Source organism: Halolamina pelagica (assembly GCF_001307315.1).
GTDB classification, from domain to species: Archaea; Halobacteriota; Halobacteria; order Halobacteriales; family Haloferacaceae; genus Halolamina; species Halolamina pelagica_B.
In genome coordinates, this window is record NZ_LGUC01000001.1 from 835,471 (window position 1) to 893,141 (window position 57,671).

Annotated in this window: 40 protein-coding genes and 16 pseudogenes (1 of these 56 running past the window's edge); 18 read left to right on the forward strand and 38 right to left on the reverse strand. The window is 69.2% G+C overall.

Going from position 1 to position 57,671, the window contains the following annotated elements; translation table 11 throughout:
- The 4 genes from uvrA to eif1A all read right to left on the reverse strand — a co-directional run.
- Window positions 1-74, reverse strand: partial view of an excinuclease ABC subunit UvrA gene (uvrA, locus tag SY89_RS04440; protein WP_054583312.1) — the beginning only. Its footprint begins 2,962 nt before the window's first position; only the first 74 of its 3,036 coding nucleotides appear in the window; the start codon lies at window positions 72-74; its stop codon lies off the left edge, out of view.
- An 80-nt stretch (window positions 75-154) separates the two neighbouring features.
- Window positions 155-358: an HVO_0649 family zinc finger protein gene (locus tag SY89_RS04445; RefSeq protein ID WP_080506591.1), complete on the reverse strand. Its 204-nt coding sequence runs from the start codon at window positions 356-358 to the stop codon at window positions 155-157.
- Window positions 359-517: 159 nt separating this feature from the next.
- Window positions 518-2,380, reverse strand: a complete 1,863-nt coding sequence (locus SY89_RS04450; RefSeq protein WP_054583313.1) for a PINc/VapC family ATPase — start codon at window positions 2,378-2,380, stop codon at window positions 518-520.
- 314 nt (window positions 2,381-2,694) lie between these two features.
- Entirely contained in the window at window positions 2,695-2,982 is a 288-nt protein-coding gene (gene eif1A, locus SY89_RS04455; RefSeq protein ID WP_054583314.1) for a translation initiation factor eIF-1A, read from the reverse strand.
- A 150-nt stretch (window positions 2,983-3,132) separates the two neighbouring features.
- Between eif1A and SY89_RS04460 the strand changes: the two genes are divergently transcribed.
- Window positions 3,133-4,311: an aspartate kinase gene (locus tag SY89_RS04460; protein WP_054583315.1), complete on the forward strand. Its 1,179-nt coding sequence runs from the start codon at window positions 3,133-3,135 to the stop codon at window positions 4,309-4,311.
- Between the two features lie 27 nt (window positions 4,312-4,338).
- Here the strand turns inward: SY89_RS04460 and SY89_RS04465 are convergent.
- The 5 genes and pseudogenes from SY89_RS04465 to SY89_RS04485 all read right to left on the reverse strand — a co-directional run bounded on the left by SY89_RS04465 (window position 4,339) and on the right by SY89_RS04485 (window position 9,790).
- A pseudogene (locus SY89_RS04465) lies at window positions 4,339-4,787 on the reverse strand (acyl-CoA thioesterase).
- Window positions 4,781-5,776 (reverse strand): ribonucleotide-diphosphate reductase subunit beta, encoded by a 996-nt coding sequence (locus SY89_RS04470; protein WP_054583316.1) that lies wholly within the window; start codon window positions 5,774-5,776, stop codon window positions 4,781-4,783. The pseudogene SY89_RS04465 and the gene SY89_RS04470 overlap by 7 nt, the downstream one beginning before the upstream one ends.
- Window positions 5,776-8,248 (reverse strand): annotated as a pseudogene (locus tag SY89_RS04475) (ribonucleoside-diphosphate reductase subunit alpha). The gene SY89_RS04470 and the pseudogene SY89_RS04475 overlap by 1 nt, the downstream one beginning before the upstream one ends.
- 259 nt (window positions 8,249-8,507) lie before the next feature.
- Window positions 8,508-9,166 (reverse strand): annotated as a pseudogene (locus SY89_RS04480) (metallophosphoesterase family protein).
- Between the two features lie 37 nt (window positions 9,167-9,203).
- A pseudogene (locus tag SY89_RS04485) lies at window positions 9,204-9,790 on the reverse strand (IMP cyclohydrolase).
- Between the two features lie 129 nt (window positions 9,791-9,919).
- Between SY89_RS04485 and SY89_RS04490 the strand changes: the two are divergent.
- Window positions 9,920-10,474 carry a DoxX family membrane protein gene (locus SY89_RS04490; protein WP_054583317.1) on the forward strand — a complete coding sequence of 185 codons (555 nt, stop codon included), beginning with the start codon at window positions 9,920-9,922 and terminating at the stop codon, window positions 10,472-10,474.
- Between the two features lie 307 nt (window positions 10,475-10,781).
- Here SY89_RS04490 and cgi121 read toward each other — a convergent pair whose 3' ends face one another.
- The 10 genes and pseudogenes from cgi121 to SY89_RS04540 all read right to left on the reverse strand — a co-directional run bounded on the left by cgi121 (window position 10,782) and on the right by SY89_RS04540 (window position 22,374).
- Window positions 10,782-11,285: a KEOPS complex subunit Cgi121 gene (gene cgi121, locus SY89_RS04495; RefSeq protein ID WP_054583318.1), complete on the reverse strand. Its 504-nt coding sequence runs from the start codon at window positions 11,283-11,285 to the stop codon at window positions 10,782-10,784.
- A pseudogene (locus SY89_RS04500) lies at window positions 11,285-13,682 on the reverse strand (ATP-dependent DNA helicase). Before SY89_RS04500 ends, cgi121 begins: the two are co-directional and overlap by 1 nt.
- A gap of 26 nt (window positions 13,683-13,708) precedes the next feature.
- Complete coding sequence (locus SY89_RS04505) at window positions 13,709-15,160, reverse strand: amidohydrolase (protein ID WP_080506592.1); 1,452 nt, start codon at window positions 15,158-15,160, stop codon at window positions 13,709-13,711.
- A gap of 58 nt (window positions 15,161-15,218) precedes the next feature.
- The gene (locus SY89_RS04510) at window positions 15,219-15,506 is read right to left on the reverse strand and encodes a GYD domain-containing protein (protein ID WP_054583319.1); all 288 of its coding nucleotides are present in this window, start codon (window positions 15,504-15,506) and stop codon (window positions 15,219-15,221) included.
- 100 nt (window positions 15,507-15,606) lie between these two features.
- Complete coding sequence (locus SY89_RS04515; protein ID WP_054583320.1) at window positions 15,607-16,365, reverse strand: SAM hydrolase/SAM-dependent halogenase family protein; 759 nt, start codon at window positions 16,363-16,365, stop codon at window positions 15,607-15,609.
- A gap of 27 nt (window positions 16,366-16,392) precedes the next feature.
- A complete protein-coding gene (locus SY89_RS04520; protein WP_054583321.1) occupies window positions 16,393-17,502 on the reverse strand; it encodes an ABC transporter ATP-binding protein in 1,110 nt (369 codons plus the stop codon).
- Window positions 17,503-19,278, reverse strand: coding sequence for an ABC transporter permease (locus SY89_RS04525; RefSeq protein ID WP_054583322.1), 1,776 nt, complete (start codon window positions 19,276-19,278; stop codon window positions 17,503-17,505).
- A 1-nt stretch (window position 19,279) separates the two neighbouring features.
- Complete coding sequence (locus tag SY89_RS04530; protein WP_054583323.1) at window positions 19,280-20,407, reverse strand: thiamine ABC transporter substrate-binding protein; 1,128 nt, start codon at window positions 20,405-20,407, stop codon at window positions 19,280-19,282.
- A 79-nt stretch (window positions 20,408-20,486) separates the two neighbouring features.
- Entirely contained in the window at window positions 20,487-21,632 is a 1,146-nt protein-coding gene (locus SY89_RS04535) for an SPFH domain-containing protein (protein WP_054583324.1), read from the reverse strand.
- Window positions 21,633-21,705: 73 nt separating this feature from the next.
- Window positions 21,706-22,374 carry an NfeD family protein gene (locus SY89_RS04540; protein ID WP_394325748.1) on the reverse strand — a complete coding sequence of 223 codons (669 nt, stop codon included), beginning with the start codon at window positions 22,372-22,374 and terminating at the stop codon, window positions 21,706-21,708.
- 203 nt (window positions 22,375-22,577) lie between these two features.
- Here SY89_RS04540 and secF point away from each other — a divergent pair, with 203 nt between their 5' ends.
- The 3 genes and pseudogenes from secF (at window position 22,578) to SY89_RS04555 (ending at window position 25,359) form a co-directional block, all read left to right on the forward strand.
- Window positions 22,578-23,438, forward strand: a complete 861-nt coding sequence (secF, locus tag SY89_RS04545; protein WP_054584663.1) for a protein translocase subunit SecF — start codon at window positions 22,578-22,580, stop codon at window positions 23,436-23,438.
- Between the two features lie 7 nt (window positions 23,439-23,445).
- Window positions 23,446-25,054 (forward strand): annotated as a pseudogene (locus SY89_RS04550) (preprotein translocase subunit SecD).
- Window positions 25,055-25,095: 41 nt separating this feature from the next.
- Window positions 25,096-25,359, forward strand: coding sequence for a hypothetical protein (locus SY89_RS04555; RefSeq protein ID WP_054583325.1), 264 nt, complete (start codon window positions 25,096-25,098; stop codon window positions 25,357-25,359).
- Here SY89_RS04555 and rnhB read toward each other — a convergent pair.
- The 3 genes from rnhB to SY89_RS04570 form a co-directional block, all read right to left on the reverse strand.
- Complete coding sequence (gene rnhB, locus SY89_RS04560) at window positions 25,356-26,006, reverse strand: ribonuclease HII (RefSeq protein ID WP_054583326.1); 651 nt, start codon at window positions 26,004-26,006, stop codon at window positions 25,356-25,358. The genes SY89_RS04555 and rnhB overlap by 4 nt on opposite strands.
- Window positions 26,006-27,289 (reverse strand): tRNA pseudouridine(54/55) synthase Pus10, encoded by a 1,284-nt coding sequence (locus tag SY89_RS04565; protein WP_054583327.1) that lies wholly within the window; start codon window positions 27,287-27,289, stop codon window positions 26,006-26,008. Before SY89_RS04565 ends, rnhB begins: the two co-directional genes overlap by 1 nt.
- A 443-nt stretch (window positions 27,290-27,732) precedes the next feature.
- The gene (locus tag SY89_RS04570) at window positions 27,733-27,990 is read right to left on the reverse strand and encodes a hypothetical protein (RefSeq protein ID WP_144427132.1); all 258 of its coding nucleotides are present in this window, start codon (window positions 27,988-27,990) and stop codon (window positions 27,733-27,735) included.
- Window positions 27,991-28,454: 464 nt separating this feature from the next.
- Here SY89_RS04570 and SY89_RS04575 point away from each other — a divergent pair, with 464 nt between their 5' ends.
- The 4 genes and pseudogenes from SY89_RS04575 to SY89_RS17100 all read left to right on the forward strand — a co-directional run bounded on the left by SY89_RS04575 (window position 28,455) and on the right by SY89_RS17100 (window position 32,402).
- Entirely contained in the window at window positions 28,455-29,642 is a 1,188-nt protein-coding gene (locus tag SY89_RS04575) for an amidohydrolase family protein (RefSeq protein ID WP_054583328.1), read from the forward strand.
- Between the two features lie 107 nt (window positions 29,643-29,749).
- Window positions 29,750-30,681: pseudogene (locus SY89_RS18100) on the forward strand (MFS transporter).
- Entirely contained in the window at window positions 30,681-30,929 is a 249-nt protein-coding gene (locus tag SY89_RS18105; protein ID WP_239685512.1) for an MFS transporter, read from the forward strand. The pseudogene SY89_RS18100 and the gene SY89_RS18105 overlap by 1 nt, the downstream one beginning before the upstream one ends.
- Before the next feature lie 42 nt (window positions 30,930-30,971).
- Window positions 30,972-32,402 (forward strand): annotated as a pseudogene (locus SY89_RS17100) (DHHA1 domain-containing protein).
- On the opposite strand, the gene SY89_RS04590 reads toward SY89_RS17100, so the two are convergent.
- Entirely contained in the window at window positions 32,399-33,013 is a 615-nt protein-coding gene (locus tag SY89_RS04590) for a HalX domain-containing protein (RefSeq protein ID WP_080506595.1), read from the reverse strand. The pseudogene SY89_RS17100 and the gene SY89_RS04590 overlap by 4 nt on opposite strands.
- 191 nt (window positions 33,014-33,204) lie before the next feature.
- Between SY89_RS04590 and SY89_RS04595 the strand changes: the two are divergent.
- Window positions 33,205-33,932 (forward strand): annotated as a pseudogene (locus SY89_RS04595) (RAD55 family ATPase).
- Here SY89_RS04595 and SY89_RS04600 read toward each other — a convergent pair.
- The 3 genes from SY89_RS04600 to SY89_RS04610 form a co-directional block, all read right to left on the reverse strand.
- Entirely contained in the window at window positions 33,929-34,270 is a 342-nt protein-coding gene (locus SY89_RS04600; RefSeq protein WP_054583329.1) for a winged helix-turn-helix domain-containing protein, read from the reverse strand. The pseudogene SY89_RS04595 and the gene SY89_RS04600 sit on opposite strands and share 4 nt — an antisense overlap.
- Before the next feature lie 85 nt (window positions 34,271-34,355).
- Window positions 34,356-34,775, reverse strand: a complete 420-nt coding sequence (sufU, locus tag SY89_RS04605; RefSeq protein ID WP_054583330.1) for a Fe-S cluster assembly sulfur transfer protein SufU — start codon at window positions 34,773-34,775, stop codon at window positions 34,356-34,358.
- A 75-nt stretch (window positions 34,776-34,850) separates the two neighbouring features.
- Window positions 34,851-36,125, reverse strand: a complete 1,275-nt coding sequence (locus SY89_RS04610) for an aminotransferase class V-fold PLP-dependent enzyme (protein WP_054583331.1) — start codon at window positions 36,123-36,125, stop codon at window positions 34,851-34,853.
- Between the two features lie 297 nt (window positions 36,126-36,422).
- On the opposite strand from SY89_RS04610, the gene SY89_RS15735 reads away from it, so the two are divergent.
- The gene (locus tag SY89_RS15735) at window positions 36,423-37,160 is read left to right on the forward strand and encodes a high-potential iron-sulfur protein (protein WP_080506596.1); all 738 of its coding nucleotides are present in this window, start codon (window positions 36,423-36,425) and stop codon (window positions 37,158-37,160) included.
- Between the two features lie 56 nt (window positions 37,161-37,216).
- Here the strand turns inward: SY89_RS15735 and SY89_RS04620 are convergent, their stop codons facing one another.
- Window positions 37,217-37,519, reverse strand: coding sequence for a DUF424 domain-containing protein (locus SY89_RS04620; RefSeq protein WP_054583332.1), 303 nt, complete (start codon window positions 37,517-37,519; stop codon window positions 37,217-37,219).
- Complete coding sequence (locus SY89_RS04625; protein WP_054583333.1) at window positions 37,519-38,262, reverse strand: tetratricopeptide repeat protein; 744 nt, start codon at window positions 38,260-38,262, stop codon at window positions 37,519-37,521. Before SY89_RS04625 ends, SY89_RS04620 begins: the two co-directional genes overlap by 1 nt.
- A gap of 82 nt (window positions 38,263-38,344) precedes the next feature.
- Between SY89_RS04625 and thpR the strand changes: the two genes are divergently transcribed.
- Both thpR and SY89_RS04635 read left to right on the forward strand, forming a co-directional pair.
- The gene (gene thpR, locus SY89_RS04630; protein ID WP_054583334.1) at window positions 38,345-38,923 is read left to right on the forward strand and encodes an RNA 2',3'-cyclic phosphodiesterase; all 579 of its coding nucleotides are present in this window, start codon (window positions 38,345-38,347) and stop codon (window positions 38,921-38,923) included.
- A gap of 86 nt (window positions 38,924-39,009) precedes the next feature.
- Window positions 39,010-39,288, forward strand: coding sequence for a hypothetical protein (locus SY89_RS04635; protein WP_054583335.1), 279 nt, complete (start codon window positions 39,010-39,012; stop codon window positions 39,286-39,288).
- Between the two features lie 51 nt (window positions 39,289-39,339).
- Here SY89_RS04635 and SY89_RS04640 read toward each other — a convergent pair whose 3' ends face one another.
- The gene (locus SY89_RS04640; protein ID WP_054583336.1) at window positions 39,340-40,119 is read right to left on the reverse strand and encodes an NRDE family protein; all 780 of its coding nucleotides are present in this window, start codon (window positions 40,117-40,119) and stop codon (window positions 39,340-39,342) included.
- A 55-nt stretch (window positions 40,120-40,174) separates the two neighbouring features.
- Between SY89_RS04640 and coaBC the strand changes: the two are divergent.
- A pseudogene (gene coaBC / locus SY89_RS04645) lies at window positions 40,175-41,340 on the forward strand (bifunctional phosphopantothenoylcysteine decarboxylase/phosphopantothenate--cysteine ligase CoaBC).
- A 13-nt stretch (window positions 41,341-41,353) separates the two neighbouring features.
- On the opposite strand, the pseudogene mutL reads toward coaBC, so the two are convergent.
- From mutL to SY89_RS04665, 4 genes and pseudogenes are all read right to left on the reverse strand, one after another.
- A pseudogene (gene mutL / locus SY89_RS04650) lies at window positions 41,354-43,608 on the reverse strand (DNA mismatch repair endonuclease MutL).
- A gap of 2 nt (window positions 43,609-43,610) precedes the next feature.
- Complete coding sequence (locus tag SY89_RS04655) at window positions 43,611-43,994, reverse strand: NUDIX domain-containing protein (RefSeq protein ID WP_054583337.1); 384 nt, start codon at window positions 43,992-43,994, stop codon at window positions 43,611-43,613.
- 81 nt (window positions 43,995-44,075) lie between these two features.
- A pseudogene (mutS, locus tag SY89_RS04660) lies at window positions 44,076-46,773 on the reverse strand (DNA mismatch repair protein MutS).
- A 320-nt stretch (window positions 46,774-47,093) separates the two neighbouring features.
- Entirely contained in the window at window positions 47,094-47,744 is a 651-nt protein-coding gene (locus SY89_RS04665) for a DsbA family oxidoreductase (protein WP_394325729.1), read from the reverse strand.
- A 91-nt stretch (window positions 47,745-47,835) separates the two neighbouring features.
- Here SY89_RS04665 and SY89_RS04670 point away from each other — a divergent pair, with 91 nt between their 5' ends.
- Window positions 47,836-49,266, forward strand: coding sequence for an amidohydrolase family protein (locus tag SY89_RS04670; protein WP_054583338.1), 1,431 nt, complete (start codon window positions 47,836-47,838; stop codon window positions 49,264-49,266).
- Window positions 49,267-49,404: 138 nt separating this feature from the next.
- Here the strand turns inward: SY89_RS04670 and ppsA are convergent.
- From ppsA to SY89_RS04690, 4 genes and pseudogenes are all read right to left on the reverse strand, one after another.
- Window positions 49,405-51,671: pseudogene (ppsA, locus tag SY89_RS04675) on the reverse strand (phosphoenolpyruvate synthase).
- Window positions 51,672-51,747: 76 nt separating this feature from the next.
- On the reverse strand, window positions 51,748-52,059 hold the full coding sequence (locus tag SY89_RS04680) for a hypothetical protein (RefSeq protein ID WP_054583339.1): 312 nt from the start codon (window positions 52,057-52,059) through the stop codon (window positions 51,748-51,750).
- Between the two features lie 71 nt (window positions 52,060-52,130).
- Complete coding sequence (locus SY89_RS04685; RefSeq protein WP_054583340.1) at window positions 52,131-53,231, reverse strand: aldo/keto reductase; 1,101 nt, start codon at window positions 53,229-53,231, stop codon at window positions 52,131-52,133.
- 70 nt (window positions 53,232-53,301) lie between these two features.
- Window positions 53,302-54,446, reverse strand: a pseudogene (locus SY89_RS04690) (DHH family phosphoesterase).
- Between the two features lie 86 nt (window positions 54,447-54,532).
- Between SY89_RS04690 and SY89_RS04695 the strand changes: the two are divergent.
- The 3 genes and pseudogenes from SY89_RS04695 to SY89_RS04705 all read left to right on the forward strand — a co-directional run bounded on the left by SY89_RS04695 (window position 54,533) and on the right by SY89_RS04705 (window position 56,997).
- Window positions 54,533-55,161: pseudogene (locus SY89_RS04695) on the forward strand (protein-L-isoaspartate(D-aspartate) O-methyltransferase).
- A 46-nt stretch (window positions 55,162-55,207) separates the two neighbouring features.
- Window positions 55,208-56,155 carry a methyltransferase domain-containing protein gene (locus tag SY89_RS04700; RefSeq protein WP_054583341.1) on the forward strand — a complete coding sequence of 316 codons (948 nt, stop codon included), beginning with the start codon at window positions 55,208-55,210 and terminating at the stop codon, window positions 56,153-56,155.
- A gap of 42 nt (window positions 56,156-56,197) precedes the next feature.
- Window positions 56,198-56,997: pseudogene (locus SY89_RS04705) on the forward strand (protein-L-isoaspartate O-methyltransferase family protein).
- A 118-nt stretch (window positions 56,998-57,115) separates the two neighbouring features.
- Here SY89_RS04705 and SY89_RS04710 read toward each other — a convergent pair.
- Entirely contained in the window at window positions 57,116-57,598 is a 483-nt protein-coding gene (locus SY89_RS04710; RefSeq protein WP_054583342.1) for an Ig-like domain-containing protein, read from the reverse strand.
- Between the last annotated feature and the right edge of the window lie 73 nt (window positions 57,599-57,671).

Here is a 57,671-nt window from a genome sequence, read left to right on the forward strand (position 1 = left end):
CGCGGGATCTCCACGTCGAGGTCCGCGAGGTTGTTCTCCTCGGCGCCGCGAACCTCGATGAAGTCCTTACTCATTCAGCGCGGGATACGGAGTCGGGAGGGTTGAACCCGTCGGTCCCGGGGTATCGCACACGCGGCCCCTGTCCGCAGTCCGGCTATCGGCCGAAGGAGATCGTATGCGCAGTGACTTTCCCGCAGCTCGGGCAGTCGTGCTCGTAGCGGACCTCGGCGCCGTCGGTCTGGCTGACCCACGTCCCCTCGGCGTCGTCGTAGCCACACGCCGGACACTCCGTCTCCACCGCCTCGTACCGGTCCCGGAGCGTGTCGAGCGGGTTCATGCCGCGGTTGCTGGTGGCCATACAGGCGATATTGGCGCCGGAGCGTCTAAGTTCTTGTGCATAGTTGACAAGGATCACGGGCCGTCCGCGAACACCCGGCTCTAGTCGTACTCGATCGGCAGCCGAAGCGCCCAATTGGGGGCCAGCGACCGCACTGCGAGCCGAAAAAGTGGTCGCCGATCAGGCGGGCACGACCGTGATCTGCTGCTTGCGGTCGATCGCGTCCTCCAGTTCCTCGGCGATGGCGGAGCCGCGGGAGACCTGCACGTCGCCGCCGCGGCCGACGGTCGCGGTGAACAGGTAGTCGCCGCCGGCGCGGACTTCGACGGTCTCGCCGACGTGTTCGTCCATCCGAATCACGACGTGGCGGGCGGTGATCTCGGGCTCGACGATCTCGCCCTGCGGGGAGCCGGCCGACTCGCCGCCGTTGGCGGCCGCCGGCGCGGGGTTCTCCGCGTGGGTTCGCACGTCGATGTCGATGCCGAGGCGGTCCTCGATCTCGCTGATCCGGCCGCCGCCCTTGCCGATCACGTAGGAGATGTCGTCCTCCTCGACGTAGACGACCGCGCGGTCCTGGCCCTGGAGCTCCACGTCGACGTGACCCCGGGCGACCGAGTGGATCTCGCGTTCGATCTCCTGTTTCGCGATCTGGTTCACGCCGGAGGGCTCCTCGCCCTCGTCGTCCAGCGGGACGGTGACGACCTGGCGGTTGAACGTGTAGATCTCGTACTTCGGCTTGCCCGTCTCGGTGTCGGAGACGAGGATCACGGGTCGGGCGAGGTCCTCGGCGGTCAGCCCGGCGGGCACCTTCACCTCGGTCTTCACGTCGTACACCGTGTGGATCTGGCCGGCCTCGATGTAGACGACGGTGTCGACGACCTGCGGGATCATCCCGAGTTCGACCCGGCCGACGAGTCGCTGGAGCGCGTCGATGGCGCGGGTGGCGTGGACGACGCCGATCATCCCGACGCCCGCCAGCCGCATGTCCGCGAACGTCTCGAAGTCGTCGGTCTTGCGGACCTCGTCGTAGACGGTGTAGTCCGGCCGGACCATCAGCAGCGAGTCGGCGGTGTTCTCCATCGAGCCGCCGAGTTCGGTGTACTGGGTGATCTCGGGGCCGACCTGCAGGTCCCGCGGCTTCTCCATCGTCTTGACCGCGAAGTCGTTGTCGTTGAGGTACTCCGCGACCGCCTGGGCGAACGTGGACTTCCCGGCGCCGGGCGAGCCGGAGATGAGCACGCCGCGCTGGCGCTCGGTGAACCGGTCCTTGAGCTCGTCGGCCATCGCGTAGTCGTCGATCGTGGTTTTCGCGACCGGGCGGACGGCCGTGATCTCGACGGCGTCGGCGAAGGGCGGGCGCGCGACCGCGATCCGGTAGTCCCGGTACTGCACGATGTCCATCCCCTCCTCGCTGAGTTCGATGAAGCCGTCAGAAGACGCGCGGGCAGTCTCGATCACGTCGGTCGCCCACTCCTCCATCTGCTCGTCGCTGGTCGGCTCCTCGGCGATCCGCTCGTAGTGCATCTCGCCGATATCGCCGCGCTTGGCCTTGGGTTGGGTTCCGGCCCGGAGGTGGAGGCTCATCGTGTTCTCGGTGAAGAACTCCTCGATGGCCAGCCCCTCGGTCTCCGGCTCGGCGGACGCGGTGTCGACGACAGGTTCGACGTAGTCCACCTCGAGCCCCTTCGCGCGGGCGACCTCGGCCTGCACGCCATCGCTCGTCAGCAGCGTCGCGCCGTACTCCGCCGCGAGATCGCGGATCAGGGCGTCGATGTCGCCCTCGCCGGCGCCGGCGGTCTCGGCGGCGCTGGGGCGGCGGCCGACGTACTCGATCTGGATCTCGCCGTCGTCGGCGTACTCGGCGAGTCGCTGAAGCTCCTCTAACCCCTTCCAACCAGGGTCGTAGCCGGCGTTGGCCTGAGCCTCGAGCTCGCCGACGACAGCTTCGGGGACGTAGACGGTGACACCCTCGTAGCGCCCGTCGGCGACGCGCTCGGAGACGCGGCCGTCGACGACGACGCTGGTGTCGGGAACGACGTTCACACGTGTGGTAGGTGTCGGAGGCTCAAAAGGGTGTATATGCCCCGCCTGCCGGCGGGGACGAGGGACTCGACGCCGGGCGGCCAACCCCGGCCGCCCGGCCCGTCAGCACGTCGAGCGTCGTCGGCGTCTCGGGATCGATCACTCGCTCACCGGTTCGCCTCTCGTCCGCTACGACGGTGGTTCCCGTCGGAACCCGCCTCAACGGGGTTCATCACCATGTTAGTTAGTGACACACAAATAGTTAACGGCCGACTGATCGGTATGCCTGCCGCTATCGACCGTATGCGCGGGAAAACCAGTCCGGGCGGCGTCGATCAGTCGATGTGGCCTTCGCGGCGGAGCTGCTCGGCGTCCTGCTCGTCGTAGCGCCACTCGATGTTGCCTTTCTCGTCCTGCCAGTCCCACGGCTCGATGATGACCACGTCGTCCTCGTTGATCCAGGTGCGGTACTTCATTCGGCCGGGGATACGGCCCAGTCGCGTCTCGCCGTCGGCACACCGAACCCGGACGTGGTTGCCGCCGAGGTGCTCGGTGACGACACCGAACAGTTGGTTGTCGTCCGGCATCCGGAGGTTCTTTCGTCCTGATGAATCGTCGCTCATACGGGTAGTACGCGACACCCACGGATAAGCCGTGGGATACGTGCCCGTCACTGGCTCCCACACGCCCCGGTACCGGGAGAGACAGCATTAACTCCGGGCTCCGAGAAGCAGGCGTATGAACGGAACGCACGACCTCAGAGGTGTCCGACGGTGCGCGTAGTCGCGAAGTTCGGCGGCACCTCGCTCGGCTCGGGCGACCGAATCGAACGGGCTGCCGACTCCGTCGCCGACGCCGTCGCGGCGGGCCACGACATCGCCGTCGTCGCCAGCGCGATGGGGTCACAGACCGATGAACTGCTCGACGAGATCTCCTTCGACGCCAGCGACGAGGACCGCGCGGAGATCGTCTCGATGGGGGAGCGCACCTCCGTCCGGATGCTGAAGGCCGCGCTCACGTCGCGGGGCGTCGACGCCACCTTCCTCGAACCGGGAAGCGAGGACTGGCCGGTCGTCACCAACGAGCGCGGCGAGATCGACGCCGAAGAGACCCAGCGCCGCGTCGACCGGCTCGCCGAGACGCTGGACGACACGGTGCCGGTCATCACGGGCTTTCTCGCCGAGGACCCCGCGGGCAACGTGACGACGCTCGGCCGTGGCGGCTCGGACACCACGGCGATGATGCTCGGGAAGTACCTCGAAGCCGACGAAGTGGTGATCGTCACCGACGTGGAGGGCGTGATGACCGGCGACCCCCGCGTGGTCGAGGGCGCGCGCAACGTCGGTAGCATCACCGTCGACGAGCTCCGTAACCTCTCCTTCCGAGGCGCCGAGGTGATCGCGCCCTCCGCACTCGTGTACAAGGACGAATCGCTCGGCGTCAGGGTGGTCCACTACCAGCACGGCGATCTGCTCTCGGGCGGCACCAGCGTCGAGGGGAGCTTCGAACACCTGATCGACATGGAGGAGGCGCCGCTGTCCTGTCTCACCATCGCCGGGCGGGCGATCAGGAACCGGCCGGGAATCCTCGCGGAGGTCTCAGAGACGCTCAGCGACGCGGGGATCAACATCGACGCCGTCGCCAGCGGGATGGACTCGCTGACGTACTACGTCGAGACCAGCGTGGCCGAGGAGGCGGAGGCGACGCTGCACGACGCCGTGGTCGAGGACGAGTCGCTCTCCTCGGTCACCGTCGAGGACGAGATCGCCGTGATCCGGGTGACCGGCGGCGAACTGCCCAACCAGCCGGGCGTGATCCGTTCGCTGGTCGACCCGCTGGCCGAGGCGGGCATCAACATCCACGACCTGATCACCTCCGCGACCTCCGTCGCCATCTTCGTGGCGTGGGCGGACCGCGAGGAGACGCTCGACATCGTCCACGAGCAGTTCTGAAGCGGTTCCGCGGGGAGCGCCGGTCTGTTACTGGGTCGGCGCCGGCGCCTCGTTCCGTGCGGCGTCCCGCAGGCGGCGTTCTTCGGCGGTTTCGACCGTCAGCTCCGGCACCGACTGGACGTTCTCGGCGTCGTCGATCGCGACGAACGTCAGGTGTGAGGACGCAGTGTCGCGCTCGACGCTCTCGCTGGGACGCTCGGCAGTCACGTCGACGCGAACCTGCATGCTCGTCTCACCAACGTCGTAGACGTAGGCGGTGAGGACGGCGATATCCCCGAGATCGATCGGCGCGTGAAAGTCGACGCGCTCGATGCTCGCGGTGACGACCTGCGACTGGGCGAACCGTCGGGCGGCGACGACCCCACCGAGGTCCATGCGGTGGAGCACCCACCCCCGAGTGCACGCCCGAGGTTGTTGGTCGCGTCGGGCATCACCACCTCGCTGGTCTCGGTGTAGGAGTCGATGAGTCTCACCATTCCAACGATCCTCCGGAGCGGTATTCGGTGACCTGCGTCTCGAAGAAGTTCTTCTCGCGGTTGAGGTCGGCGGCCTCCGAGAGCCACGGGAACGGGTTCTCGGTGCCGTACTCCGGCTCCATCCCGAGCTGTGTCAGCCGCCGATCGGCGACGTACTCGACGTACTCCGAGAACTGGTCGGGACCCATCCCCAGGATCTCGTCGGGACAGGCCTCCCGAGCGTAGCGCTGTTCGAGCCCCACCGCGTCGAGGATGAGGTTGCGGATCTCCCACTCGAACGCCTCGGTCCAGGCGTCGGTCTCCTCACGGATCGCGTCGATGAGTTCGATCCCGAAGCCGAGGTGGAGCGATTCGTCCCGCATGATGTACTCGAACTGTTCGCCGATCCCGGTGAGCTTCCCCTGGCGCTTGAGTCCGAGCATCATCGCGAACCCGGCGTAGAAGAAGATCCCCTCCATGATGACGTAGAACCCAACGAGATCCCGGAGGAACGCTCGCACGTCGTCCTCGTCCTCGATGGTGAACTCGGGGTCGTCGACGACCTGCGTGAGGTCGACCACGAACTCGTCTTTGGCTTCGATCGCGGGGATGCGCTCGTACATCCCGTAGAGGTAGTCGGGCTCGAACCCCAGCGAGTCACAGCAGTAGATGAACGTGTCCGTGTGGACGGCCTCCTCGTACGCCTGCCGGAGCAGGTACTGCCGACACTCCGGCGCGGTGACGTGGTCGTACACCGCGAGCACGATGTTGTTCGCCGTGAGCGACTCCGCCGTCGAGAAGAACCCGAGGTTCCACTCGACCAGTTGGCGCTCGGCGTCGGTGAGCTCGTCGCCGTTCCACTGAGTGATGTCGTTGCCCATCGGGATCTCCTCGGGCACCCAGTTGTTGTCGACGCCCGCCTCGTAGTACTCGCGGGCCCACTCGTAGTCGAACGGGAGGATCTTGTTCGGGTCGTGCGTGTCGCTGTCGGTGAGGTAGTCGATCGGCATTACTGGCAAGCCTCGCAGGTCGGGTCTTCGACGCTCGGGAGGTCCGAGTCGTCGTGCGGTTCGCAGGCGTCGCCGCCGTCGGCCTCGTCGGATGGCGGCGATGGCCGGCCGCCGTCGGCGGCCGCCTCGCTCTCGTCGTCCGCCGTGTCACGGCGCTGGGTCCGGCCGTACTCCGCCATATCTAGCGTCGACTTCTCGAACTGGCTGGCGCCGAGCGTGCGGAGGTAGTACGTCGTCTTCAGCCCGAGCTCCCAGGCCCGCTGGTACAGGTCGTCGAGCAGCGTGCCGTCCGTCGAGGGGAAGAACACGTTGTGACTCTGGGACTGGTCGACCCAGATCCCCCGCCGGGCGGTGAGTTCGAGCTGGTGGCGCGGATCGATCTCGAAGGCGCCGCGGTGGCGCTCCCGGAGCGCCGGCGGGATCTCGTCGATCTCCTGGATCGCGCCGTCGTGGAACTTGATCCGGTCGAGCATCTCGTCGGTCCAGAGCCCCAGTTCGTCGAGTTCGTCGACGAGCTGCTCGTTGACGACCGTGAAGTCGCCGCTCATGTTCGACTTCACGTAGAGGTTCGAGTAGCGCGGCTCGATCGAGGGCGTCGTGCCAGCGATCGTCGAGATGGTCGCCGTCGGCGCCACCGCAGTGGTGTTGGAGTTCCGCATCCCGTGTTCGGCGACGTGGTCGCGCACCTCGTCCCAGTCGAGGCGCTCCTCGGCGTCCACGTCGACGGGTTCGCCGCGTTCCGCTTCGAGCAGTTCGACGGTGTCCTGCGGGAGCAGGCCGCGATCCCACTTCGACCCCTCGTAGGAGTCGTAGGTGCCGCGCTCCTTCGCCAGCCGCGAGGAGTTGTGGATGGCGTGGTAGGCGACCTGCTCCATCGTCCGGTCGGCCACGTCGAGCGCCTCGTCGCTGGCCATCGCCACGTTGCGCCGTTCGAGCATCTCGTGGAACCCCATCACGCCGAGGCCCACGGGTCGGTGGCGAGTGTTCGCGCGCTCGGCCCGATCGGTCGGGTAGAAGTTCAGGTCGACGACGTTGTCGAGCATCCGCATCGCCGTCCGGATCGTGTCGGCCAACTGCTCGCGGTCGAGGCCCTCCCCGTCGACGTGCCGAGCGAGGTTGACCGAGCCGAGGTTGCAGACCGCTGTCTCCTCCTGTGAGGTGTTGAGCGTGATCTCCGTACAGAGGTTCGAGCTGTTGATCGTGCCGTAGTGGTCCTGCGGCGAGCGGACGTTACAGGGGTCCTTGAACGTGATCCACGGGTGGCCGGTCTCGAACAGGCGGGTGAGCATCGTGCGCCACAGCTCCGCGGCCTCGACGCGCTCGTACTGGCGGAGCTCACCGTTTTCGGCCGCCCGCTCGTACTCCTCGTACAGCTCCTCGAACTCCTGCCCGGTGGCATCGTGGAGCTCCGGCACCTCGTCGGGCGAGAACAGCGTCCACTGCTCGTCGGCCCGGACGCGCTTCATGAACAGGTCCGGCACCCACGCCGCGGTGTTCATGTCGTGGGTGCGTCGGCGCTCGTCGCCGGTGTTCCGCTTCAGGTCGAGGAACGCCGGGAAGTCGAGGTGCCACGCCGCGAGGTACGCACAGGCGGCACCGCGGCGTTTGCCCGAGCGGTTGATGGCGCCGGTCACGTCGTCGGAGATGTTCAGGAAGGGGACGACGCCGGTCGATTCGACGCCGGTCGACTCGATCAGCGAGCCCTCGGCGCGGACGTTCGTCCAGTCGTTCCCGAGCCCGCCGGACCACTTCGACAGCTTGGCGTGGGCCTTGTAGGAGTCGAAGATGTCCTCGAGGTCGTCCTGTACCGTCGTGAGGTAGCAGGAGGAGAGCTGGGGGTGGGTGGTGCCGGCGTGGAACAGCGTCGGCGTCGAGTGGACGAACCGCAGCGTCGAGAGCGCCTCGTAGAACTCGATCGCGCGCGCCTCGCGCTCGGCCTCGTCCTCGGCTAGCGCGACCCCATCGCCACGCGCATCCAGAACGACTGCGGGAGTTCGATGGGTTCGTCCCCGCAGCCGTTCGGAGAAAGTACCGCTGAACGAGCGTCGAGACCGCCATGTAGCCGAACTCGTCGTCCCGCTCCGGGACGAGTGACTCGGCGAGCGCCTCGAGATCGTACTCGGCCATCCGCTCGTCGAGCAGGTCCGCCTCGACGCCAGTCTCGATCGACTCCACGAACGAGGCACGGTAGGTCTCCTTGGGAAGCGGGCCGTCGGTGCCGGTCACGTTGCGGGCGTGGCGCCAGCGCGCGATCCGCGCGGCCGCGTCGTCGTGGGCGGGGTCGCGCTCGGTGCGGGCGGTGAGCACGCCGATGAGCGCCTCGTCGATCTCGTCGGCGTCGGCCCCCTCGTAGCTGTCGCGCTCGGCGGCGCGGGCGAGCGCCTCGCGATCGCTCACGAGATCCAGATCCGCCGTCGCCGCGGCGAGCCGGTCCTCGATTCGGTCGGTCGTCGGTCGGTTGAGTTGCGTCATATCCACGGCGAGCTCGGGGAGCGATCGCCAGCGTAGCCACTCACGGCGTCGCTGCCGGTCGTTTTCGACTCGCTCCCGCGAATCGAGCCCTGCCGTTTGTCCGGTTTTCGGCGATCGGGTTAAGACTTTCCCAGTTTGGTTTCAGTAGTACAAACTCAATTGTCTATCGGTACGAGCAGCGGCGACGCGTCGCTACTCGGGCGCTCCGAGAAGCGTCGATCCTGGCGTGACAGCCGGCGAAAAGTAGCGGCCTGCCGTGCTATCGCCCGTCTCGCAACCGCTCGCCGATCTCCGCGGGGAGGCCGGCCTCGGCGACGGCGTCGACGACGGCGTCGATGTCGTAGCTCACCCGGCGTTCGTCGACCGTTCGCTCGTCGAGGTCGACGACCGCGTACGCCGCGTCGGGGTCGCGGTCCCGGGGTTGGCCGACGCTGCCGGGGTTCAAGACGATCCCGTCCCCGAAGACGGCGTGGTGCTGGACGTGCGTGTGGCCCATGACGAGCAGTTCCGCACCGTCGAGCAGGTCGGGCGCGAACTCGCGGGGGTAGGTGTAGTGGTCCGGATCGTCGGGGTGGCCGTGGACGACCGTCACTCGGTCGTCGACGACGTGGCGCTCGGTCGGCAGCCCGTCGAGCCAGTCGAGCGCGTCGGCGCCGAGGTGATCCCGAGCGTAGTCGACGCCGGCCTGCGCCATCCCGTTGAACCCGGGTGCCCGGCCGCTGGCGACCGCGCGGTCGTGGTTGCCCTGCACCGTCGGCACGTCCCGCCCCGAACGCGCTCGACGCATTCGGCGGGCCAGGGGTTGTAGCCGACCACGTCGCCGGCACAGACCAACAGATCGACGGCCGGCATGTCGTCGAGCACCGCCTCCAGCGCAGGGAGGTTCCCGTGAACGTCGGAGATAACGCCGAGTCGCATGGCCGGCGAAAGCGCGGCGACCGGGAAAAGCGTCGCGCTACTCGCCGTTGTGGATCGCCGTCTCGGCCCCGTTGGCGTCGACGCGCACGCCGGCGGCGCAGACGGCGTGTTCGAACGTGTGCTCGTAGAGCTCCTGGGCCGCCGATTCGGCCTCGGCGGCGTCGAGGGCGAACGGCTCGGGGTCGTCCCGCTCGTAGGTGGCGATCAGCGTCGGCTCGTCGACTTCACGAACGACGAGCGCGTCCCGACGGACGGTACCGACGAACGCGGTGTCGGCACCGACGACGGCGGCGATCCGGGGGTGTCGTAGTCGTCCTTCTCGAAGTCCAGCGCGAGCAGTGCGGCCGCGAGCGCGTCGCGGGCGGGGTAGCCCATCTCGACTTTCTCCGCGATCGGGTCGACGTGGGAGCCGTTGCCGACGACGGCCCGCTGGCCGTCCGGGGCGTCGACTCGCCGGACGCAGTTGTAGGAGACGTAGGGGTTGTCGGTCGGTTCGGCGTCGTCCGTCGGGACGACGGTGAGGCTGCCGTCGCGCTCGATTACCTTCCGGTTGGGGAACGAGCGCGAGGAGACGCGGTAGGCTGCCAGTCCGGGCGCGGCGACGAGGAAGCGGCCGACGTACATACCGGTTCTGTGGCCGAAGCGGCCAAGTAGGTGGTGGTTTCCCGGCTACCGAAATCGGCCGGTACAGACGTTCCCATGGCTCGGGAACTACGCTCGGGGCATAAGACCCGCGCCGTCCAAGCTCGAAATATGGCAACACAAGAAGTCACACTCCGAAGTACGCTGGGCGGGTTCACCGCAGAAGGGAAGCTCCACACGCTGAGCGTGTGGTTCATCCTGGCGCTGCGGCTCATGATGGGACTGGCGTTCTTCCAGAGCGGCCTGGACAAGGTACTCTCGGGGAGCTTCTCCGCCGGTGGGTACCTGCTGAACGCCCCACGAGCCAACGGCAGCCCCGTGGCCGGGCTGTTCGAGGCGATGGGGTCCTCGCAGCTGTTCCTCGACTTCGTGAACGTCGCCGTGCCGTGGGGTGAGCTGCTCATCGGCCTCGGCCTGCTGGTCGGTGGCCTCACTCGCCTCGCCGCGTTCTGGGGCGCGTTCATGATGCTCATGTTCTACCTGGGCAACTGGAGCGTCTCGCACGGCTACATCAACGGCGACTTCGCGTACATGCTCGTGTTCCTCGCGGTCGCGGCGTTCGGTGCGGGCCGCATCCTCGGGGTCGACCAGTACCTCGAGCAGTACGAACTGGACGGCCGGCCGTTGGTCGAACGCTACCCGTGGACCCGGTACCTCCTCGGGTAACGTCGCCGCGACGAGATCACTTTTTCGCGAACCGGTCGGGAGCAGCGCCACGGTGACCGAACCGCCGACGGGCCGGCGATTGACTCCGAAACACTCATACTTGCGAGCGGATTACCGTTGGTTGCGAAGCACGCCACCGACGAGGTGGAGCGTAGCAGTCCATTGGGGTAGTGGCCAATCCTGAAGCCTTCTGGGGCTTCGACCCTGGTTCGAATCCAGGATGGACTACTTCCTCGCAGTTCTCGACCGACGAGCCGTGGCGGCGTCGACGACTACCCGCCACGGACGAGTCAATCCACGACGCGAGCTACTTCTCGACGTCCAGCAGCGCCACGCGCTCCAGCACCAGTTCCGTCAGGTCCCCTTCTACCGCGTCGAGTTCGGCGTCGGACACGTCGAAGAACGTCCGGACCGTCGCCTCGTCGTGCTCACCGAGCACCGACGCCTCCGTGACGTGTTCGCGGAGCCGTTCGACCGCTTCGGCCTCCGCAGCTTCGTCGCCGGCGGGCGAGTCCACGAGCACGACGACGCGGTTCGCCCCCTCGCCGACGCCCATCTCCAGGGCACGGTTGATCTGGCGGCGGCCGGCCGCATAGCAGAGCAGTTCCACCGCACGCTCCCGGGCGATGTTCTCGCCGCGGGCGATGGCGCGGTCGGCCCGGTCCAGCGCGCGCTGGAGGTGCGCAGCCGAGACCACGTAGTCGGCGTCGAACGCCTGTACCGTCGTTCCGGTCGCCTCGGCGACGTCGTCAAGCGTCGCGAGGAAGGCGTCGAGATCGTCGACCGTCGCCCGGCCGTCGAGGAGCCGCATCAGAAATCACCCAGCGAGGCCTGGCCCGCCTCCTCCCCGCGGCCGGCACGTTTCGCGTCGGCGTCGGCGGTCACGCCGTCCATCGACGGATCCTCGCGGCCGACGTTTTCGAGCACGGTCTCGGCGGTTTTCGCCCCGCGGAGCGCACCGAGGACGACCGACTTGTCGACGGTCCGGAGATCCGCCCGGCTCTCGACACCGGCCTCGAACAGCCGCCGCGCGCGCTTGCGGCCGACGCCGCGGACGCCCGTGAGATCAAGCAGCTCCTCCCGGACGCCGTCCTCAACGCGCTTTTTCGCCTCGCGGACGGCGACGACGGTCGAGAGATCGAGTTCGCCCGCCAGCCGCTCGGCGGCGTTGAGCAGCCACTCGGCGGTGTCGACCTTGCCCCGGATGTCGCCCGGGCCGACGCCGTATCGCTCGGCGATGCGATCCTCGTCGACCTCGCTGGCCCAGTCCTCCAGCATGCGGGCGGTTTTGAGCGCGGAGAGCCACTCCTCGAACGCCACGTCGTCGTACTCCGAGGGGTGCGCCCGAGCAGTTCGGTCTCGCGCTCGAACAGCTCCTCCTCGTACGTCTCGCGGTCGCCGGACTTCAGGTAGAGCTGGTACATGTCCGGCGTGCGGGAGACGAGGTGATACAGCCCGAGCGCCGACACGTCGCCGGCGTCGTCGCCCCCCTCGACCTCTTCGCCCATCGCCTCGGCCTCGCCGTCCGCGTCGGCCAACGGGTCGTCGTCGAGCAGATCGTTCCCGGAGACGAAGCCCGAGGACTCCGCCGGGTCGCCGTCCATCGCGCCCCGGGAGCCGTACTCCCGGCTTCCGTCGTCGCCGTCCTCGGCGTCGCGCAGGCCGTCGATGATCTCCGCAGCGCTCATCGGGTCGAGGTAGAGCCGCGAGACGGTGTGGCCGATCTCGGTCGCGGTGATCGTGTCGCCGTCGCGGTCGACGAACTCGTTGGCAGCGAGGTAGTTCAGAACCGTGTCTGTCACCGACTCCAGCTGCGCGTTCCCGGCGCTCTGGACCGCATAGAGCGTGTTGTCGAGGAACTCCAGGATCTCCTCGCGGGTGTTGGCAAAGCCGGACGCGACCGTCGCGAGCAGGTGGGTCCGCAGGGCGGGCTCGGCGGCCAGCTTCGACCGGACGGGTTCGGGCTCGCCGTCGATGTAGCGCTCGAACAGTTCCGCCTTGGTGTCGTTGTTCGAGGCGAGCAGGACCGCCTCGCCGTACGGGTCGAGGCCGGGCCGGCCCGCCCGCCCCATCATCTGGTGGACTTCGAGCGTGTCGAGTGGCTTCATACCGCCGAACTCCGGGTCGTAGCGCCGCCAGTCTCGGACGATCACCCGACGTGACGGCGTGTTCACGCCGGCGGCGAGCGTCGGCGTCGCCGCGATCACCTTGATCAGGCGGTCACGAAACGCCTCCTCGACCAGATCGCGGTGTTCGCTGGAGAGCCCGGCGTGGTGAAACGCCGCGCCCGCTTTGACGCAGTCGGCGAGGTCGTCGCTGGTCGCGGTGTCGGACACGTCCCGGATCGCCGTCGCCAGCTCCCGGAGGTCGGCGCGTTCCGCGTCGGTGAGATGGTCACTCGTGGTGCCGCCGAGCCGGCTGGCCGCGGATTCGGCGTTCCGGCGGGAGTTGACGAACACCAGGCTCGACCCGCCTTCGTCGAGCGTATCGTCGACCAGCGCCGGGGTCTGTTTGCCGCCGCTGTCGACCGACACCTCGCGCTGGGAGCCGTCGGCGAAGTTGATCGCGTTCCCGAAGTGGACGCCCGTCTTGAGGTCGATCGGGCGCCAGTCGGAGTCGACCAGTTCGGCGTCGAGCCAGTCGGCGATCTCGGGCGCGTTGCCGACCGTCGCCGAGAGCGCGACCGTCTGGAGGTCGTGGTTGATCCGCCGAAGTTTCGCGAGCGTCACTTCGAGCGTGGGGCCGCGCTCCCGGTCGTCGACGAGGTGGACCTCGTCGGCGACGACACAGGAGAGGTCGTCGATCCACGGCGCGCCGTTGCGCACCAGCGAGTCGACTTTCTCGCTCGTGGCGACGACGATGTCCCGCGAGGCCAGCCACTCGCCATCGGACTCGTAGTTCCCCGTCGAGACGCCGACGGTGACGCCGTACTCCTCCCAGCGCTCGAACTCGGCCTTCTTCTCGCTTGCGAGCGCTCTGAGCGGGACGATGTACAGCGCGGTCCCCCGCGTTCGACGGCGGAGAGCATCGCGAGTTCGGCGATCAGCGTCTTCCCCGAGGCGGTGGGGACCGCGGCAACGACGTTCTCACCGTCGGCCACCCCTCGCTCGACGGCCTCGGCCTGGGGTGGGTAGAGCGCCTCGACACCCTCGTCCTCGAGATGCTCACCGACGCCCGGAGGCAGGCCCGACAGCTCCGTCGGCTTCATTGGGAGAGGATTGCCCGCTCTCGGGTTTAAGTTGCCGGGTCCGATGCGACGACGGGAGCGCGCGTCGACGCCGCAAATCGACGGTCAGACAAGTTCGTCGGGGTCGGCGTCGGCCGGGAGGGGGACTCGTACTCGCGGTCGCCCTTCCGCTCCTCGAACTCCGCGCGGGCCTCGGCGAGCAGCTCCTCGTCGGTCAGTAGATCGTACAGCGACCCCGCGACGACTTTCCCGGCGAACAGCATCCCCGCGGTGCCGAGTTCCTTCCCGGCCGCGACAGCCTGCCAGGAGTGCGCTGGCGTCCCCGTCGGCCACGTCGCCGCACGGAACCGCCCGAGCGGGACGTTCCAGGACACGTCGCCGGCGTCAGTGGAGTAGGAGCCGACACCGCCCTCGTCGGTGGCGTCGAGGGGGTCGCCGAACATCGCCGCCTCGGCGACCTCCTCGCGGCGTTCGGGCGGCGCGCCGGCGTAGGAGGGGTCGTCGAGCGTCGCCTTCAGGTCCGCCGCGAAGGACTCCTGCTCGTCGGTGAGCGTGAACTCGGCCGCGTCCATCGTCGACCTGATCGAGTCGGCCAGCGCGTCGTTGGGAAGCACGCCGTACATGCCGCCGGTCTGGGTCACGTCGACGTCGGTGCCGGACATGAGCGCCGCGCCCTCGGCGGCGTCGCGCACGCGCTCGGAGACGCGCTCGACGGCGGCGCGGTCGGGCGCGCGGACCATCACCTCCATCGCCGCCTCCTCGGGCACGATGTTGGCGGCCTGCCCGCCGTCGCTGACAACGTAGTGGATGCGGACCGATTCGGCGACGTGTTCACGCATGTACTCGATACCGTTCCCGAGGAGTTGGACGCCGTCGAGGGCGCTCCGGCCCGCTTCGGGCGCGGCGGCGGCGTGGGAGCTCTCGCCCTCGAACCGCATCTCGAAGGAGTCGACGGCGAGGCAGGACCCTCGGCCGGGAGTGTTGAGCCAGTCCGGGTGCCACGAGACGACCGCGTCTACGTCGTCGAACGCGCCGGCCCGGACCATGAACACCTTGCCGGCGCCGATCTCTTCTGCCGGCGTCCCGAAGTAGACGACCGAGCCCCGGGCGTCGCCGCGCTCGATGGCGCGTTTGACCGCGATCGCGCCGGCGAGGCTGCCGACGCCGAAGAGGTTGTGGCCACAGCCGTGGCCCGGGCCACCCTCCTCGATCGGTTCACGTTCGGCTTTCGCGGCCTGGCTCATCCCCGGCAGCGCGTCGAACTCCCCCATCGTCCCGACGACGGGGCCCTCGTCGCCGTAGCGCGCGACGAACGCCGTGTCGATGCCGGCGACGCCGGATTCGACGGTGAACCCCTCCTCGCGAAGCGCTTCTTCGAGCAGCGCGGCGGAGTCGTGTTCCTCCAGGGAGAGTTCCGGGTTCTCCCAGAGTTGCTCCGAAAGCGCCGTGAGTCGGTCGTGCTCGGCCTCGATGTCGTCGAACAGATCCTGTTTGGTCACGGCTGTCCGGTGTTACCGCGGGACGAAAAGCGTTCGTGACGGATAACGGGTCGCCGGCTCAGATGTCCTGGACGAGCCCTCCCAGGTCGTCGACGGGGATGATCTCCATCGTCTGGGTGTCGAGCCCGTAGCGTTCGATGGAGACCGAGGTCTGGAACGCGCCGTCGCGGCCGTCCGCCTCGAAGATGACGACGAAGTCGTGTTCGCCGAGGATGGCGTACGCGTCGATCAGCTCCCCACCGAGCGCCTCGATATCGCCGGTCAAGTCACCCCAAACCGTCGCGAGATCCTGCACGTTCTGGACCGTTTCGTCGGTAACGTCGACCAGCGCCATGTACGTACCCATAATCGTGCCAAACGTTGCCACGTGCCGAAAACGTTCCGGCTGGGGTACCCCCGAGGCTGCGCTGGACGAACGAGTCGGTGACGGAGGGTCGTGGGGGCTCTCACCAGGAGAGCGACACGTCGTCGCCGACCGCGAGGTCGAACGCCTCGTCGCCGCGGCCCTGGTTGACCGCGAACTCGACGTTGCCGTGGCTGCCGACGGTGACGAGGCGCTCGCCGGGGTCCATCTCGGCGTAGGCGTCCTCGACGGGCGCGAACTCGTCGTTGACGCGGACGGTGCTGTGGCCGTCGAGGACGTGGCCGGGGATGTTGGTGATCGCGTTGCCGAAGCCATCGACGACCAGCACCTCGCCCGTCGCGGCGTCCTGGTCGCGGATCGGCTCGGGGAACGTCATGTCGACCCAGTCGTCGGTCGACACCACGCCGTCGGCGTGGGCGACCTCGTCGACCTCGTGGACCCGCGCGGCGGCGGGCGCGAACACGTCCCGACCGTGGAACGTGTTGCTCGCGGTCTCGTCGTCGTCGTAGGCGACCTCGTACACCGCGATCGCCTCGTCGTCATCGGCGAGCCGACGGGCCGCCGGGAGCGCGACGCCGTTGTCGGGCGCGACGATCCGGTGGCCGCCGGCCTCGACGACGATCGCGGCGCGGTCGGTGCCGACGCCGGGGTCGACGACGACGAGATGGGTCGCCGGCGGGAACTCGGGCAGCACCTCGCGCAGCCAGAACGCGGCGGCGCGCACGTCCTGCCGGGGGAAGTCGTGGGCGATGTCGACCAGTCGGGCGTCGCACTGCCGGAGGATGACGCCCTTCATCGTTGCTGGGTACGGCGTGCCGAAGTCGGAAGCAAGCGTGATCATGTGTTGGTGTGATCTGCGGCGGGTGGTTCAGAGGACGATCGCGTCAGCCGGGTCGAACCCGACCGTGATCGTGTCGTCGGCCGGCGGCTCGGGCAAGCGCAGCACGATCTCGCGGCCCGCCCACTCGCCGTAGAGACGCGTGATGCCGCCGAGGTACTCCGTCGTTTCGAGCGCGACCGGGAATCGGTTGTGGCCGGGGTCGGGGGAGAGCGCCGCCGGGCGCACGCAGAACGTCACGCGGTCGCCGACAGCCGCGGCGGCGTCGCCGGCGGCGACGCGGAAGGTCTCCTCGCCGCTGGCAGCAGCATCGCTGGTGGGGTTGGCGCCGGGAGTGGCGGCACCGTCGCCGTCGGCGCCAGTGACGCCCACGTCGACGGCCAGTTCGTCGCCGTCGCGGTCGGCGACGACGCCCGAGAACACGTTGTTCTCGCCGACGAACGAGGCGACAAACTCGGTCTCGGGGCGCTCGTACACCTCGACCGGGGTGCCGACCTGCTCGACGCCACCGTCGTGCATCACTGCGAGCCGGTCGGAGACCGCCAACGCTTCCTCCTGGTCGTGGGTGACGTAGACGGTCGTCACGTCGAGCTCCTGCTGGATGCGCTTGATCGCCCGGCGGAGCTGCTCGCGGAGTCGCGCGTCGAGGGCACTCATGGGCTCGTCGAGCAGGAGTACGTCCGGCGCCGGCGCGAGCGCGCGGGCCAGCGCGACCCGCTGTTGCTGCCCGCCCGAGAGCTCGTCGGGCTCGCGGTCGCCCATACCCGGGAGGTCGACCAGGTCGAGCAGTTCGTCGACGCGCTCGTCGGCGGTGAGCCCGCGCGGTGGGTCGGTGAACCGGAGGCCGTAGCGAACGTTCTCCGCGACGGTCATGTGCGGGAACAGCGCGTAGCTCTGGAACACGACGCCGACGTTGCGGTCCTCGACGGGCGTGTCGCTCACGTCCTCGCCGTCGAAGCGAACCGTCCCCGCGGTGGGCGAGGAGAGGCCGGCGATCGCCCGCAGCGTCGTCGTCTTCCCACAGCCCGAGGGGCCGACGAGCGTGAAGAACTCCCCCTCCTCGACGGTGAGCGAGACCGCCTCCAGCGCGACCGCGTCGGCGAACGTTTTCCGGACGCCGTCGAGTTCGATGCGCGCCATCTACATCCCCCTCCCCTCGCCGAGGCGGTCGATGACGAGGAAGCTCGCGGCGGTGACGACGAGCAACACACAGCCCATCGCCGTCGCGGGGCCGAGGCGTCGCCCGATGAAGCGTTCGATGGCGACCGGCATGGTGTACGCCGAACTCCCGCTGGCCAAAATCACCGTCGAATCGAACTCCCCGATGCTGATCGCGAACGCGAACGCCGCCCCGGCGACGACGCCGGCGAACACCTGCGGGAGTTCGATGTCGAGCAGGACCCGGAACCTGGAGGCGCCGAGGGTGCGCGCGGACTCGACGACCGAGCGGTCGATCGTCGCCAACAGCGGCGCGACGTTGCGCGTGACGAACGGATAGGCGCCGACGGCGTGGGCGGCGACGACGGCGACGGCCCCGGTGACGGTGAACCGATAGCCGAAGACTGTGGTGCCGAACACCAGCCCCTGGAGCAGGCCGAGGCCGACGACGACGCCCGAGACGGCAAAGGGCGCCATCGAGAGCGTGTCGATCAGCTTGCTCCCGGGCACGTCCCGGGTGGAGACGACAGCCAGCAGCACGCCCATCGGCACCGCGATCGCGAGGCTGCCGGCGCCGTACAGCAGCGAGTTGCTGATCGCCGTCAGCGGCTTGATCTGGAACGCTTCGGCGCTCAGCTGGCGGCTGACGAGGAACTCGTAGTTCGCGAGGGTGAACCCGTTGGGGCCGGTGACGCTCGCCAGAAGCATGCTCGCCATCGGCGTGACGAACACCACCAGCGCGACGGCGACGTAGGCCCAGACCGCCACCCGGTCGGTGTTCAGCGGGCCGAACAGCGGCTTGCGGGGCGCCGGGCGGGCGGCGCTCTCGGCGCGCTGGCGGGCCTCGTACTGGAGGTACGCGTACGTCAACACCAGCGAGAACAGCATCTCGAGGGTCACCAGCGTCGACGCGCCGCCGTAGTCGAGTTGGTTGACGCGGTGGTACACCCAGACTTCGACGGTCGCCAGCCGAAGCCCGCCCAGCGCGAGCACGATGGCGAAGGACATGAACGAGAAGATGAACGTCAGCAGCGCGCCGGTGAGGATCGCCGGCAGCAGTTGGGGGAACACCACGTCGACGAACGCCCGCCGTGGCGACGCGCCGAGGCTGCGGGCCGTCTCTGCCGTGCCGGCGTCGACGCTCTCCCACGCCGTCGCCGTCACCCGCGCGATCAGCGGCGCGTCGTAGAACGCGTGGGCGAGGACGATGATCGGCAGCGTGTACAGCAGTTCGATCCGGGGGAGCCCCACGGCGGTCAGCGCCGTGTTGAGGACGCCGTTCCGACCGAACGTGGCGATGAAGCCGATCGCGACCATGATCGACGGCATCACGAACGGCACCGCGGTCAGCGAGCGGATCGTCTTCCGCCCGGGGAACTCGAACCGCGCGAGCACGTACGCGCCCGGCAGCCCGAGCGCGATGCTCGCGATCGTCGACAGCAGCGCCTGGTACGCGGTGAAGCCGAACAGCCCCAGTTTGTAGTTCGGGAACGGGTAGGTGATCGGGCCGATCCGATGGGGCTCGATCGCCGTCCACAGCACCGAGGGGTCCTCGGCGGCCTGCGCGAGGACGCCGAAGAAGAACGGGTCGGCGAGCACCGAGCGCAGCGGCTCGAGCGTGAGCCGCCCCTCGCGGAGGATCGCCTCCGAGAGCACCCGGCCGACGGGGTAGTAGAACAGCAGCGTCAGCAGGGCGAGCGTCGAGAGGGCGGCCACCGGGAGCGTGGCGGCTTCGAGTCGCCGACGGATGGCCGTCACGCTACTGTTCGGCGACCTGCCGGGACCACTCGCCGAGCCAGTCGTCGACGTTCCCGGAGAGCCGGTCGTAGTCGAACGACACCACCGTCTCGGGCTCCGGCGTCAGCTCGTCGAACTTCTCTGGGAGCTCGGCGTTGTCGACCGCCGGCAACGCCACGTTGCGCTGGGCGACCTCGGCCTGGATCTCGGGGCGGAGCATGAACGAGATGAACGACTCGGCCAGGTCGGGCTTGTCGGTGTCGCTGAACCGGGCCATCGCCTCGAGGTAGGCGTACCCCTCGCCGTTCAGGAAGCCGATCTGGTGTTCGGCCATGTCGGCGTCGGACATGTCGGCGAACACTTGGTCGGTTGAGTACGAGACGACCGCGGGCGCCTCGCCCTCGCTGTAGGCGCCGTAGGCGGCGCCCCAGCCTTCGAGGATCCGGGCGCCGTTGTCGAGCAGCCGCTGCCAGTAGTCGAGGTAGCCGTCCTCGCCGTACTCGTTGATCGTCCAGAACAGGAACTCAAGTCCCGTCTCGCTGTTCTGGGGGTTCGGGATCAACAGCGCGTCGCGGTACTCCTCGGTCGTGAGATCCTCGAACGTCTCCGGCCCGGAGACCCCACGCTCGTCGAGCATGTTCTGGTTGTAGACGAGGCTGATGTACGCCGCCCCCATCGGCAGCGCCCGCCCCTGTGGGTCGAACTGGTACTCGTCGATCAGGTGGTCGGCGTTGTCGATGTTGCCGGTGTCGACCGAGTCGAACAGCGAGTCGCCGTTCTGGAGGTTGTCGTCGGCACGGACCATGTTCTCCGGCGTGAGGCCCGCGTAGAGGTCGGTGTCGACGGTGACGCCCTGATTGCGCCGCTGGAGGAAGTAGTCGATCCCCCCGTCCGGCGCGAACCACTCGAGTGTGGCGTCGTGTTCGGCTTCGAACTGCTCTTTCACCCACGCGCCGGGGCTCGTACTCGGCGCGTCGATGAACGAGGTGTACGTCCCGACACGGAGCGTCGGCGTTCCCTCGGTCGTCCCCGTGGTCGTGCCTGTCGGAGTGTCGGTACTGCCGTCTTCGCCGGTCGGTTCCGCGGAGCAGCCCGCGATCAGGGCCGCAGCGCCCACGCCGGCGGTTCGAAGGTACGCGCGTCGCTTCATGAGTACCCGTTACTATTCGGCCGTTATATAACCGTTGGAAATTTGTAGGGAAGGAGTAATTCGCCGGAGTGATCCGAAGTCAGCCGGACTCCTTGGTCTCGACCTCGGCGTCGTCGACGAACTCCGACTCGTCGGCGTCGGCGACCACGTCGTCGGCCGACTGGATGTCGGGCTCGGTGTCGCCGGACATGATCTTCTCGGCCTCCTCCTCCATCGCCTCGGTGTCGAGCTCGGCGGCCTCGTCGATCTGGCCGAGGATGTTCTCGATGTCGTCGAGCCCCAGCATCTCGCGGGTCTCCTCGTCGAAGTCCAGCGAGTTGAGGCTCTCCTTGGTCTTGGTGTCGCTGCCGGTCAGGTGCTGGCCGTAGCGGCCGACCAGCGAGGTGAGCTCCTGGGGCATGATGAACGTCGAGGAGTCGCCCTGCCCGATGTTCTCCAGCGTCTCCATCCCCTTGTCGATGATCGCGCGCTCGCCCATCGACTCGGCGGATTTCGCCCGGAGCACGGTCGAGATGGCGTCACCCTGCGCTTCGAGGATCTGGGACTGCTTCTCCCCCTGTGCGCGGATGATGTTGGACTGCTTCTCCCCCTCGGCCTCCTCGACGGCGGAGCGTCGCTCCCCCTGCGCTTCGAGGATCATGGCGCGGCGGCGGCGCTCGGCGGAGGTCTGCTGCTCCATCGCCTGCTGGACGTCCTTCGAGGGGTTGACCTCGCGGACCTCGACGGACTCGACGCGGATCCCCCACTCGTCGGTGGGCTCGTCGAGCTCTTTCCGGATCCGGGCGTTGATCTCCTGGCGCTTGTTGAGCGTGTCGTCGAGCTCCATGTCGCCCAGCACCGCACGGAGGGTGGTCTGGGCGAGGTTAGAGACCGCGGTCTTGTAGTCGTCCACTTCGAGGTACGCCTTCCGGGCGTCCATCACCTTGATGTAGACGACGGCGTCGGCGGTGACCGGGGAGTTGTCCCGCGTGATCGCCTCCTGGCGGGGCACGTCCAGCGTCTGGGTCCGCATGTCGAACGCGTGGGTCTGGGAGACGAAGGGCGGGATGAAGTTGATACCCGGTTCGAGGAGCTTGCGGTACTCCCCGAACACGGTGAGGGCTTTCTTCTCCGTTGCGTCGACGATCTCCACGGCCTGCCACACCGCGGCGATGACGACGAAGAGGAACAGCAGGCCGACGACGCCCGTGACGGCGCCGGCGAACTGCAGTGGTGCAATGACCATACCCGGGGTTGGGGTGTTGGTGGCTTAATAGTTTCCCGCGAAAAAACCGCCAGGCGGCGGTGTCGCCCGGCGATCAGTTCGTCTCGGTCTCGCGCTCGGACTCCTCCTCGGACTCCGCGTCGGACACCCCGTCCTCCGCGGCCTCGTCGGCGGCGACCGCGTCGGGCCGGGAAGTCCAACCGGAATCGTCGCCCGACGGGGCGTCGTCGGCGTCCGCGGCGTCGTCGCCCGCCCGCTCGTCGGACTCGGCGTCCGCGGCCTCCTTGCGGGCGTTCTCGGCGCGGGCACGTTCGAGTTCGCGATCGAGGCCCCCCTCGATCGCGCCCAGCGACTCGACGGTGACGACGTTGCCGCCGCCGGGGTCGACCACCATCACCTCCTCGCCTTCGGGGATCTCGCCCTCGATCGTGCGGGCGGAGTAGTAGGGGTTGAAGCCGCCGTTGTCGATCTTGACCTCGCCCTCTCGAGGGGTGACCCGGGAGGTGACGCGGGCGGTTTGCCCCTTCAGGTCGGCCGAGTCACTCGTCTGGGGCTGTCCCTTCCCGCCGTAGAAGTCGAGTTCGCGGTAGCCGTACAGCGTGACGATCCCGATCAGGAGCACGAGTCCGGCGAGCACGAACGGCGTCGCCGCGGGGCCGAGCAGCAGGCCGACCAGCCCGGCGCCGAGCAGCGACACGCCGACGACGATGAAGTGGGCCCCCGGCGCTAACGCCTCCGCGATCGACAGCGCGATCCCTGCCACGACCAACAGCAGGGGAGCGTCTCGGGGCCAAGCAGCCCTGACTGGAGCAGCATCGTGCTGGACATAGACCCCACGACGTATCAACGTTGGCTCCGTGCCACAGCCATGCTCGGGCGCGAACGGTAAGAGAAGGCTTATTCGGCACGCGAGGGGAACTCGGCGGTATGAATCAGTTCGTCCGGGAGGTGAGGTGAGTGCCGAGCGTGGACCTCCCCTTCGGACTTCCGGAGGTAGACTACGCCGAGTACTCGAACCGACAGCTGGTCGCGGTCCCGCTCGTGGTGCTGGCGATTGCCCTCCTGATCATCGGCGGCGTCTGGCTCACGACTGGCGCGCCGGTCGATCTCGGGATGGAGTTCACCGGCGGCACCGAGATGCGACTCCAGGTCGACGGCCCGAACGCCGAACAACAGATCCAGGAGGCGTTCACGGCCGAGCCGGCGAGCATCCAGCCGGTCGCCGGAAGCGACATCTACCTCGTGAGCTTCGGGGCGGATGCGAACAGCGAGCAGTTGGAGACCCAAGCCGAAAACGCCGGCTTCGGCGTGGAGTCGATCGATGCCACGTCGCCGAGCTTCGGTAGCGCGGCCCAGACCCAGGCGATCGGCGGCATCGTCATCGCCTTCGCGGGGATGAGCGTGCTCGTGTTCGCGATGTTCCGAACGTTCGTTCCCAGCATCGCCGTCGTGGTGTCGGCGTTCTCGGACGTGGTGGTGCCGCTGGCGCTGATGAACGTCCTCGGTATCCAGCTCACGCTCGGCTCGGTCGCCGCGCTGCTGATGATCATCGGGTACTCCGTCGACTCCGACATCCTGCTCAACAACCACGTGCTCCGCCGACAGGGGAGCTTCTACGAGTCGGCCTATCGCGCGATGGAGACCGGGATCACGATGACGGTGACCTCAATCGCCGCGATGACCGTGATGACGATCGTCGCGACCGCGTTCGGGATCGGGCTACTCTCCTCGATCGGGCTGATCCTCGTGTTCGGCCTCGCGACCGACCTGCTGAACACCTACATGCTCAACATGTCGCTGCTTCGCTGGTGGAAGTTCGAGGGGTGAGCCGATAATGGCCGACGAGGGCGGCACGTGGGCCAGCATCAAGGAGAACTGGCGAGTGGCCCTGCTCGTCGTGATCGTGCTCGCGAGCGTGTTCGCGCTGTTCTCGCCGACGCTCGCACCGAGCACCAACACGCCAGGATCGACGAGCAACGGCACGGCGGCGAACACCGGCATGACGAACCTCCAGTACGGCCTCGAACTCTCCGGCGGCACCCGGATCCAGGCGCCGCTGGTCGGCGTCCACGCGACCGGCGTCGACGTTCCCAACGGAACCGAGCGGCAGACGATCCGCCAGGAAGTCGCCGCCGGCCTCGAGAACGCGAGCGCACAGGACATCGCCGTCCGCTACCCCGGCGAGTACGGCGACACCGTCCAGCGGACGACGGTCGTCGAGGTCAGAACGGCGAACGTCACCGCCGCACAGCTCGACGCCGCGCTGAACGAGGCGGGCTATGAAGCCGACGACACGCAGGACCGCGTCTCGGAGATCACCCAGCGGACCGCGGTGACCGTGCTGCGACAGAAGGTCAACGAGGCCGGCCTCTCCGGCGGGACCGTCCGGGTCGTCGGCGGCGACGTGATCGTCGTCGAGGTGCCCAACGCCAACCAGACCGCAGTCCGCGAGCTGATCGAGTCCCGGGGCAGGTGCTGATCCAGGCGTACCACCAGAACGAGAACGGCACGTACGTCCGGACGACGATCATGGAGTCCGACGACCTCCGGCAGGTCGGCAACGCCGAACCGCTCGAGGGCGGCCGGGGCGGCGAAGTCGGCGTCATCGTCAGGGAGGACGCCGCCGAGGACGTCCAGCAGCGCTTCGTCGACACCGGACTCGCCCAGGAGGGCGGCACGGAGTGCCGCTACCGTGAGAACCCCAACGGGACCGAACCGTGCATCCTGCTCGTGCAGGACGGCCAGGTCCTGAACGCCTTCGGCGTCGAAGGGGCCCCAACGGCCTCGCCAAGCCGATGCGTGATGGGACGTGGGCGGACAACCCGCAGTTCCGCCTGACGACCGGGAACCTCTCGACGGCCCAGGAGGTCGCGATCAACCTCCGCGCCGGCGCGCTCCCGACCGAGCTCGACCTCGACCAGAACTCGATGCTGTACGTCGACCCCTCGCAGTCCGACCGGTTCAAGACCGACTCGTTGATCGCGGGGATCGCCGCGGTGCTCGCCGTGAGCGGCGTGGTGTTCGCTCGCTACCGGCGCGTCGAGGTCGCGGGGCCGATGATCGTCACCGCGCTCTCGGAGGTCGTGATCCTGATGGGGGCGGCCGCGGCGATCGGCTATCCGATCGATCTCTCGGTGATCGCCGGCTTCGTCGCCGCGATCGGGACCGGGGTGGACGACCTGATCATCATCGCCGACGAGGTGATGAGCGAGGGCGAGGTGAGCAGCCAGCGCGTGTTCCAGAGCCGCTTCCGCAAGGCGTTCTGGGTCATCGGCGCCGCGGCGGCGACGACGATCGTCGCGCTCTCGCCGTTGGCGGTGCTCTCGCTCGGCCAGCTCCGCGGGTTCGCGATCTTCACCATCCTCGGCGTGCTCGTCGGGGTGCTGGTCACCCGTCCCGCGTACGGCGACATCCTCCGGTCGCTGCTGACCGGAGACCACTGAGCGGCCGAACGTTTTTCTCCCGTTCGGGCGAATCCCGGCGTATGCCCTCCGGCGCCGATAATGGCGATGACGTCGATCCAGAAACCGAACGAGCGATCCGGCAGGCGGTTCGCGCGGAGATCCGCGGCGCCGTCCGGGCGCTGAGCCAGATCGGCGGCGGCCTGCTGCTGGGGTTCTTCGCGCTCCCGGCGCTCGCTGGCGTGCTGCTGGTGCTGGGTGCGCCGCTGATCGTGGTGGTGATCCTGTGGATCGGCGCGCTGCTCGCGCTCGGCGCGTACGCGTGGGAGCTGCCGCCGTTCCGTTAGAACTCGCTCAGCCCGGACTGTTCCGCGCTCGCGAGCACGTCCTCGCAGGTCGCCCACGTCGTCCGGGCGCACGCGGGCAGTTCCCCGTGTTCCTCGACGTACCCGGCGAGGAACGCCCGCGTGGTCGGATCGGAGGGGTAGCCGCTCCCGACCGCGCGGTCGTACTCGTCGTCGATCTCCGCCATCCGGCGGTCCCGCTCGACTTTGGCGACGACGCTCGCGGCCGAAACGACCGCGTACGACTCGTCGGCACCGTGTTCGGCAGTGACTGTGACCTGGGATCCCCGCTCGGTCACCGCATCCCGGAGTCGCCGGCCGAACCGCGACTCGTCGGTGTCGGCGGCGTCGGCGACCACGTCGTCGCCGTCTCGGGCGACGGCGGCGACGGCTTCGGCCTGCGCCGCGACGCCGAGGCCGTTCATGTCGGTCTCGGGGGCGTCGATCCGCTCGGGCGCGACGGCCGCGGTCGCAACCGATATCTCGGGGCAGTCGCGGAGCCCGGCGGCCAACTCCTCGCGGCGCGCCGCGGACAGCTGCTTCGAGTCGTCGAGCCCTGCCGGGAGGTCGGCGGGATCGGCCCTGACCGCACCGGCGATCAGCGGACCGAGTGCCGGGCCCTTCCCGGCCTCGTCGGCGCCGACGACCATCAGTCCCGGAAGTACGCCGCGTTCTCGAACGGCTCTGATTCGCCCTCGACGCGGAGCACGTCCAGCGCCGTCACCTCGGCGCCGACGCCCAGCAGTCCCGCGAGCGACGGCGTGGTGCGGCCCTCGTCGCTCGAGACGAGCTCCTTGATGTAGAGCCCGCCCGCACCGTGGATCTCGACGGTCGCAGTCCGGGCGTCCTCGAGGTCGCCCTCGATGTCGTACACGTCGCGGGTGCGGACCTTGCTCGCCCGGCGGTGGTCGACACGGTTGGGCGTCTCCTGTTCGATCGTCGCGCCGTCGAGTTCCTCGAGTGCCGCGGCGAAGTCGTCGGCGTCGACATCGGCGTCGAACGCGACCGCGGCGCGGTAGCGCTTCGAGGCGTCGTGGCGCTTGACGCGCTCGACCATCTCGTGGGTCGCGAGGCGCAGCCCTTCGACCTCGACTTTCCCGTCGGCGAAGGCGTTGATGTCCTCCTGCAGGCGGTCGGTGTCCACGTCGCGCCGGCGGGGGTCCTCGATCTCGATGACGAACGGTCGCCCCGTACCGAGCATCCGGGCGTCGACGTCCTCGCGGCCGGCGCCGTGGAACGTCGCCCCGACGCCGTCCATCACGTCCTCGACGACCGGTGCGGTGAGCTGTTCGACGCTCTCGGGGTACCGATAGCCCAGCCCGTCACACTCCTCGCAGGGCTCCCGACCCTGCCGGCCGCTGCCGTTGCAGGCCGAGCAGGGCCACTTCGTCTGCGGGATCCCTCGCTCCAGCTTGCGGTAGCGGCCGTAGACGAACGCGGAGTTGACCTTCGCCTCGACGGTGTCGTCCTCCAGATCGAGCAGGAACTGGACCTCCGGGCGGTCGAAGTCGACCTCGGTTCCAGTCAGTCGGCCGACGCGCTTGCCGACCTCGCGGTTGAACTCGCTTTTGAACCGTTCGCCGGCGTCGGCGTCGAGGCCGGCGTCCTCCCGGAGCATGCGCTCGTTCTCCTCGATCAGCGCGGGCGGGCGGGTGCCCACCTGGTAGGTCTCGTACTCCACGTCCTCGACTTCGGCGGCGGCGCGCTCGGCCCACTCGTCGAACGCGGCGCAGTAGCCTTCACAGACCCAGCACTCTTCAGGGTCGACGTAGGCGGGTTCCGCGTCGTCCTCCAGCCCGACGACGGTCCGCAGCGCCCGCCCCCGTTCGCGGTTGGTGAGGCCGTGGCTTCGGTCGGCGAAGACGCGGCCCAGACAGGCGTCGCAGACCCCGTCGACCGCGAGCACGGCGCGGGCGTCCTCCAGTACGCTCATGGCTGGAGTCGGGGCGGAACGGGTAACTACCTTGCCCTTCCCCGACGGCATCGCTGGGTGGGGAAGACGTGCGTGGTGGAGCGTATTTCTGGGGAGGTGAGAATGGAGGGCCCGTGCGCCAGCGGGGGCGTACACAGGGGGCGACCCTGCGTGACTTCGCACAGCCACGGCATCGGTTTCGTGATCGGCGCACGGCGGCGCCGATCGGTCACGGGCTATCAATCAGCTTCCGCACAGCCACGGCATCGGTTCCGTGATCGGCGCACGGAGGCGCCGAGGGGTTACGTACTGTCAATCGGCTTCCGCACAGCCACGGCATCAGTTCCGTGATCGGCGCACGGCGGCGCCGAGGGTTACGTACTGTCAATCGGCTTCCGCACAGCCACGGCATCAGTTCCGTGATCGGCGCACGGAGGCGCCGATCGGTCACGTGCCGTGGCTGGCTAAGGAGGCCCCGTGCGTAACTCCACCTCCACCTCGCTGACACCGAATCGGTCCTCCAGCCGCGCGGCCGTCTCGGCGCTGTCGTCGACGACCAACGACGCCGAAACGGTGACCGTCAGGTCGTTCAGGCCAGGGCGGATGCCCTGGAGGTCGACCTCCTCGACCGCGTCGACGCCGTCGGCGCCGCCGAGACGGTCTCGAACGCCGGTTTCGAGGTCGCCGGCTGCGTTGCGCGGGACGCTAACTGTACAGTCCACACCGATGGGCTGGCGGTGAACCGCCGACCCGTCGGAACTTTTGGTGCTCATCGCATGCTCCCACCACGACTCGAACGTGCTGGGGACCAGCTCCCGTGGGAGTTGGCCCACAACGTGAACAGACGGCTCAGGAAAGTGCAGGTTCGCACCGACCGGGCCGCCGTGAACCGATTCACGCTGCGAGCCGACCGGAACGAACCTGCGGGCGTACGATGGAAATCCCGACATACCCGAACCGGTCCGCTCCGGTAAACCCAAGCGCAGAGCTATTGAGCCCTGTGAGCATTGGGAGGGATGTCGGGAGGCGCATCGTTCGTCCTGTCAGTTCCTCTATTCCGGTCCCACTTAACTCTACTCCGAGGTTGTGAAACCGTGTCACGGGAGTAAGAGACACACCGACGGTCGGTCGGGGCCGGCCGTGCTTCGAACCGAAATCATTTGTTCGACCGCTCCGACTCGCGAGTATGCGAGTCATCCGGAACGGGGTCGTACACACTCAGACCGAGCGCGGAACGATCGAGGGCGACGTACTGATCGAGGACGGGGAGATCGCCGACGTGGGCGAGGTGGACGCGCCCGACGACGCCGACGAGATCGACGTCGACGGCGCACACGTTACGCCCGGGCTCATCGACGCCCACTCCCACGCCGGGATGGCCGAGTGGGGCGAACCCGAGGACGGCGACTTCAACGAAGGCACGTCCGCGACGACGCCCCACGTCAACGCACTCGACGGGTTCCACCCGCGCGACGAGGAGCTCAAACACGCCTTCCAGAACGGCGTCACCAGCGTCTCCAGCCGGATGGGGTCGGGCAACGTCATCGGCGGCGTGATCGTCTCGATGAAGACCTACGGCGACCGCGCCGACGAGATGCTGATCACCGAAGACGGGATGAAGGCCGCGATGGGCGAGAACCCGAAGCGCTTCCACGGCGAGCAGAAGGATCGCCAGCCCTCGACCCGGCCGGGCGTGGCTGCCACGCTCCGCGAGCAGTTCATGGCCGCGGAGGACTACCTCGACCGGAAGGCAAACGCCGACGGGGACGACGAGTTCGAGCGCGACCTCGGGATGGAGAACCTCTCTCGCGTGCTCACCGGCGATCTCCCGCTGCGGGTCCACGCCCACCGGGCCGACGACATCCGGACCGTGTTCCGCATCGCCGACGAGTTCGGCATCGACGACCTCTCGATCGAACACGCCACCGAGGGCCACGTGATGGCCGAGGAGTTCGTCGAACGGGACGTGCCCGCGGTCGTCGGCCCGTCGATCTCCTCGGCGAGCAAGTACGAACTCCGGAACATCACCTTCGAGACGCCGGGGATCCTCCACGACGCCGGCGTGAAAGTCGCGATCCAGACCGACGCGCCGGTCCTGCCCCAGCAGCATCTCGACGTCTGTGTCGGGCTCGCGGTCCGTGAAGGGTTCCCGAAGGAGGCCGCACTCGACGCCGTGACCACCAACGCCGCCGAGATCCTCGGGATCAAGGACCGCGTCGGTACGCTCGAACCGGGCACCGACGCCGACGTGGCGGTCTGGGACGGCGAGTTCTGGCGGGTCGACAGCCGGACCCAGCACGTGTTCGTCGACGGCGAGCACGTGTTCGATCGCGACGCCGACGCGGTGGATCCGCGCGAAGAGTACGCCTGGTAGCGCCGATCGTGCAGGTCCCCACCCTCACCAGTCCCGCGATCGACGACGAGGACCCGAGCGTCCCGGTCGTCGTCGGCGCCGTGATCGCCGGGGTGTTCTTCGGCGGCGTGGGCGGCGGTGTCGCGTTCCCGACACTCCCGGCGCTGGGGACGGTGTTGGGGATCTCCTCGTTCGTCGTCGGGATGATCCTCTCGGTCAACCGCTTCACGCGGCTGCTGTTGAACACGCCGGCGGGGCAAGTGCTCGACCGCCTCGGCACGCGCCGACCGATGCTGATCGGCCTCGCCGTGCAGGGGCTGGTGCCGTTCGGCTACGTGGTCGCGCTCGATCCGGGCGCGATCCCCCTCTCCAGCGCCGCGATCTTCTTCCTCTCGCGGGCGCTGTGGGGGTCGGCTCCGCGTTCGTCTTCGTCGGCGCGTTCACGACCGTCACCCACGTCACGACCGCGCAGAACCGCGGGAAGTGGGTGGGGTACATGCGCGGCGGCCAGAGCCTCGGCTTCCCCGCCGGGCTCATCCTCGGCGGGATCTTGACCGATCTGTACGGCTACAGCGAGGCGTTCGCCACGGCCGGCGCGGCGGGGCTGTTCGCGGCGGTCGTCGCGTTCGTCGTCCTGCCGAACGTCGAGGGGAGCGCGTCGGCGACGACGCGGCTGCGGGACCTCCCGGCGGTCGTCCGCGCCGACGCCCGGGTGCTCGGCATCGGCGCCACTAACCTCGCGGTGCGGTTCCTCTACGCCGGCATCCTCCTCTCGACGGTCGTGCTGTACACGAACGAGTACAACATCGCCCTCGGCGCGCTGGCGTCGACGGGCGTCAGCGGGATCGTGATGGCGATCTCCGTGCTCGCGATGTCGGTGACGACGCTCGTGGTCGGTCGGCTCTCGGATACGCTCCCCTCGCGGACGTACACCGTGATCCCGGCGCTGGGGCTGCTCGCGGCCGGCTTCGCGCTGCTCGCGTTCGTCCCAGCGTCGCGAGCACGGTCGTCGGCGTCGCGCTCGTGGGGATCGGCGTCGGGGGCACGGGCCCCCCACTGATGGCCTACCTCGGCGACATCGCGCCCGGTGGCGACGTGGGGAAACTCGGCGGCGTCTACAACGTGTTCGGCGATCTGGGCTCGACGATCGGCCCGCTCGTGGCGCTGCCGGTCGCCTCCGTCGTCGGCATGCGGCTCGAGTACCTCGTCTGCGCCGGGATCGCCGTGCTGACGGCGGCGATGGTGCTCGCGACGCTCGACGGCGACCCCGAGACGCTCCGGGCGCCGGAGGTCGTGCCGAACGACTAACGAGATTTTTTACCACACGCCGCCCCCAGTTCCACCAGAGCGATGAGCGACCCCGTCCCCGCGATGGCCGACCGCGCGAGCGCCTGCGCCGAGCGCGTGCTGGCTGCCGACTCCGTCGTGCTCGCCTCCCACATCGACGCCGACGGCCTCACCAGCGGCGCCATCGCCGCCACCGCGCTGGAGCGGGCGGGGATCCCCTTCGAGACCACGTTCGAGAAGCAGTTGGACGCCGCCGCGATCGACCGCATCGCCGCCACCGACCACGAGGTCGCGCTGTTTACGGACTTCGGCAGCGGCCAGCTCGACGAGATCGTCCCCCACCACCGCGCCGGCGAGTTCGACGCCGTCGTCGCCGACCACCACCAGCCGGCGACCGGGGAGGACGGCGAGGAGCCGCCGGAGATCGAGCACCACCTCAACCCGCTTCTGTTCGGCATCGACGGCGCCGCGGAACTCTCCGGCGCGGGGGCGACGTACGTGCTCGCCCGCGCGATGGAGCGTGACGGCGTCGACAACCGCGACCTCGCGGCGCTGGCGGTGGTCGGCGCCGTCGGGGACATGCAGGACACCGACGGCGGCCTGCGGGGGGCGAACGAGGGGGTCGTCGCCGAGGGCGTCGACGCCGGCGTGATCGAGGAAGTGACGGACATCTCGCTGTACGGTCGCCAGACCCGCCCACTCCCGAAGCTGCTCGAGTACGCCAGCGAGCTCCGAATCCCCGGGATCTCCGGCGACGAACAGGGGTCGATCCGGTTCCTCTCGGAGTTGGACGTGGACCTGAAAGTCGACGGCGACTGGCGGCGCTGGGTGGATCTCTCCTTCGAGGAGCGCCAGACCGTCGCCAGCGCGCTGATGCGCCACGCGATCTCGCGGGGCGTCCCCCGGAGCGCGTCAACGGCGTGACGACGACGACGTACACGCTCTCCGCGGAGGAGGTCGGCACCGAACTCCGGGACGTGAGCGAGTTCTCGACCGTGCTGAACGCGACCGCTCGCTACGAACGGGCGGACGTGGGGCTGGCGGTCTGTCTGGGCTACCGCGACGAGGCACTCGAGGAGGCTCGGACGCTCCTGCGCACCCATCGGCGGAACCTCTCGGAGGGGCTGGAGTGGGTGAAGACGGAGGGCGTCGAGCAGGCGGAGCATCTCCAGTGGTTCGACGCGGGCACGCGGATCCGCGAGACCATCGTCGGCATCATCGCCGGGATGGCGCTGGGCGCGGAGGGGTACGACGCGACCAGCCGATCATCGCGTTCGCCCAGGAGAACGACGAAGAGCTCAAAGTGTCCGGGCGGGGGAGTGGGTTCCTCGTCAGCGACGGGCTGGATCTCTCTGTCGTGATGTCCGAGGCCGCCGCGGCGGTCGGGGCGGCGGCGGTGGCCACGACGTGGCGGCGGGGGCGACCATCCCCCGAGAGAAACGGGACGCGTTCGTGGAAGAGGCGGACCGAATCGTCGGCGAACAGCTGGGCTAGGCGCCGATGTCTTCGAACAGCCGTCGGTAATCCTGCGTGTCGAACTGCTCGGTGATGCGCTCGAGTTCGGCGTCGAGCTCCGCGAGCTCCGCGGTCAGCTGCTGATACTTCTCGTTCCGTTCGAGCGCCTCGCGGGGTTTCTCGGCCTCCAGCGTCGCCCGCTTCGAGGCCAGCGCCGCGGTTCGCTGGAGGTGGTCGTCGTACTGGCTTCGGGTGCCGAGGCGCTCGACGGCGTCGAGGAGCTCGTTCTGGGAGAGCGGCTTGAGCACGTAGAGGTCGAACCCCATCTCGACGATGTCGAAGTCGGGTTCAACCGCGGTCACCATCCCGACGCGGATGTCGAGTTCCCGCTCACGAATCGTCGCCAGCAGCTCCTCCCCGTGGCCGTCCGGGAGTCGTCGATCCAGGAGCGCGATGTCGTACGCCGCGGATAGCCGGTCGGCGCCGTCGCCGACGCTGTTTGCGACGTCGACGTCGTACCCCGCCGACTCGACGGTGGTCTGGTAGAGGTCGGCCACGTCGGGCTCGTCCTCGACGATCAACACCCGGTTCGTGTCTGCCCGCTCGTCGGTGCGACCTGTCTCCCCCGGATCGGGCCCCGCCTCGGTCATAGTGGCAACAGTTCGGCTGCCAACAGTTAACAGTACCGTCACGACCGCATCGTCCCCACGCAGTGCCGGATTCTCCGGCGTTTCCCGCTGTGACAGCGTGATTCGTCTGCTGCGTGTCCCGCAACGAGCCGTCGGAACCGTGACAGACCCGGTGGGCTTAATTCCCTCCGCGACGCTACGTCACGCTATCCATGGTCGACGTTACCGAGACCGGGGTCGACGGTCTCGACGCGATTCTCAACGGCGGTATCGTCGATAACTCGACGGTGCTGGTCAGCGGCAACCCCGGGACCGGCAAGAGCATCTTCGGCATCCAGTACCTCTACAACGGGGTGAGGGAGTTCGACGAACGAGGGATCTACATCTCTTTCGAGGAGAACGCCGAGGACATCCGGCAGGCCGCGGAGTCGGTCGGGTTCGAGGAGTGGGGCGAACTAGTCGACAACGGCGACATCAAGGTGTACGACAAGTCGACGATGCTCCGGGAGGAGGACTTCAACACCGCGATCGACCGCCTCCTGCAGGACTTCGCCGGCACCACGTACGACCGGCTGGTGCTCGACTCCCTGACGATGTTCAGCCTCTTCTTCGACGACGAGACCGAGAACCGCACGTACCTGCTGAAGTTCTCGGACATCCTCAAGAAGAACGGGCTCACCTCGCTGTTGATCAACGAACAGGGGGCGGTGTTCCCCGAAACCGAGATCGGCCTGGAGAACTTCCTCACGGACGGCAACATCTACTTCATCCAGACGCCGACGGACAACGGCGTGAACCGCTACATCTGGGTCGCGAAGATGCGCAAACAGGACATCAACACCGACATCTTCCCCATGGAGATCGGCGAGGGGGGATCACCGTCTACGAGCGGGCCGGCGGCTTCTCGATGATGGGCAGCGAGGAGCAGCCGGGGTTCTAGCTCTGGCCCTGTGACATCCGGCGCCAGACCTCGTCGAGCTTGTTGGTCACGTCCGAGCGCTGCTCGAGTTCGACGCTGAGCTCCTCCCGAAAGTCGATAGTGATCTCGTCGATGCAGCGACGGTACACCTTGATCCGGCGGTGCTCCTCAGAGAGCGGGCGGTCGTGGAGCTCCAGCAGGTCCGCATCGGTCAGCTCGTCGATGCGGCGGTAGCAGGTCGCAATCGGCACGTCGAGCTGGTCCGAGAGCTCCTGTGCGGATTTCGGCTCGCTCGCCGCGTCGAGGATCTCCGGGTTGTACTTGTTCCCGAGCACCTCGAGGATCTCGTCCGAGGCCATTCGTTATCGCAGATGAGACGGTGTTTCAAAAACGTACCGCCACACGGAGTCGCTAGCGCCCGCCCAGAATCAATCGCGATACTGACTACTCTTCGGTGATCGTCCGCTCCTTCTCGTCGAGTTCGCCGCGATAGAGCTTCGCGCCGTCCTGGGCGACCTGCCGGGCCAGCACGGCACACTTGATCCGCATCGGCGAGATCTCGACGCCGAGCATCTCGGTGATGTCGTCGGTGTCCATCGCCTGCAGCTCCTCGATGCTCTTGCCGGGGAGTTTCTTGGTGAGCAGCGACGCCGCCGCCTGCGAGATGGCGCAGCCGTCGCCGGTGAACGAAATCTCCTCGATCGTCTCGTCGTCGTCGGCCAGCTTCACGTCGACCTTGATCGTGTCCCCACAGGAGGGATTCTCTCCCACGTGCGAGAAGTCCGGGTCCGGCATCTCCCCGTAGTTGCGCGGATTCTTGTAGTGATCGAGGATCTGCTGCCGGTACATGTCCGAGCCACTCATGCCTCGAAACAGGCGGTTTCGCCGGAAAAGGGTTCCGGGGGCGGCACCCGGGCCGACGTGTTCGTCGACGGCGGCTCAGGCGAACAGTTGGCGGGCGGTGTCGACGGCGTCGATCAGTTCGTCGATCTCTTCGCGCGTGTTGTAGAGGTAGAACGAGGCGCGCGTCGACGCCGGGACGCCCAGCACGTCGTGCAGCGGCTGGGTACAGTGGTCGCCCGCGCGGACTGCGACCCCGTGGTCGTCGAGGATCGAGGAGAGGTCGTGAGCGTGGACGGAGTCGAGGTTGAACCCCACGAGCCCGCCGCGCTCCTCGCGGGGGCCGTAGATCTCGATGTCGTCGAACTCGGCCAGTCGGTCGTAGGCGTAGCGGGCGAGTTCGGACTCGTGCCGCTCGATCGCCGCCATCCCCACCTCCTCGAGATAGTCGATCGCCGCAGTGAGCCCGACCGCCTCCGCGATCGGCGGCGTGCCGGCCTCGAACTTCCAGGGCAGATCCTCCCACGTCGCGCCCTCGAACTCGACGCGGCGGATCATCGCGCCGCCGACGAGGAACGGCGGGAGCGCCTCCAAGAGCCGTTCCTTGCCGTAGAGCACGCCGATCCCCGTCGGGCCCAGCATCTTGTGGCCCGAGAAGGCGTAGAAGTCGGCGTCGATGGCGCCCACGTCGACCGGGCGGGTCGGCACCGCCTGCGCGCCGTCGACGAAGGAGAGCGCGTCGTGCTCGTGGGCGATCTCGGTGATCTCGGCGACGGGGTTGACCGTCCCGAGCGTGTTCGAGACGTGGACCGTGCTGACCATCGCGGTGTCGTCGTCGACTTTCGACCGGAGGTCGTCCATGTCGAGGTGCCCGTCCTCGTCGATCTCGACGTAGCGCACCTCCGCGCCCTGTTTTTCACAGAGCTGCTGCCACGTGACCAGCGAGGCGTGGTGCTCCATCTGCGTGGTGACGACGTTCTCGCCGGGCTCGAGTTCGGTCAGCCCCCACGTGTAGGCGACGAGGTTGAACGCCTCGGTGGTGTTCTTGGTGAAGACGATCTCCTCGCGGCCGTCGGCGCCGACGAACGCGGCGACCCGGTCGTGGGCCTCCTCGTAAGCGACGGAGGCCTCCTGGCTCAGGCTGTGGATGCCGCGGTGGACGTTCGAGTTGTACTCGTAGTAGTACTCGGTCATCGCCTCGACGACCTGCCGCGGCGTGTGGCTGGTCGCGGCGTTGTCGAGGTAGTACAGCGGCGTGTCGTCGGTCTCGTCCGGGCCGGGGGCGGTCACGTCGCCGCCGATCTGCCGGTCGAGGATCGGGAAATCCTCCCGGATGGCCTCCACGTCGAGGCCGGTCGCGTCGGATACAGTCATTATCGAAGGGAGGGGCTGGAGAACCAACACCCCTTCGGTAGGGGTGGAGACGCTGGCGACCCGACCAGATCAGCGCTCAGACGGCGATTCGAGGCAGAGACGCTAGCTCACCACAGCAACAGTGCAGAATTCATCGACGACCGGGGCTCAGAAAGCTCCGCTTAACAATCCGGGACTGGTTCGAAACTCGATCGATATGTCACGACGGGGTTCGTTGGGCGACGGAGAATCGAGCTACGACATGTGGGAGCGCCGGCACTACCTCGTCGCTACCGTCGGGTTAGCGGCGCTGAGTGGGTGTGGGGCGGCCCAGACGACCAGGCCGGGACGACGGAAACGACGGGGGAGCCAACAGAGACAGAAGAGCCAGCGGAGACCGAAGAGCCAACCGAGACGGAGGAGGACGGGGATGCGGAGGAACGCCCGGAAGGCGTCTCCGAAGAGGAGTTCGAGAACGGACCCGTTCCCGAGGTGTACCTGTCGGCGACCTCGCTCGGGAACGAGCAACGCGATCCGGACAACTTGAACGCGAAAGCCGACGTCGGGTTCGCCGAGTACGAGGAGGCACGGGAGAACGACGCCCACCAACCGGGGACCTGCTGTGCGAACTGCGGCGACTTCATCCCGGACAAGAACGGCGACGCGTTCGGCGCGTGCGCGGAGGTCGACGGCTACATCGACGGGGCGGACTGGTGTACGATCTACGAATCGCTGCCAGAGCCCGAAGTGCCCGAAGGGATGTCCGAATCCGACCTCCCGACCGCCGAGGTCCCCGAAGAGTACCGGACCGCGGATTCACAGACCGGCGAAACACGCGACCCCGAGAACCTCCAGACCCAGGCGGACGTTCGGCTCATGGAGTCCGTCGACGCCATCGCGGACGGACTCGCCCAGCCCGGCCAGTCCTGCGGCAACTGTGCGGAGTACATCCCGGACAAGAACGGCGACGGCTGGGGCGCCTGTGCAAAGGTCGAAGGGTACGTCGCGACCGAAGACTGGTGTGTGGTCTGGGAACACGTCACCGCCGAACTCTGATCACCCCGCTCGTCGTGACGGCGACCAGGAGGCAGTGGCGGTCGGTCGGGGACGGGCTACTGGATCTGCAGCAACTGCGCGTGCCGGGTCTCGCCGATCTCCAACACGGCCCCTTCGTCGATGATCCCGGCCTCGACGGCGACGCCGACACACTCCTCGCCGACCAGGTTGGCCACCGACGCGCGCCGCAGGCCGTCGATCACAGCGTCGGCGTCGGCGTCGACGGCGCTCTCGCCGGCGTAGAACGACTCCGAGACGGTGATGGAGACCTGCCCGTTCTCGAACGTCTGCCCCACCAGGTCGGCGTCACAGACCGAGACAAGCAGGCCGCGTTCGGTCTCTCGTTCGCGGAGCAGCATCAGTGCTGATCGATCATCTCCTGCTCGGCCGCCTCGCGGAGCTCCTCGGCGCGCTGGCGGACTTCTTCGGCCTCCTCCTCGCGGCCGACCTCCTCGAGGGCGCGGACCTTCTCCTCGAGTACTTCGGGGTTGGACATCCCGAGGCGTTGGGCGTTCTCGAAGCAGTCGACGGCGTCCTCGGCGAGCCCGCGTTCGAGCATGAAGAAGCCGCGGTTGTACCAGGCTTGCGCGAACCGCGGGTCGATCTCGACGGCGTTCTCGGCGTGGCGCAGCGCCTCCTCGCTCTGGCCGAACTCCCAGAGCGCGTAGGCGAGGTTCGTCTCCGCGGTCGCGGCGTGCTCGGAGTCGTCGTCGATGTCGATCGCCTCCTTGTACGCGCCGATCGCCGCGTCGTACTCCTCGAGTTCGGCGTGGGCGGCGCCCTTGTTCACCCAGGCCTCCTGCTCCGTGCGCGGGTCCTCGGCGAACTTGGCGGCGCGCTCGAACGTTTCGGTCGCCTCCTCGAAGCGGTTGATCTTCGTGTAGGAGACGCCGACGTCGATGAGCTGGTCGGTGTCCACCTCGTCTTTCGGGATGTTTCGCTCGTCGAGCAGGTCCGACAGCACCCTGCTGTCCACGGGGTCGACCTGGTCGGGGTCGACTTTCAGTTCGGGCGGGTCGATGTCGAACTCCTCGAACTCGTCGGGGAGTCCCTGCCCCTCCGAGAACTGGTGGTCTCGGTCCTCACGGGGGTTATCAGTCATTACCCGCGATTCGTCGTCGTCGGGGGTAAGGGTTACGCGTCCGGCCCCAACGCTTAGTCGCCGCGGGCGCGTGTCGCCGCGTATGCGCCTCTTTTTCGCCATCGACCTGCCCGAAGCACTCCACGAGCCGATCGCCGCGGTCCAGGCCGATCTCGCCGACGCCGCGGGGCTCAGCTTCACCGACCCCGCACAGGCCCACCTGACGATGAAGTTCCTCGGGGAGACGCCGACCGCGGCGGCGGCAGACGGCGACGAGCCGAGCGTCGACGACGCGAAACTCGCCGGCGCGGCCGCGGTCGACGCGGCCGATCAGGGTCCGTTCGAAGTCGAGGTCGGGGGACTCGGCGCGTTCCCTTCGACGGAGTACATCTCGGTGGTCTGGGCCGGCGTCGACGACGGCGCGGCCGCGCTCCGCGACCTCGCCGGCGCACTCGAGGCGGCGACCACCGATCGCGGCTTCGCCGCGGCGGACAACGAGTTCACGCCACACGTCACGCTCGCCCGGATGAACGACGCCCGTGGGAAGGATCTCGTCCAGGACCGCCTCCGGAACGCCGACCCGACTGTCGGCCGCTTCACCGCCGAGGAGCTCCGATTGACACGCTCGATCCGCCGCGAGGACGGCGCCGAACACGAGACCGTCGCGCGGTTCCCGCTCTGATTCCCCGGGATCGGCCGACAGCGGGCCGTGCGCTGTTCTGTCCTTCCGCACGCAACAGTTATCTCTACTGACAGCGGAGAGTGGGTATGGAACGCAGCCAGATTCAGCAGTACGTGGGCGGCCGAACCGTCGACGCCGACATCGCGACCGAGCAGCTCCGCGCCCGGTTTGCGGCGCTTCGGGCCCGTGCCGCCGAGAGCGAGGAGGCCGCGGCGGCGCGCCACCAGCTCGCCGAGCGAACGCTCGACCTGACCGAGGAGTACTTCCCCGCGGAGGTGGCGGCGCGGCGTCGCCGCGTCGCGGCTGCGGGCTTTGCGGCGGGCGTCGCCGTCGGCGCCGTGGCCGGCGCGGCCATCCGGCGATAATCTCCGCGCAGTACACTCCGCGGGCGGAAACGCTCGGGTTTTTGGGTCCTCTCAGTCCGTGCGGTCGAGCGTCGCGTCGACGGCGTCGAAGGGAGTCTCACAGGGCGGCCCATCCGCGAACTCGAACCGGACATCGCCGACGGCAGCCCCGTCGTCGTCAGCACCGGCGCCGATCCCGATGAGCGACGAGGAGACCGTGCCGTAGCCGTTCTCGTGGACGCAGACGCCGAACTCGTGGTCGCCGAGTACGCCCGCAGCGCGGTCGAGCCACGCGTCGCTCGACTCGTCGGGCTCGGGCAGTAGCGCGGTTCGAACCGCGGCGGCGTCCGTGGCCTGTTCCTGCCCGCGTTCGGCGGCCGACGCGGGGATCGCCGGCGCGTCGCTGGCGCCGACGTTGACGACGACGTGGACGCCCGGCTCCAGCTGGCGGACCAGCAGGCGGCCGTCCCACTCCAGCAGGAACGCGGCGGTCTCGTCGGCGAGCACGAGGTTGAACCCCGCGTACTCGTTCTCCTCGACGGCGTCTTCGACCAGCCGGACCGCCGCCTCCGCGGACGGCTCCCGCAGCGCGTCGCGCACGAGCAGGCCCCGCGAGCGCTCGCCCGCGAGGTCGGCGTCGGTCCAGCGGTTGGTCACGCCCACGAACAGCCCCGACTCGTTGTACCCCTGCCACGTGCCGCCGGCTTTCGCGTCCCGCGGGGCGACGACGGCGGGGGATTCTTCGATCAGCGCCGGCGGCTCGGAGGGGCGGTCTCGCTGCTCGTCACGGTTCGCCGCGACGACGACGGGCGCGTCCTCGAACACCTGCCAGGCGAGCGTCAGCGTGCACACGGGGTCGGGTAGGTGCGGCGGGTGTTTAAGCCCGCGGCGTTCGATCGGTCAGTCGATGCTCGAAGGCGTCAACGTCGCGCTCGGGGTCACCGGCAGCATCGCCGCGGTGAAGGTCGTGGAGCTCGCCCACGAGCTCCGCCGCCGGGGCGCCGAGGTCCGCGGCGTGCTGACCGAGAGCGCACAGGGGATCGTCCACCCGTGGGCCGTCGAGTTCGCGACCGACAACGAGCCCATCACCGACCTCACCGGGCGTGTCGAGCACGTCGAGCTCTGCGGCCGCGAGGGCTGGGCGGACGTGCTCCTGATCGCGCCCTGTACCGCCAACACGGTCGGGAAGATCGCCGCCGCGGTCGACGACTCCCCGGTGACGACGACGGCGACGACCGCCATCGGCGCGGGCGTGCCGGTCGTCGTCGCCCCCGCGATGCACGAACCGATGTACGACCATCCCGGCGTGCTGGACGCGATCGACCGCGTCGAGTCGTGGGGCGTCGGGTTCGTCGATCCGCGGATCGAGGAGGGGAAAGCGAAGATCGCCACCGAGGAGGCCATCGTCACCGAGGTCGCCCGGGCGACGACGCCGGACCCCCTGGCCGGCGAGCACGTCGTCGTCACCGCGGGCGCGACCAGCGAGCCGATCGACCCGATTCGGACCATCACGAACCGCGCGTCGGGGAAGACGGGTCGCGCGATCGCGAGGGGCTGCTACGTCCGCGGCGCCGACGTGACGCTCGTCCACGATGGCGAGGACGTTCCCTACGCCCACGTCCGGCGGGCCGAACGGGCGGCGGAGATGCGCGATGCGGTGCTCGCAGCGGTCGACGACCGCGCCGACGCCCTGATCTCCGCGGCGGCCATCTCGGACTTCACCGTCGACGCCGCCGACACGAAGATCAAGTCCGGCGAGGCGCGCACGCTGACCCTGGAACCGGCGCCGAAACTCATCGACGGCGTCCGCGAGGCCCACCCGTCCCTCCCGATCGTCGGGTTCAAAGCCGAGACGGGCGCCGACGACGAGGAACTGGTCGAGAAGGCGCGGGGATCCTGGACCGTGCGGGGCTCTCCTTCGTCGTCGCGAACGACGCGAGCGTGATGGGCGACGACGAGACGCGGGTGCTGCTGGTCCGGGGCGAGGGGTACGTTGCGTTCACCGGGAGCAAAGCTGAACTCGGGGCGTTGGTTGCCGAGCAGTTGAGCGACGTGTTGGCGCCGGCCGAGTAGCCACGCCCGGCGACTACTCCCGGCGACGATCCCCGTGCCCCGGGTAGTCGCGCTCGAACCGATCCCCGATCTCCTCGCCGGAGATCTCCACGATCACGGGGCGGCCGTGCGGGCAGGCGTAGGGGTTCTCACAGTCGTCAAGCGCCGACAGCAGTTCACTCACGGAGCCCTCGGTGAGCGAGGTGTTCCCCGTCACCGACGGGTAGCACGCGAGATCCCCCAGCAGGTCGTCGACGGCGTCGTCGACGGCCGCCTCGCCGTCCCCCTCGGCAACGAACGCCGAGAGCGCGTCCCGGAGCAGTTCGGGATCGAGCGTCGCGTCGAACACCGCCGGGACGGCCGTGACCGCGACCCGCCGGTCCCCCTCACGCTCGGCCTCGAACCCGATCTCCGCCAGCGCGTCGGCGTGGCTCGCGAACAGTTCGGCCTCCCGGGCGGTGAGTTCGAGCTCGACCGGCGTCGCCAGCGCCTGACTCGCCATCCCGTCGGCGAACTCCCGCTGGAGGCGCTCGTAGTTCACGCGTTCGTCGGCGGCGTGCTGGTCGATCAGCACCAGGCCGTCGTCGGTCTCGGCGACGACGTAGGTGTCCTGCAGTTGGCCAAGCACCCGCAGCGTCGGCAGCGAGTCGAACTCGCCGCCGGCCTCGGCGGTGCCGCCGCCGAGAGCCTGCTGGGTCGCCGTCGAGAACGAGTGGCCGCGGTCCGACGCCGCGTCCCGGGAGTCGGTCGTCGGCGCCGGGTCGGCCTCGCGGTCGCTCGCGCCGTCGCGCGCGGACCCGCGCGAGCGCTCCGCGTCGGGGCTGTCGGCCTCGACGCTCCCGCCGCCGCCGCCGGGCGCCGACTCCCCCGTCGACGACGCGCTCGACCCGCCGGAGAGGTCGACCGACCAGTCGTCGGCGTCGTCTCCGCCGCCTGCCTGCGGGTCGGGTGCGTCCGGTCCCGACTCAGTGCCCCAGTCGTCGATCTCTGTCGAGGCCGAATCGGCGTCGTTTCGGACCCCAGCGTCGGGCGGGGCGTCCGCCGTCGACGCGTCGGTGGCCGACCCGTCCGCCCCGTCGAGCCCCGACCCCTGCGGACGCCGCCGCGTCGCTCCGTCCGGCGTTCGGCGGCGCCGCTGGCTTCCTCGTGGCGCGTGTCGGCGCCGCCGACGACCGCCTCGTCGTCGGTTCCGGGGCGGACCGGGGTCTCGTCGGCCTGCGAGCGCCCGCGAGGGGCGGAGCTGCGGATCAACCCCTCCGCGAGCAGCGCCTCCTTGACGGCCTCGGTGACCGACTCGCGAACCCCCTGCTCGTCGTCGAAGCGGACCTCCAGCTTCCGGGGGTGGACGTTCACGTCGACGGTCGCGGGGTCGAGTTCGACGAACAGCACCGCGAACGGGTAGCGATCCGGCGCCAGTTGGCCGCCGTAGGCGTCGAGCACCGCCTCCCTGAGCGTCGACGCGGTGACGTAGCGATCGTTGACGAACGTCGAGAGGTACTCCCGGCCGGCGCGGGTCGTCTCGGGGTGGGAGACGAGTCCCTGCACGGAGTGGACGGGCGCATCGTCCTCGTCGGCGGACCACTCGACGTCGACCATCGACTCCGCGACCTCGCGGCCGTACACCGAGAGCACCGTCGACCGAAGGTTTCCGGTGCCGTCGGTGGCGAACACCTCCCGGTCGTCGTGCTCCAGCGAGACGGCGACGCCAGGGTTAGCCAGCGCGTACTGCGTGACGACGGTGTTGACGTGGTCGAACTCCGTCGCGTCGGTCTTGAGGAATTTCCGGCGGGCGGGGACGTTGTGGAACAGCTCCGCGACCTCGACGACCGTGCCGGCGGGGCAGCCGGCCGGCTCGGGCTCGCCGATGTCGCCGCCCTCGACGGTGAGCTCGTGGCCCATCTCGCCGCCGCGGGGCTTCGAGCGCACGGTCAACCGCGAGACCGCACCGATGGCTGCGAGCGCTTCGCCACGGAAGCCGAGCGTCCCGACCCCGGCCTCGAGGTCGCCGATGTCGCCGATCTTCGAGGTGTGGTGGTCCCGAACCGCGAGGTCGAGTTCGTCGGCGGTCATCCCGACGCCGTCGTCCCGGACGCGGATCCCGTCCTTGCCGCCGCGGTCGACCGCCACCGAAACGCGGGACGCGTCGGCGTCGATGGCGTTCTCGACCAGTTCCTTCACCACGGAGGCGGGGCGCTCGACCACCTCGCCGGCGGCGATGCGCTGGACGGTCGCCTCGTCGAGCGCCGTGATACGCGGCGTCTCGGTGTCGTCCGCGTCGTGTCCGGCCATGCTCAGGAGTCCCCCGCCAGTTCGATCGCCCGCTTCTGGGTGCTGTTCAGGTCGCGCTCGAGCGCCTCGTCGGGGGCGAGCCAGACCGCCCGGACGTGATCGCCCGCGAGCGTCGCCTGCTCGGTCGGGCTCCGGGCGCGGTACACCGCGGCGAAGGCGCCGCCCTCGTCGATCTCCCACGCGGAGTTCAGGATCGGGCCGTCGACGCTCGCGTCGAGCCCGGTCGTCTCCCGGATCGCCCGTTGCAGCCCAGGGACCGGCTGTTCGCCCGTGTGAAGCTGGCCGCCAGGGAGCTCCCAAACGCCGGCCTCGTTCTCCAGCAACAGCAGGCGCCGCTCGGGGCCGAACAGCACCGCCTTCTGGGTGACGGCGAACTGCCGGCTCACCGTCGACCCCCCGCCTCGACTCGCTGCGCTCGGTTCATGCGCGGACCCACAGGCCGCGTCGCAAAGAACGATGCGCTCGGCTCATTCGTTCAGCCGCGACTGCCACTCCTCGACGCGCTGCATCAACTCGACCGGCGATATCTCGGCGACGTTCGTCTCGTCGAGTTCGTCCAGCACCGCGGCGGCATCGGGGTCCGGCCCCTCCCCGTGGCCGTCGACGCCCGCCCCGCCACCGTCACCGACGGCTTCCGTCGCGTCGGCGGCAGGCTGCGATGGCTCGGTCGGGCCGCCGGCGAAGCTGCCCGAACTCAGGTCGAACACCGCCTGTTTCGTCTCGCCGTCGCCGCCGGAGCCGCGAGCCTCGATGGCTTTCTCCTCGCGGAGTCGGTCGAGTACGCCGCCCGCACGATCGACCACCGGGTCGGGCACCCCGGCGAGATCGGCCACGTGGATCCCGTAGGAGCGATCGGTCGGCCCGTCGCGAACGGTGCGGAGGAACGTCACGTCGTTCTCCTCGCCGGGTTCGCCGTCGACGGCGACGTGGACGTTCTCGACGCCGTCGAGATGGTCCGCGAGCGTCGTGAGCTCGTGGTAGTGCGTGGCAAAGAGCGTCTTCGCCCGCACCTCGTTGTGGAGATACTCCGTGGCGGCCCAGGCGATCGAGATGCCGTCGTAGGTCGCCGTCCCGCGGCCCACCTCGTCGAGGATCACCAGCGAGTCCTCGGTCGCGGAGTGGAGGATGTTCGAGAGCTCCTGCATCTCGACCATGAACGTCGAGCGCCCCTGTGCGAGTTCGTCCAGCGCGCCGACGCGGGTGTAGATGCCGTCGACGAGGCCCACCGTCGCCGAGCGTGCGGGGACGAAGCTCCCGGCCTGCGCGAGCAGGGTGATCAGGGCGGCCTGGCGCATGTACGTCGACTTCCCGCTCATGTTCGGCCCGGTGACGATCAGGAACCGCCGGTCGCGGTCGAGGTGGAGATCGTTCGGGACGAACTCGGTGGTCGTCTCGACTACCGGGTGCCGGCCGGCCTCGACGTGGAGAGCGTCGCCGTCGGTGAGCTCGGGGCGGGTCCAGTCGTTGCGTGCGGCGTGGTCCGCCAGCGAGGCCAGCGCGTCGACCTCGGCGATGGCGCGCCCGGCGTCCTGCAGGAGGGTTGCGTGGTCGGCGACGTGCTCGCGAAGTTCCTCGAACAGCTCGTACTCCAGCTCGCCGCGGGCCTCCTCGACGCGCATGATCTCGCGCTCTTTCTCCTCCAGCTCCTCGGTGACGAACCGTTTGGAGTTCTTGAGCGTCTTCACCTCGCGGTAGTGTTCGGGCACCTGGTCGGCGACGCTCTTGCCGACCTGGATGTAGTAGCCGTCGGTCTTGTTCCGGTCGACCGTGACGTGTGAGAGGCCGTGTCGGCGCTTCTCGCGGTCGGCGAGCGTGTCGAGGAACCGTTCCAACTCCTCGTGACGCTCGATGAGCTCGTCGAGCTCGGCGTCGTACCCCTCGCGGAAGATGCCGCCCTGTGTGACCGTCTTCGGTGGGTCCTCGCGGAGCGCCGCGTCGAGCTCGTCACGCAGGTCGGCTGCGGCGCCCCGATCCGGCCTGTCGAGCACGTCCGGCAACGGCGAGTGCGCCAGTTCGGTGCCGTCGATAGCGTCCTCGAGCGCCGGGAGAACGGCGAGCGTGTTCTCGACCGCGAGCAGGTCGCCGGCGTCCGCGGAGCCAGACGCAGCACGGGAGGCGAGCCGTTCGAGGTCGTAGGCGTCGTCGAGACAGTCCCGGAGCGCCTCCCGAGCGAGCGCGGCCGAAGCGAGCGACTCGACGGCGTCGTGGCGGCGGGCGAGCAGATCACGGTCACGCCGCGGGCGGGTGATCCACTCCCGGAGCAGGCGCCGGCCGGGCGAGGAAACGGTGGCGTCGATGGTGTCGAACAGCGAGCCGTCGCTCCCGCCCTGCATCGTCTCAACGAGTTCGAGGTTGCGCTGGGTGGTCGCGTCGAGGTCGAGGTGGTCGTCGGGGCGGTAGTGCTGGAGGCGGCTCATCGCCGCCGAGACGCCGAGACCAGTGTCCTCGACGTAGGCCAAGACGGCACCCGCGGCCTGCACGGCGGGGGAGTCCTCGTCGAGCCCGATGCTCGAAAGCGTGGACTCGCCGAAGCGCTCCCGAACGCGGTGCCGTGCCCGGCCGGGGCCGAACTCGTCGCTCGGCCGGAGCGTGTGGGTGGCGTCGAGGCGTTCCTGGAGCCGCGAGAGCAGCGAATCGTCGTTCCGAACGTCGGGGCCCGGCAGGAGTTCGGTGGGCGCGAACCGGTACAGTTCGGCGCTCGCGGCGTCCGCGCCGTCGACGGCCGTCACGAGGAAGCGGCCCGTGGTGATGTCCGCGAACGCGAGCCCGTACTCGCGCTCGCCGCGCCCGGCGGGGGCTTCGACGACCGCCGCGAGGTACTGCGCGTCGTCGTCGGTCGTCTCCACGAGCGTACCGGGGAGGCCAGCCGGGTGATCTCGCGGTACTTCGAGCCGTCCTCGGCGTCGAACTGGTCGGCCACCGCGACGCGGTAGCCGCGTTCGACCAGCGCGGTCAGGTAGGGGTGAGCTCCGAGAGCGGGACGCCCGCCATCGGGTAGGAGGAGCCGTGGGAGGACTTCTGGGAGATGGTCAGGTCGAGTTCGTCGGCGACGACCTCGGCGTCGTCGGCGAACAGTTCGTAGAAGTCGCCACACTGCATCAACAGCAGATCCGCGTCGGTCTCGGCCTTCAGAGAGAGGAACTCTTCGACGATACCCTGCGACATGGCACTCTCTCGGTGTGTCGGTGGCTAAAGCCCTGCGGGTCGCCCGCGCTCACGGTTTCGCCCACCCGTGGCTGGCGGGTCGTTTCACTCCCCGTTCGCTTCCGAGACGGTTTACCGCTCGCTCTGCTCGCGTTTTCCCGTCTCGCCGATAAACCGCCGTGGGTGACCGGCCACGTCTGGCCGACCGCACGGCGATGCGCGCACCGCCGCGGTGCCATCCCGGCTGGCCCCTACCCCGAACCGGGTCGGCATCGCGACACGAAAAGGAACACAGTCGAGGTATAAGTGTTTCGTGGGTGTGACTCAGTTCCCGCCCTCGATCAGGCGTTCGAGCTGTTCTGGGGGACCGCGCCGCGGGCGGCGTGGCCGTCGGCGGCGAAGGTGGGGACGCCCGTGACGCCACGATCACGGGCGTCCTCGAACTGCGCTTCGAGTCGGTTGGCCCACGCCTCGTCGGTCGCGGCCTCCCGGACTGACTCGGCGTCGAGGCCGACCGACGCCGCGGCGTCGGCGATCACGTCGGGGTCGCCGATGTCGCGGTGATCGTCCCAGTACGCCGCGAACAGCGCGTCGTCGAACGCCTCGAACTGCTCGGGCTGTTCCTCGCGGACGTAGAACGCGGCCTGCTGGGCGTTCCAGGAGTCCGTCTCGGGCACCGCGTCGATGTCGGCGTCGACGCCGTACTCCTCGCTGAGCCGTTCGACGTTCTCCCGGACCTGCTCGAAGTAGTCGTCGTCCTTCCCGTCGTCGACGTCGGACTCGATCTCGCGGTGCTCGTCGCGTTTGTACCCCCGGAGGTCGAACGGGTGCCACTCGACGGAGAGCGGCGCGTCGCGGCCCTCCCGATACAGTTCCAGCGAGGCACGACCCAGGTAACAGAACGGGCAGACGTAGTCGCTGAACACGACCACTTCGGCAGCGTCGGCGTCGGCCGCCGCATCGGCGTCGACGACGCCGTCGGATTCGGACATACCGTCTCCAACGGGTGAACTCGGAAAAGCTACTGGGTAGCGGCGTCCGTGCCCGCCGAAGCTTCAAGCGCTGTCCCGCCCAGCCACCCCCATGGACACGCTCGTCACCGGTGGGACGCTGCTCACGATGCGAGGCGATCGGCTGGGTATCGTCGATTCGGGGGCGCTCGCCGTCACGGACGGCCGGATCAGCTACGTCGGCCCGGCGGCCGAGGGGCCGGAGCCGAACGACGCCGCCGAAGTGGTCGACGCGTCCGACGCGGTGGTCATGCCGGGCCTGGTGAATGCACACGCCCACATGGCTCACACCCTCCTCCGCGGGGGCGCCCAGGACGTCCCCGAGATCGAGTGGATGAACCGCGCGCTCGGCCCACTGTCGGCCCACGCCGACGAGGCTGACCGCGCCGCCGGCACTCGGCTGGGCGTGCTGGAGGCGATCCGTGGCGGCGCGACGACGATCGCCGAGTACGCGAGCGAAGTCGGGACGCTCGTCGAGCAGGTGTACCAGCCCCTCGGTGTCGACGTGGTCGCCGTCGAGACCATCAACGAGGTGCCCGACGAGCGCGACGATCTCGGCCCGAGAGAGCTGTACCCGTTCGATCGCGAGCAGGGCGACCGTGCGCTGGCTCGGGCGGACCGGCTGTTCGAGCAGTTCGGCGACGACCCGCTCGTGACGCCGGCGTACGGCCCGCAGGCGCTGGATATGGTGTCGGCCGAGCTACTCCAGACGGTGCAGGCGCACGCCCACGAGCGCGACGCGAAACTCCACCTCCACACCGCACAGGGCGAGCGCGAGGCGATCCAGATCGAGGAGCGCTACGGCGCGGCGGAGTCGACCGTCTCGGTACTCGACGATCTCGGGATCGTCGACGACGCGCTGGTCGCCGTCCACTGTCACGGGGCGAGCCCCGACGAGCGCCGGCGGCTGGCCGAGGGCGGCGCCGCGATGCTCGGCTGTCCCTCCTCGATCGCGGCCATCGACGGGATCGTCCCCCCAGTGGCGGCGTTCCGGGAGTACGGCGCCGCGGTCGGGATCGGGACGGATCAGGCCCCGGGGCCGGGGCATCACTCGATGTTCCGCGAGGCGCGGACCGCGGCGACGCTCTCGAAAGTCGAGCACACCGATCCGACGGCGCTGACCGCGGCCGAAGCCCTGCGACTCGGAACCGTCGGCGGCGCCGAGGCGCTGGGGATTGCCGACGAGGTGGGCACGCTCGAAGCAGGCAGCCGCGCGGACTTCCTCGTCGTCGGGACCGACCGGCTCTCGACCGCGCCGGCCGTCGAGTCGCCGCTGCACACGGCGGTTCCGAACCTCGTCTACTCGACCACGGGCAGGGAGGTCCGGGACGTGTTCGTCGCCGGCGAACCGCTCGTGCGTGACCGAGCGTTCGTCGACGCCGACCCGGAGGCGGCGGTCACGGCGGCGACCGAGCGGGCCCGGGCGCTGTACGAGCGCGCGAGCGAGGACTGGCGCGCCGCCGGCTCCGAACTCGTCGGCGCCGTCGACAACGGCTGGCTCTGAGAAGGCGGGCGCAGTGGTCGTGACGCGCCGTGCCGGCTTGCGTCAGCGCTTGGGGTATCGAGCCGCTCACGACGGTGACATCGCAAAAAGGCGCTGGTCGGTACCGCTCCACGAAACGGGGCGGGCCCGTTGCTCGCCTCAGCGGACCGAGTCCAGGATCAGCTGCTGTTCCACGCGCTTGACCTCGTGTTGGACATCGCGCACGGCGTCGATGTTCGCGGAGATGCTGGAGATCCCCTTCTCGACGAGGAAGTTCACCATCTCCGGCTTGGAGCCGGCCTGGCCGCAGATCGACGTGTCGACGTCGTGCTCGCGGCAGGTCTCGATGGTCTCGGCGATGAGTTCGAGCACCGCGGGGTGGAGCTCGTCGAACCGGTCGGCGACGTGCTCGTTGTTGCGGTCGACCGCCAGCGTGTACTGGGTCAGGTCGTTCGTCCCGAAGGAGGCGAAGTCGATGCCCTGCTCGGCCATCTCCTCGACACACAGCGCGCTCGCGGGCGTCTCGATCATCACGCCCCAGTTGCGCTTCTCGGTGTCGATGTCGGCCTCCTCCATCAGCCGCTTCGCCTCGATCACGTCGTCGGCGTCGTTGACGAGCGGGAGCATGAGCTCGACGTTGTCGTAGCCCATCTCGTACAGCTTCCGGAACGCCGCCAGTTCGTGCTGGAACACGCCGGGCTTGGCGAGGCTGCGACGGATGCCGCGCCAGCCGAGCATCGGGTTGTGTTCGTTCGGCTCGTCCTCGCCGCCCTCCATCGACCGGAACTCGTCAGTCGGGGCGTCGAGGGTGCGGACGCGCACGGGGCGGGGGTAGAACTCCTCAGCGACGCCCTGGATCCCGTCGACCAGCTGGTCCTGGTAGGCCTCGCCGCCCTCCTCCTCGATGTAGCGCTCGGGGTTTTGCCCAGCGTGAGCACCATATGCTCCATCCGGAGCAGGCCGACGCCGTCGGCGCCCGTCGCGGCCGCGCGCTCGGCCGCCTCGGGGATGGAGACGTTGACTTTCACCTCGGTCGCGGTCATGGGCTTGACCGGCGTCTTGGGCCGGACCTCCTCGACGGGTTCGTGGTCCGGCTCGGCTGGCTCGGTGCGCCCCTCGATGACGGTGCCGCGGTCGCCGTCGATGGTGACGACCTGATCGTCGACGAGCTCGCGGGAGCCGCTGCCGGTGCCGACCACCGCGGGCACGCCGAGTTCGCGGGAGACGATCGCCGCGTGGCTGGTCATCCCGCCCTCGTCGGTGACGATGCCGGCGGCCCGCTTCATCGCGGGCACCATGTCGGGCATCGTCATCTCGGTGACGAGCACGTCGCCGTCGCCGACCTTGTCGAGCTGGTCGAGCTGGGTGACGACACGGACCTCACCCGAAACGACGCCCGGCGAGGCGCCGAGCCCGCGGAGGATCACGTCGCCCTCGTTCTCGGTCTCGGTCTCGCGTTCCTCCTCCAGATCCGCGTCGGCGTCGTCGATCGTGGTGATCGGCCGCGACTGGAGCATGTAGATCTCGCCGTCGGCGACCGCCCACTCCACGTCCTGTGGCTCGTCGTAGTGGTCCTCGACGCGCTCGCCGAGTTCGACGAGTGCCTCGATCTCGTCGTCGGAGAGCACGCGCTCGTTCCGCCGATCCTCCGACACCGACTCCTCGACGGTCTCGCCGGTCTCGGCGTCCTTGACCATCTTGACCTTCTTGTCGGCGACGGTCACCTCCTCGACGGAGTCGCTGGTTCGGTCGTAGACGTAGTTGTCCGGGGAGACCGTGCCCGAGACGACCGCCTCGCCCAGCCCCCACGCGGCCTCGATGATCAGGCGCGGCTCGCCCGTCGAGGGGTGGGAGGTGAACATCACGCCGGACTTCTCGGCGTCGACCATCTGCTGGACGACGACGGCGATGTCGACGGCGTCGTGCGGGAAGTCCTTGCGCTCGCGGTAGTAGATGGCGCGCTGAGAGAACAGCGACGCCCAGCACTCCTTGACGCGTTCGAGCAGGGCCTCCTCGGTGACGTTGAGGAACGTCTCCTGCTGGCCCGCGAACGACGCGTCGGGCAGGTCCTCGGCGGTCGCCGAGGAGCGGACGGCGACGAACGCCTCGCCGTTGCCCAGGTCGTCGTAGGCGGCGAGGATCTCCTCGCGCACCTCCTCGGGGAACGGCGTCTCGAGAATCAGCTCGTGGGCCGTCTCGGAAGCCGCCTTGAGGGCGGCGGAGTCCTCGGGGTCCACGTCCATCGCTGCGAACAGTTCCTCGTCGATGCCAGCCTCCTCGATGAACGCCCGATACGTCCCTGCCGTGACCACGAATCCCGGCGGCACGGGAAGCCCCGCCCCAGTGAGTTCACCGAGGGAAGCGCCCTTCCCGCCGACCGTCTCCAGGTCCGCGGCGCGAACGTCGTCGAGCCAGAGTACTCCCATCAATGGAAAAGTCCGGTCTACAGATAAAGAAGGTTCCGGACGGCCGGGGGTTACCGCCATCCGCAGCGCAATCGTGTCACTCGGTATCGTCCGGCATCGACGGCTCGGGCGGGAGCTTCGGGTCGCGGTCCGGCCGTTCGCTCGGCTCCTCGGGCTCGACGTCGGGGATCGTCACGTCGTCCATCTCCTCGAGCACCTGCTCCATCAGGTGGAGCCCGGCAGCCTTCGTCGGCGCGTCGCCGATGGCGCCGCGCTCGGAGTCGACCAGCGTCCAGAAGCCGCTCTCGTCCTCGATGAGCTGGATCTCGCGGGTGGATTCCTCGTCGGCGTCCTGTTCCGCCGTCGCCTCGGCGACAACCTCCCCGTCGTCTTCGCTATCGTCTGCCATGGGGAGGCGTTACGGACTCGCGTGGAAAACCGTTCGGGTCGGCGACGAGTCGGCTCGGCGACGCCCGCCGGCTACTCGAACACCGCGTCGAACGCCGACGCGCCGAGGGGATCGAACGTGCCGGCGGCCAGATCCTCCCGGACGGTCGCTGGCCGGCCCATTCCCACGATCGCGGCCACCACCGCCGGCGCCGACCGGGCGAAGTTGATCGCCCGCTGGGCCGGGCTGTCGCCCGCCAGCTCCGCCGAAATGTCGGGTGGGAGCCCCTCGACGAGATCGCCGCCCATCAGCGCCGAACTCGCGAACACGGACAGCCCCTCGCGGTGGGCGAACTCGAGTGCGCTCACCGCCTCGCCGCTCTCGGGGTCCTCGTGGTGGGCGCTGGTGAACGCGTCGGCCATGTGGACGTTGAACGGGAGCTGAAGCGCCGCGAGCCCGTGGTCGTCGGCATCGCGGCCGACCGACTCGGCGGCTGCCCGAGCGTGGTCGAGCACCCGCGCGAGCGAGAGGTGCCGGTCGTGATCGGGCGCCACCCGGAACGCCTCCCAGGATGCGACGCCGTAGCGGCCGATCCGGCCGCGGTCGATCTCGCGTTCTAGGTACTCGAAGGCGGCCTGAAGCTGGTTGTACACCGCCTCCCGGGATCGCGCGGCCAGCTGGGTCTCCGGGCTGTGGACGTAGTAGCAGTCGACCGCGTCGACGCCCAGCGCGTCCAGCGACCGCTCGAGCATCGCCTCGAGGAACGCGGGCGTCATCGCGTGGCTCCCGTGAGCGAGGTCCGCCGGGTCGACGAGCCCGGGTTCGAGGAACTGCTCGCGGACGTACACCGAGGGGTCGGCGGGGCGCTCGCCGTCGAACGGGACGAACCCCCCTTTGGTCGCGAGCAGCACCGCGTCGCGGCCCACGTCGGCGGCCGCGAGCGCGTCGCCGACGACGCCCTCGGCGCGGCCGGCCCGGTAGTCCGGCGCGGTGTCGAGCACGTTACAGCCGTTCTCCAGCGCCGTGACCAGCGCCTCGCGGTGGCGGTCGTCGACGGCGCGGGTCGGCTCGCCCCGGTAGCTACCGGCGCCGATAGAGGAGACGACGCCGGGGCCGAACCGCCGGAAGTAGGTGCGGCCGTACCGGTCGCCGAAGCGATCACGGTAGCGCCACGTCGCGTCGTGGGTCGCCATTGCCGGGAGCACGGCGCGGATCCGGATATGGCTGCCGTTCGACGGCTCGCCGACGGCGGCCCGCGGGCCGCTACACGTCGCCTTCGAGGCTGTCGAAAATCCGCTCGATTAGCGTCCCCCGGACAGCTCCTCCGCCGCCGGGAACTGCCCGCCGCCCATGCGGGCGTGCCCCCCGGCGCTGGCGTTTGGGATCTCCTCGACCGCGTTCTCCAGAGCGCGACCCATGTGGACGCGATCGTCCCGCGAGCGCCCCGAGAGATGCACGGTGCCGTCGCGCTCGCCGACGACGACGACCGCGGTGATCCCCTCGAGCGTGATGAGTTCGTCCGCGGCCTGCGGGATCGCGTCGGCGTTCGACAGCGTCCCCACGTCGCTGACTGCGAACGAGCCCTCGACCTGCCGGCCGGCGATGGCGCGCGCTTTCACGTCCAGGGTCTCGCCGCTGACCTGTGGGTTTGCGATGCGGTCAAGCGCGTCCTCGTCGACGCCCGGCGCGAGCGAGGCCGCCGCAGTGAAGTCCGCCGCCGCCGCGCCGGTCGTGAGGTGGCGGGTGTCCGCGAGGATTCCGTAGAGGAGGCCGGTCGACTCGCGCGAGGGCAGGGTGAACCGTGCGTCGACTTCGCTCTCGTGGACATCTGGCGGTACCGGTTTCCCACCGACGTCCTCGAAGTACTCCGCGACGATACTCGCGGCCGCGCCGTAGTCGGTCCGCACGTCGGTGAACTCCTCTCCCGTCCCCTCGCCGGGGTGGTGGTCGACGACGGCGAACGGCAGGACGCCGTGGGCGCCCTCGAACCCGCGGGGTTGGTTGTGGTCGACCAGCACGACCGCCTCGGCCGCCAGTTCGGAGACGTGATCGATTTCCTCGAGGTCCAGATCCAGCACGTTCCGGAACGCACGGTTCTCCTGGTGACGGATCTGGCCGGTGAACTGGATCGTCGCCTCACAGTCCACCTGCTCGGCGAGTCGGGCGATACCGATTGCGGCCGCCATCGCGTCCGGGTCGGGGTCGGGGTGCATCAGCACCGCCACCTGCTCCCGGTTCGCCAGCGCTTCCTTGAACTGGACGCCCACCGGCCGACGATAGCGCAGGAGCGCCAGCGCGGCCACGAGCGAGACCATCACCACCGCCGCCGCCGCGGCGACGATTTCGGGGTTCTGCTGAGCGTACCGCTCGGCTCTCGCGATCGCGTCCGCGTAGCCGGCGGTCTGCATAGATGACTCTCTCCGGCCGTGAGGGGAAGTAGTTTCGGCACGCGCTCGCCGAACGCCTTTATCCGTGCCGACCTAACTTCGGACTTATGGCGTTCGAACAGCGACGCGAACGGATGGTCGAGCGACTCCAGGCGCGTGGCGCGATCGAGCGGGAGCCGACCGCCGACGCACTGCGCTCGGTTCCCCGTCACGAGTTCGTCCCCCGGACAAACGCGGGGCCGCGTATCAGGACCGGCCACTCCCGATCGGATCGGGGCAAACCATCTCCGCGCCGCACATGGTGGCGTCGATGATCGAACGACTCGAACTCGAGTCGGGCGAGCGCGTGCTGGAGATCGGCACCGGCTGTGGCTACCACGCCGCAGTCACCGCCGAGGTCGTCGGCGACGAGAACGTCTACTCCGTGGAGTACGTCCCCGAGTTGGCCGATCGGGCGCGCGAGACGCTCGCGGAACTCGGCTACGAGATCGCGATCAGAACCGGCGACGGGCACGAGGGGTGGCCCGATCACGCGCCGTACGACGCCGCCTACCTCACGTGCGCCGCGGAGTCGGTGCCGCCGGCAGTCGTCGAGCAGATCCGTGCCGGCGGCCGCGTGCTCGCCCCCATCGGCGACACGCGACAGCAGCTGGTGCTGCTGACGGTGCAGGCGGACGGCGGGACGACGCGTGAGACGTTCGAGGGGGTGCGGTTCGTCCGGATGCAGGGCGAGTAGCCCTCGATCCCAACCGCTTTCTACCCGACTCCCCCGTCTGCGACACATGCCGACCGCTGGAGACACCGATCTCGATCTCCCGTCGCTCGCGCTGCTGTGGGCCGCCCGCGAGACCGGGCTGCTCGAGGCGCTCGTCCACGGCGCCGGCGGCGCCAGCGAGGCCGCCGACGCCGCCGGGGTGATGGAGCGCGCGGCCACGATCGTCGTCGACACGCTGGTCGACCTCGAGTTCCTTCGCCGTGTGGGCGACGCGGTCGAACCCACCAACCGCGCGCTCGGCCTGCTCGCGACCCGGGACCTACGGTCGATCGGCGGCGTGCCGACTGCACTCGACCGCTTCGACGCGTACGCCGCGCTCCCGCGGACGATGGAGAGCGGCGTCCCGCCGATCGAGTCCGACCCCGAAGCCCGTATTCGGCACCGACTGGGCGCCGCCGAAGCCGTCGATGACGCGACCGTGGCGGCGACCGTCGACGCCGCGCTGGCGGCGAACCCGGACGCGGATCGCGCGCTCGTGATCGCCGACGGCCCCGGCCGGCACGCTCGCGCGCTCGCCGACCGCGGGCTCGACGCGACGCTGCTCGAAGGGGCGAGCGTGGCCGCGGCCGTCGAACCGCTACTCGAACGGACTCCCGTGACCCTCCGGACCGGGAGCCTCGCCGGCGTAGCGTCGCGGTTCGATCTCGTCCTCGCCGTCGACGCGGCGTGGCGCCAGTCCGCGGATGAGAACCGCTTCACGACGCTGGCGATGGCCAACGCGCTGGCGCCCGGTGGCGCGGCCGTCTGTGTCGAACCGCTTCGGGACCGCTCCAGCGCCGCCGTGGCCGTCGCTGCGGCCGCACTCGCGACCGGGAGCGGCCAGCCGTATCCGGAATCGACGGTGCGTACGTGGTTCGCCGACGCCGGCCTCGAGGCCGTGGCGACGAGCGAGGTCCCGGACACGCCGTATCAGGCGATCGCCGGACGGCGACCGGACGACACATCGGGCGTCTGACGCACCGCCGAGTTCAAATACCCCCATCACCGACTCGCGGGTATGGATCCCGCGGTGCTCCGGGACGACATGGTCGACGGGCTGGAACACACCCTCGGTCGCCCGCTCCCGGAGGAACTCGGGCTCGCGATGCGGACGGTGCCGCGTCGTGAGTTCGTCGACGACGCTCCCTACGACAACCGCCCGTCGACTGTCGACGGCGCCGTCACGCTCGCCCCCGGGACGGTCGCTCGCCTCCTGACCGCCCTCGACCCCCGTGCGGACGACGACGCGCTGGTGGTCGGCGCGGGCGCCGGCTACACCGCCGCCGTGCTCGCCGAGATGCTCGGCGATCGTCACGTTCACGCGCTCGACATCGCGCGACCACAGGTGTACCGGGCCCGATCGAACCTCGAAGCCGCCGGCTACGGCGGCGTGCTCGTCGACTGCCGCGAGGGCTCGGCCGGCCTCCCGGAGTACGCCCCTACGACCGGGTTCTGGTCGAAGCCGCGGCCGTCGAACCGCCGAGGGGGCTGCTCGGGCAGTTGGCCGACGGCGGTCGGCTGGTGTTCCCGAAGGGGAACACCGACCAGACGCTGGTCGCCGTCACGCGGGACGACGACGCCCCGGACGGCTACCGACGCGTCGACGAGCGCGGGCCGGTGCGGTTCGCGCCGCTGCTAGTCGACGGCGAACAGCCCGGCGTCACTCGGAACCGGACCCGTCGGGAGGACCGCGAGCACGCCGAGCGCGGCGCCTCCCCCGGCTGGGAGCACGAGTGGCTGGACTGGGACGAGCGGCTCTCGGGGCGGGAGCGAAGCGATGGCGCGCCCAACTGGGGCGACTACGGCGATCACCGGTAAGGCGACGCGGAGATCACGTTTCGGGGCGGTACGCCGCCCAACGCTGGACCGACGAGTAGGTACCGCGGCAGCGTCGCCGACCCCAACCCGTGCTTGGCCCCCGGTCGTTCGGACCGACTCACTCCTGGATCACCAGCACGTGGCTGTTCTCGCGGCGGTCGACGTACGATCCCCCGGCCGGCGGCTTCACGTCGAGCACCAGCGTCCCCTCGGCCTGGTTCGCACCGAGTGCAGGATCGATCGAGACGGTCGCGTTGCCGTCCGCGCCGGTTTGTGCCGTGGCGACGCCGTCGAGGCTCGCCGTGCCGCCGTCGACGATCACCGTCGCCCCCGACACTGGGTCACCGTCGGCGTCGACGACCCGCAGCGTCAGTTCCTGTGGTCCGGTCTCCACCACCTCCGGTGTCGGGCGCACGTCGACCTCGGCGGCCGCGAGCCCCCCGACGCCGTTGACGAGGTTCAGCATCACGCTCAGACAGGCGGCGCCGACGACCAGCGAGACGACGAGGCGGACCGGCAGCCCCTCGATCGCCCGCTCGTCCTCGCGGAGCGAGACGAGTCGGTCGGCGACGGTCTCTCGAACACGGCTCGGATCGAGCATGGGGTGGCTGGTCCCGTCATCGTACTTGAATCGTCGGACGGGCACTCAAGGGGATGGGGCGACCACCCCAGGC

Coding starts and splice junctions, on each gene's coding strand:
- SY89_RS04710 (WP_054583342.1), bottom strand. CDS start 57,598: ATGCTCGATCCGAGCCGTGTTCGAGAGACCGTCGCCGACCGACTCGTC.
- SY89_RS04575 (WP_054583328.1), top strand. CDS start 28,455: ATGCGAGTCATCCGGAACGGGGTCGTACACACTCAGACCGAGCGCGGA.
- SY89_RS04685 (WP_054583340.1), bottom strand. CDS start 53,231: ATGGCGACCCACGACGCGACGTGGCGCTACCGTGATCGCTTCGGCGAC.
- SY89_RS04565 (WP_054583327.1), bottom strand. CDS start 27,289: ATGAGCGTACTGGAGGACGCCCGCGCCGTGCTCGCGGTCGACGGGGTC.
- SY89_RS04535 (WP_054583324.1), bottom strand. CDS start 21,632: ATGGTCATTGCACCACTGCAGTTCGCCGGCGCCGTCACGGGCGTCGTC.
- sufU (WP_054583330.1), bottom strand. CDS start 34,775: ATGAGTGGCTCGGACATGTACCGGCAGCAGATCCTCGATCACTACAAG.
- rnhB (WP_054583326.1), bottom strand. CDS start 26,006: ATGGTCGTCGGCGCCGACGAGGCCGGGAAGGGCCCGGCACTCGGTCCG.
- SY89_RS04670 (WP_054583338.1), top strand. CDS start 47,836: ATGGACACGCTCGTCACCGGTGGGACGCTGCTCACGATGCGAGGCGAT.
- SY89_RS04520 (WP_054583321.1), bottom strand. CDS start 17,502: ATGGCGCGCATCGAACTCGACGGCGTCCGGAAAACGTTCGCCGACGCG.
- SY89_RS04620 (WP_054583332.1), bottom strand. CDS start 37,519: ATGCTGCTCCGCGAACGAGAGACCGAACGCGGCCTGCTTGTCTCGGTC.
- SY89_RS04625 (WP_054583333.1), bottom strand. CDS start 38,262: ATGACTGATAACCCCCGTGAGGACCGAGACCACCAGTTCTCGGAGGGG.
- SY89_RS04470 (WP_054583316.1), bottom strand. CDS start 5,776: ATGCCGATCGACTACCTCACCGACAGCGACACGCACGACCCGAACAAG.
- SY89_RS04490 (WP_054583317.1), top strand. CDS start 9,920: ATGGCAACACAAGAAGTCACACTCCGAAGTACGCTGGGCGGGTTCACC.
- SY89_RS04590 (WP_080506595.1), bottom strand. CDS start 33,013: ATGACCGAGGCGGGGCCCGATCCGGGGGAGACAGGTCGCACCGACGAG.
- thpR (WP_054583334.1), top strand. CDS start 38,345: ATGCGCCTCTTTTTCGCCATCGACCTGCCCGAAGCACTCCACGAGCCG.
- SY89_RS04510 (WP_054583319.1), bottom strand. CDS start 15,506: ATGGGTACGTACATGGCGCTGGTCGACGTTACCGACGAAACGGTCCAG.
- SY89_RS04635 (WP_054583335.1), top strand. CDS start 39,010: ATGGAACGCAGCCAGATTCAGCAGTACGTGGGCGGCCGAACCGTCGAC.
- SY89_RS04530 (WP_054583323.1), bottom strand. CDS start 20,407: ATGAAGCGACGCGCGTACCTTCGAACCGCCGGCGTGGGCGCTGCGGCC.
- SY89_RS04665 (WP_394325729.1), bottom strand. CDS start 47,744: ATGTCCGAATCCGACGGCGTCGTCGACGCCGATGCGGCGGCCGACGCC.
- SY89_RS04610 (WP_054583331.1), bottom strand. CDS start 36,125: ATGACTGTATCCGACGCGACCGGCCTCGACGTGGAGGCCATCCGGGAG.
- eif1A (WP_054583314.1), bottom strand. CDS start 2,982: ATGAGCGACGATTCATCAGGACGAAAGAACCTCCGGATGCCGGACGAC.
- cgi121 (WP_054583318.1), bottom strand. CDS start 11,285: ATGCGGCTCCTCGACGGCCGGGCGACGGTCGACGATCTCGACGCCTTC.
- SY89_RS04680 (WP_054583339.1), bottom strand. CDS start 52,059: ATGGCAGACGATAGCGAAGACGACGGGGAGGTTGTCGCCGAGGCGACG.
- SY89_RS04555 (WP_054583325.1), top strand. CDS start 25,096: ATGCCCTCCGGCGCCGATAATGGCGATGACGTCGATCCAGAAACCGAA.
- SY89_RS04600 (WP_054583329.1), bottom strand. CDS start 34,270: ATGGCCTCGGACGAGATCCTCGAGGTGCTCGGGAACAAGTACAACCCG.
- SY89_RS04515 (WP_054583320.1), bottom strand. CDS start 16,365: ATGATCACGCTTGCTTCCGACTTCGGCACGCCGTACCCAGCAACGATG.
- SY89_RS18105 (WP_239685512.1), top strand. CDS start 30,681: ATGGCCTACCTCGGCGACATCGCGCCCGGTGGCGACGTGGGGAAACTC.
- SY89_RS04445 (WP_080506591.1), bottom strand. CDS start 358: ATGGCCACCAGCAACCGCGGCATGAACCCGCTCGACACGCTCCGGGAC.
- SY89_RS04700 (WP_054583341.1), top strand. CDS start 55,208: ATGCCGACCGCTGGAGACACCGATCTCGATCTCCCGTCGCTCGCGCTG.